43 protein-coding genes and 1 pseudogene are annotated in these 42605 nt (G+C 70.1%); 25 read left to right on the forward strand and 19 right to left on the reverse strand.

All coding sequences use genetic code 11. The features are described 5' to 3' along the window. Positions 1 to 64: 64 nt before the first annotated feature. Entirely contained in the window at positions 65 to 760 is a 696-nt protein-coding gene (locus tag EOINJALH_RS30685; protein ID WP_144290233.1) for an SMI1/KNR4 family protein, read from the reverse strand. Between the two features lie 249 nt (positions 761 to 1009). On the opposite strand from EOINJALH_RS30685, the pseudogene EOINJALH_RS30690 reads away from it, so the two are divergent. Further along, positions 1010 to 1384: pseudogene (locus EOINJALH_RS30690) on the forward strand (phage integrase N-terminal SAM-like domain-containing protein); the annotation flags it as partial. Between the two features lie 17 nt (positions 1385 to 1401). Here EOINJALH_RS30690 and EOINJALH_RS30695 read toward each other — a convergent pair. The 7 genes from EOINJALH_RS30695 to EOINJALH_RS30725 all read right to left on the reverse strand — a co-directional run bounded on the left by EOINJALH_RS30695 (position 1402) and on the right by EOINJALH_RS30725 (position 7979). Further along, positions 1402 to 2199: a GDSL-type esterase/lipase family protein gene (locus tag EOINJALH_RS30695; protein ID WP_158219960.1), complete on the reverse strand. Its 798-nt coding sequence runs from the start codon at positions 2197 to 2199 to the stop codon at positions 1402 to 1404. A 259-nt stretch (positions 2200 to 2458) separates the two neighbouring features. Then, a complete protein-coding gene (locus EOINJALH_RS30700; protein WP_144290234.1) occupies positions 2459 to 3565 on the reverse strand; it encodes an alpha/beta hydrolase in 1107 nt (368 codons plus the stop codon). Continuing rightward, a complete protein-coding gene (locus tag EOINJALH_RS30705; RefSeq protein WP_088287480.1) occupies positions 3562 to 4413 on the reverse strand; it encodes a type II CAAX endopeptidase family protein in 852 nt (283 codons plus the stop codon). Before EOINJALH_RS30705 ends, EOINJALH_RS30700 begins: the two co-directional genes overlap by 4 nt. After that, the gene (locus tag EOINJALH_RS30710) at positions 4410 to 5306 is read right to left on the reverse strand and encodes a DUF6920 family protein (RefSeq protein ID WP_088287482.1); all 897 of its coding nucleotides are present in this window, start codon (positions 5304 to 5306) and stop codon (positions 4410 to 4412) included. Before EOINJALH_RS30710 ends, EOINJALH_RS30705 begins: the two co-directional genes overlap by 4 nt. A gap of 29 nt (positions 5307 to 5335) precedes the next feature. Next, on the reverse strand, positions 5336 to 6445 hold the full coding sequence (locus EOINJALH_RS30715; RefSeq protein ID WP_088287483.1) for an Acg family FMN-binding oxidoreductase: 1110 nt from the start codon (positions 6443 to 6445) through the stop codon (positions 5336 to 5338). After that, complete coding sequence (locus EOINJALH_RS30720) at positions 6442 to 7095, reverse strand: DUF6064 family protein (protein ID WP_088287485.1); 654 nt, start codon at positions 7093 to 7095, stop codon at positions 6442 to 6444. Before EOINJALH_RS30720 ends, EOINJALH_RS30715 begins: the two co-directional genes overlap by 4 nt. Before the next feature lie 527 nt (positions 7096 to 7622). Continuing rightward, on the reverse strand, positions 7623 to 7979 hold the full coding sequence (locus EOINJALH_RS30725) for a PspC domain-containing protein (protein ID WP_088287487.1): 357 nt from the start codon (positions 7977 to 7979) through the stop codon (positions 7623 to 7625). Between the two features lie 211 nt (positions 7980 to 8190). On the opposite strand from EOINJALH_RS30725, the gene EOINJALH_RS30730 reads away from it, so the two are divergent. After that, positions 8191 to 8691 (forward strand): CoA-binding protein, encoded by a 501-nt coding sequence (locus EOINJALH_RS30730; protein WP_158219961.1) that lies wholly within the window; start codon positions 8191 to 8193, stop codon positions 8689 to 8691. Positions 8692 to 8944: 253 nt separating this feature from the next. Here the strand turns inward: EOINJALH_RS30730 and EOINJALH_RS30735 are convergent, their stop codons facing one another. From EOINJALH_RS30735 to EOINJALH_RS30745, 3 genes are read right to left on the reverse strand one after another with little or no spacing between them, the layout of a single operon-like run. Then, complete coding sequence (locus EOINJALH_RS30735; protein WP_088287491.1) at positions 8945 to 9700, reverse strand: ZIP family metal transporter; 756 nt, start codon at positions 9698 to 9700, stop codon at positions 8945 to 8947. After that, positions 9697 to 10569: a cyclopropane-fatty-acyl-phospholipid synthase family protein gene (locus tag EOINJALH_RS30740; protein ID WP_088287493.1), complete on the reverse strand. Its 873-nt coding sequence runs from the start codon at positions 10567 to 10569 to the stop codon at positions 9697 to 9699. The genes EOINJALH_RS30735 and EOINJALH_RS30740 overlap by 4 nt, the downstream gene beginning before the upstream one ends. A 31-nt stretch (positions 10570 to 10600) precedes the next feature. Further along, on the reverse strand, positions 10601 to 11614 hold the full coding sequence (locus EOINJALH_RS30745; protein ID WP_088287495.1) for an MBL fold metallo-hydrolase: 1014 nt from the start codon (positions 11612 to 11614) through the stop codon (positions 10601 to 10603). Positions 11615 to 11864: 250 nt separating this feature from the next. Here EOINJALH_RS30745 and EOINJALH_RS30750 point away from each other — a divergent pair, with 250 nt between their 5' ends. The 4 genes from EOINJALH_RS30750 to EOINJALH_RS30765 all read left to right on the forward strand — a co-directional run bounded on the left by EOINJALH_RS30750 (position 11865) and on the right by EOINJALH_RS30765 (position 16331). Further along, the gene (locus tag EOINJALH_RS30750; protein WP_088287498.1) at positions 11865 to 12767 is read left to right on the forward strand and encodes a LysR family transcriptional regulator; all 903 of its coding nucleotides are present in this window, start codon (positions 11865 to 11867) and stop codon (positions 12765 to 12767) included. A 156-nt stretch (positions 12768 to 12923) separates the two neighbouring features. Then, on the forward strand, positions 12924 to 13550 hold the full coding sequence (locus EOINJALH_RS30755; protein WP_088287499.1) for a pyridoxamine 5'-phosphate oxidase family protein: 627 nt from the start codon (positions 12924 to 12926) through the stop codon (positions 13548 to 13550). A gap of 65 nt (positions 13551 to 13615) precedes the next feature. Then, positions 13616 to 14248: a glutathione S-transferase family protein gene (locus tag EOINJALH_RS30760; protein ID WP_088287551.1), complete on the forward strand. Its 633-nt coding sequence runs from the start codon at positions 13616 to 13618 to the stop codon at positions 14246 to 14248. Positions 14249 to 14285: 37 nt separating this feature from the next. Next, entirely contained in the window at positions 14286 to 16331 is a 2046-nt protein-coding gene (locus EOINJALH_RS30765) for a pyridoxamine 5'-phosphate oxidase family protein (RefSeq protein WP_088287501.1), read from the forward strand. 48 nt (positions 16332 to 16379) lie between these two features. On the opposite strand, the gene EOINJALH_RS30770 is transcribed toward EOINJALH_RS30765, so the two are convergent. After that, positions 16380 to 17279 carry a LysR family transcriptional regulator gene (locus EOINJALH_RS30770; RefSeq protein ID WP_088287503.1) on the reverse strand — a complete coding sequence of 300 codons (900 nt, stop codon included), beginning with the start codon at positions 17277 to 17279 and terminating at the stop codon, positions 16380 to 16382. A 197-nt stretch (positions 17280 to 17476) separates the two neighbouring features. On the opposite strand from EOINJALH_RS30770, the gene EOINJALH_RS30775 reads away from it, so the two are divergent. The 3 genes from EOINJALH_RS30775 to EOINJALH_RS30785 are packed head-to-tail and all read left to right on the forward strand — an operon-like array spanning position 17477 to position 20048. Beyond that, positions 17477 to 17956 carry a nuclear transport factor 2 family protein gene (locus EOINJALH_RS30775; RefSeq protein WP_088287505.1) on the forward strand — a complete coding sequence of 160 codons (480 nt, stop codon included), beginning with the start codon at positions 17477 to 17479 and terminating at the stop codon, positions 17954 to 17956. Between the two features lie 8 nt (positions 17957 to 17964). Next, the gene (locus EOINJALH_RS30780) at positions 17965 to 19431 is read left to right on the forward strand and encodes a dihydrolipoyl dehydrogenase (RefSeq protein WP_088287507.1); all 1467 of its coding nucleotides are present in this window, start codon (positions 17965 to 17967) and stop codon (positions 19429 to 19431) included. Continuing rightward, positions 19428 to 20048 (forward strand): glutathione S-transferase family protein, encoded by a 621-nt coding sequence (locus EOINJALH_RS30785; protein WP_088287509.1) that lies wholly within the window; start codon positions 19428 to 19430, stop codon positions 20046 to 20048. Before EOINJALH_RS30780 ends, EOINJALH_RS30785 begins: the two co-directional genes overlap by 4 nt. Positions 20049 to 20226: 178 nt before the next feature. Here EOINJALH_RS30785 and EOINJALH_RS30790 read toward each other — a convergent pair whose 3' ends face one another. Next, positions 20227 to 20775, reverse strand: coding sequence for a carboxymuconolactone decarboxylase family protein (locus EOINJALH_RS30790; RefSeq protein WP_088287511.1), 549 nt, complete (start codon positions 20773 to 20775; stop codon positions 20227 to 20229). 470 nt (positions 20776 to 21245) lie between these two features. Between EOINJALH_RS30790 and EOINJALH_RS31520 the strand changes: the two genes are divergently transcribed. The 8 genes from EOINJALH_RS31520 to EOINJALH_RS30825 all read left to right on the forward strand — a co-directional run bounded on the left by EOINJALH_RS31520 (position 21246) and on the right by EOINJALH_RS30825 (position 27640). Further along, complete coding sequence (locus tag EOINJALH_RS31520) at positions 21246 to 21671, forward strand: hypothetical protein (protein WP_144290235.1); 426 nt, start codon at positions 21246 to 21248, stop codon at positions 21669 to 21671. A 311-nt stretch (positions 21672 to 21982) separates the two neighbouring features. After that, positions 21983 to 23017 (forward strand): cytochrome-c peroxidase, encoded by a 1035-nt coding sequence (locus EOINJALH_RS30795; protein ID WP_088287513.1) that lies wholly within the window; start codon positions 21983 to 21985, stop codon positions 23015 to 23017. A gap of 174 nt (positions 23018 to 23191) precedes the next feature. Further along, entirely contained in the window at positions 23192 to 23890 is a 699-nt protein-coding gene (locus EOINJALH_RS30800) for a Crp/Fnr family transcriptional regulator (RefSeq protein WP_234414123.1), read from the forward strand. A 96-nt stretch (positions 23891 to 23986) separates the two neighbouring features. Continuing rightward, entirely contained in the window at positions 23987 to 25138 is a 1152-nt protein-coding gene (locus EOINJALH_RS30805; protein WP_088287515.1) for a hypothetical protein, read from the forward strand. Positions 25139 to 25302: 164 nt separating this feature from the next. Continuing rightward, entirely contained in the window at positions 25303 to 25614 is a 312-nt protein-coding gene (locus EOINJALH_RS30810; RefSeq protein ID WP_088287517.1) for a YqjD family protein, read from the forward strand. Between the two features lie 25 nt (positions 25615 to 25639). After that, positions 25640 to 26092, forward strand: a complete 453-nt coding sequence (locus EOINJALH_RS30815; RefSeq protein ID WP_088287519.1) for a phage holin family protein — start codon at positions 25640 to 25642, stop codon at positions 26090 to 26092. Further along, positions 26089 to 26388, forward strand: coding sequence for a YqjK family protein (locus EOINJALH_RS32095; protein ID WP_158219962.1), 300 nt, complete (start codon positions 26089 to 26091; stop codon positions 26386 to 26388). The genes EOINJALH_RS30815 and EOINJALH_RS32095 overlap by 4 nt, the downstream gene beginning before the upstream one ends. Positions 26389 to 26470: 82 nt before the next feature. Continuing rightward, entirely contained in the window at positions 26471 to 27640 is a 1170-nt protein-coding gene (locus EOINJALH_RS30825) for a cytochrome P450 (RefSeq protein ID WP_088287523.1), read from the forward strand. Between the two features lie 16 nt (positions 27641 to 27656). On the opposite strand, the gene EOINJALH_RS30830 is transcribed toward EOINJALH_RS30825, so the two are convergent. The 6 genes from EOINJALH_RS30830 to nhaR all read right to left on the reverse strand — a co-directional run bounded on the left by EOINJALH_RS30830 (position 27657) and on the right by nhaR (position 35757). Further along, positions 27657 to 28730 (reverse strand): NAD(P)-dependent alcohol dehydrogenase, encoded by a 1074-nt coding sequence (locus tag EOINJALH_RS30830; protein WP_088287525.1) that lies wholly within the window; start codon positions 28728 to 28730, stop codon positions 27657 to 27659. Between the two features lie 232 nt (positions 28731 to 28962). Then, on the reverse strand, positions 28963 to 29610 hold the full coding sequence (locus tag EOINJALH_RS30835; protein WP_088287527.1) for an HPP family protein: 648 nt from the start codon (positions 29608 to 29610) through the stop codon (positions 28963 to 28965). A gap of 30 nt (positions 29611 to 29640) precedes the next feature. Then, positions 29641 to 30645, reverse strand: coding sequence for a sodium:calcium antiporter (locus EOINJALH_RS30840; RefSeq protein WP_088287529.1), 1005 nt, complete (start codon positions 30643 to 30645; stop codon positions 29641 to 29643). After that, entirely contained in the window at positions 30642 to 33479 is a 2838-nt protein-coding gene (locus EOINJALH_RS30845) for an HAD-IC family P-type ATPase (protein WP_088287531.1), read from the reverse strand. Before EOINJALH_RS30845 ends, EOINJALH_RS30840 begins: the two co-directional genes overlap by 4 nt. 59 nt (positions 33480 to 33538) lie before the next feature. Continuing rightward, complete coding sequence (locus tag EOINJALH_RS30850; protein ID WP_088287533.1) at positions 33539 to 34414, reverse strand: universal stress protein; 876 nt, start codon at positions 34412 to 34414, stop codon at positions 33539 to 33541. Between the two features lie 407 nt (positions 34415 to 34821). After that, complete coding sequence (nhaR, locus tag EOINJALH_RS30855) at positions 34822 to 35757, reverse strand: transcriptional activator NhaR (protein ID WP_088287535.1); 936 nt, start codon at positions 35755 to 35757, stop codon at positions 34822 to 34824. A 196-nt stretch (positions 35758 to 35953) separates the two neighbouring features. On the opposite strand from nhaR, the gene EOINJALH_RS30860 reads away from it, so the two are divergent. The 8 genes from EOINJALH_RS30860 (at position 35954) to EOINJALH_RS30895 (ending at position 42593) form a co-directional block, all read left to right on the forward strand. Then, positions 35954 to 36220 carry a hypothetical protein gene (locus tag EOINJALH_RS30860; RefSeq protein ID WP_088287537.1) on the forward strand — a complete coding sequence of 89 codons (267 nt, stop codon included), beginning with the start codon at positions 35954 to 35956 and terminating at the stop codon, positions 36218 to 36220. A gap of 165 nt (positions 36221 to 36385) precedes the next feature. Beyond that, complete coding sequence (locus tag EOINJALH_RS30865) at positions 36386 to 36811, forward strand: hypothetical protein (RefSeq protein WP_234414124.1); 426 nt, start codon at positions 36386 to 36388, stop codon at positions 36809 to 36811. Positions 36812 to 36936: 125 nt separating this feature from the next. Beyond that, positions 36937 to 37362, forward strand: coding sequence for an Lrp/AsnC family transcriptional regulator (locus EOINJALH_RS30870; RefSeq protein ID WP_088287539.1), 426 nt, complete (start codon positions 36937 to 36939; stop codon positions 37360 to 37362). Positions 37363 to 37506: 144 nt separating this feature from the next. Then, positions 37507 to 38697, forward strand: a complete 1191-nt coding sequence (locus tag EOINJALH_RS30875) for a PAS domain-containing sensor histidine kinase (protein ID WP_234414125.1) — start codon at positions 37507 to 37509, stop codon at positions 38695 to 38697. Beyond that, positions 38694 to 39347, forward strand: a complete 654-nt coding sequence (locus EOINJALH_RS30880) for a response regulator transcription factor (protein ID WP_088287541.1) — start codon at positions 38694 to 38696, stop codon at positions 39345 to 39347. Before EOINJALH_RS30875 ends, EOINJALH_RS30880 begins: the two co-directional genes overlap by 4 nt. 87 nt (positions 39348 to 39434) lie before the next feature. Beyond that, positions 39435 to 40802, forward strand: a complete 1368-nt coding sequence (locus tag EOINJALH_RS30885; RefSeq protein ID WP_088287543.1) for a CmpA/NrtA family ABC transporter substrate-binding protein — start codon at positions 39435 to 39437, stop codon at positions 40800 to 40802. An 11-nt stretch (positions 40803 to 40813) separates the two neighbouring features. Beyond that, positions 40814 to 41689, forward strand: coding sequence for a nitrate ABC transporter permease (gene ntrB / locus EOINJALH_RS30890; protein WP_088287545.1), 876 nt, complete (start codon positions 40814 to 40816; stop codon positions 41687 to 41689). After that, positions 41679 to 42593: an ABC transporter ATP-binding protein gene (locus EOINJALH_RS30895; protein WP_088287547.1), complete on the forward strand. Its 915-nt coding sequence runs from the start codon at positions 41679 to 41681 to the stop codon at positions 42591 to 42593. Before ntrB ends, EOINJALH_RS30895 begins: the two co-directional genes overlap by 11 nt. Positions 42594 to 42605 lie beyond the last annotated feature (12 nt).

Below are 42605 nucleotides of genomic sequence, written 5' to 3' on the forward strand. Positions count from 1 at the left end.
TCAAGAAGACCTCCAAATCAAACTCAACTGCCTTCTTTTGGAAGATACAAGATACAAGGCCTCACTACGGAAAGATGCCCGGATTGACCTTGTTCCAGACCTCCAACTCATGCTTGGGCGGAATGCTGAACCCGTCATGCTTGGGGTGTGAGAGCCATGCTGTGCAAGTCTCAGCCATCTTCTCGACGGAGTAGAAGAAGACCGACACACCTTGAAAGACAGAGATCACCGGACGTTCAAGACTCGGGGCTAAGCCTTGTTTGACTGCCGCTACAACGAGCCACCCTCCACCCAGCGCAGCGAACGGGAACGAACTGGCGAGCAACTCAGTATCGTTCGGATTCTTACCGTACGTGTCGTTCATACTCCGGTACTCCCTCTCGACATCCTTCAGAGGCAGGAAGGTGTAGTCGCGGAACATGAAAGGCAATACGTCGGTGCCCTTCGGGGCCGAGAACCCGTTCTTCCACTCGTACAGCGTCGCGACTTCCTTGGGAAGGGGCTTCGGAAACCAAGCCGTCTGCTCCAGGATCTGCGTTTGCGTAAGCCCAGGCAGCAAGTAATGCGGCGTCTTCGGGGACTTCGCGGCGTATGCGGACAGAAGTCGGTCGAGCTGTGCGTGCAGAGAGGCGGGCGAGAATGGTGGGAGCGTGGGCGGTTCGACCTTCGGGCTCGGCTTCCGATCGCCACAGGCCGGGAGTGCGATGGTTGCGGCGGTCAGTGGAATGAGGGTCGCGCTGATGGCGCTGCGTCTTCTCATTTGAGGCCTAACGTTGATATAGGGCGACAATTCTGCGCCCTAACTCCGGACGCTGTCGCCGTAACTCGGCACAAGCTGACGGCCGCAAGTCCGCGTGGATGCTCGATGTTCAAGTTGTCGACTGTATATGCATACAGCACTATCATTTCGGCAAAAGCAGCAACGGCCGTGCGCTGACTTTGCCGGATGTGCTTGCCATCGACAAGGCCCGTGCTCTCCGCGGCCGCTGCGGGAGTCGTGATGAATCACATGTCGGATGTGGTGTCCCGTCGCCGCGCTGCGCCTCAGCCACCGCTCCCTGCGCCGCAGGGGCCGCCGCTGCGTTCAACCAAGATACTGGATCAGCTGCGTGAACGCATCCGGCTGCTGCACTACATCCGGCGCACCGAAGAGGCCTGCGTGCACTGGTGCCGCGCCTTCATCCGCTTTCGTGGCATCCGCCATCCACTGGAAATGGGCGGCCCCGAGGTCGAGGCATTCCTGAACGGGCTCGCCAATGACCGTCGGGTGGCGGCGTCCACCCACAAGCAGGCGCTGATCTGCCTCTACAGCCGGGTGGTCGAGCTGCAGCTTCCGTGGATGACGGAGGTGAGGCGGCCGCGGGTGCAGCGTCGGCTGCCGCTGGGCCGGACGATGCAGGATCAGCGCGCCAAGGCGCGTGCTGTCGCCAGGGCCGGCACCAGCCGATCGCGCCAGACGCGGTAGCCCGCCTCGCTCGGGTGCAGGCCGTCGACGAACAGCCGTGCATCCTGGCGGCCCTGTGCATCGACGAATGACGGATACAAATCGAGCCAAAGGGTGAAGCCTGCGAACTCGGGGCTCTTCGCCAGCGCGGCCAGCCGCGCGTTGACGGGCTTCACGACCGCATCGTCCCGGGTGGTCTCCGACGTGGGCAGCATCGATTGCAGCAGCAGCCGCGTGCCCGGCTTGCGCGCGTGCAGCGAGCGCATCACGGCCAGCACGCCCTCGAACACGCTGTCGGCCACCGGCATCTCGGCGGCATAGGAGTTGTTGATGCCGACCATCAGCACGAAGAACTCGGGCGCCAGCGCGTCGGCATCCAACTGGCCCAGGCCGCCCTGAGCCTTCGGCAGAAGGCGGAAGAGCAGGTGCTCGGTGCGGTCGCCCGAGATGCCGATGTTCAGCGCAAGGTTCTGCGGCACCGCGCCGCCGAACGACTCATCCCAGACGCGGCGGCCGTGCAGGCGGCCCGGAATCCACGGGTCGTCGCCGAGCAGCCAGAAGTCGGTGATCGAGTCGCCGACGAACACCAGCTTCACGGCGCGCAGGCTCGTCGCGTCTGCCACTTGCGCCTGGATCGCGGCCTGGCGCTGCTGCCAGTATTCAACGCGGGCTGCGGGCCGCGTCGAGGCGAAGTCAGCTGCCCTGGCAATGGGTGCAAAGAGGCTCGCGGCGGCGACGAGCAGGGCGGCCAGCAACCGGGCGATCGGGGTGGGGCTCGAGGTCATGGGCCGAGAGTCTCCCTCAAACCTGTGGGAGCGTGCGCATGGTGACCTGCGCGGCATCGGCGACCGCGCCATCGACACCCAGGTGAAGAACCCGCGCCGCACGATGCACGCGGTTCAGTGGGGTGTCGGCTGCATCGCCTCGGTCTGCAGCGTGGGCTGCCGCGTCGCCATGGGCATCGCGCGCTGGCTGACGCCATGGAGGCCGCGCCGAGTGCGGGCCCCTTCCGGGCTAGGGCCTCAACAGGAAGGTCAAGGGGATCGCCAGCCGCTCGCGCCAGGCGCTTTCATCATGCGGCGCTCCGGCAAACACCCGGCTCGTCCAGTCGATGTCGGGCCGGTAGCCCTTGGCCGCCAGCAGAGCGTCCACCTTCTGCTGGTGCGGGCCATACAGGCCGTCCAGGCCCTGGGTGCCGTGATCGAAGTACAGGCGATGCCGGCCCGCGGCGGGCAGGTGCTCACGCAGCCAGTCGCGGTAGGCCGCGGCCATCTGTTCGATGCGCGGATCGCCGTTGGCGCCGGGCGCGAACTGGGCCGGGAACGCCGCGTAGTTGTTGGTGATCACCCAGTGCGTGGAGACGCATCCGGCCCCGCCGAACACCTCGGGGAACGAGCACAACGCATAGAGAGAGATCAGCCCGCCCATGCTCGAGCCCATGACGAAGGTGTCGGCCCTGCCCGCGCGGGTGCGGTAGTGGGCATCGATGTAGGGCTTGAGCTCGGTGGCCAGGAAGCGGACGTAGGCGTCGCCCAGCGACGCCGCATCGGCCGCGCCCGGGTTGGGTCGTACGAGTGGGCGCAACTCGGCGGGCAGACTGTCAACCGGGGCCTGGGGCCCGTATTCCCGCGCCCGATGGCCCTCGGTGTTCCACACCGCCACGACGATGGTGGGCCGGATCGCGTTGGCTGCCCGCAGCGCCAGCAGATGCCGGTCGACCTCCCACGCACCCCGTGCCATCGGGCTGGGTGGATCGAAGAGGTTCTGGCCGTCCTGCATGTACAGCACGGCGAAGGGCTCGCGGGAGGCGTCGTATTCGGACGGAAGCCAGGCACGCACCTGGCGTGCCGCCACGAGTTGCGATGGGAACTTGTCGTGGTCCACGAAGCGGCCACCGGCGCTCGGCGTCTGCGACGGCCTCGCGGCGCAGGCCGCAACGCCGCCGGCCAGCGCCAGCAGCAGCGTTCTTCGGGCCGGTTCGGGCCTGGATGCGTTTGTACCCATCACAGTGCGCAGTATCGTCACCTTTGGGCCTCTGACCAGCACGACGAACGGCCATGTCGACCTGTCTCCGAGAGCGGCCCCATGGAAGGACGGCGCGACGCGGGTGAGACGGCTCAAGGCTGCGCCCGCGACACGGCCAAGCCGCCCTGCGGCGTGGGGCCTCCGCCGAACAGCAGCAGCATGGCTGCGCAGACCAGCGTGCCCACCACCCACTGAAACGGCCGCAGGTTGCTGCCGTCGGGCAGCACCATCACCGGGATCACCGACGACCACGCGTTCACGGCGGTGTGCAGCACCAGCACCGGCAGCACGCTGCCCGCGGTGCGGTTGAAGAGCCAGGCAAACAGGACCGACGAGGCGATGGCGCTCAGCGCATACAGCCCCATCGGCAGGTGGCTCTGCACGGTGCCCGCGCTGTAGAAGAGCGGCACATGCCAGAGCGCCCACGCACCCCCCAGCACCAGACTGGCGCTGCGCCAGCCCCATCGGCGCTGCAGGGCGGGCAAGGCGTAGCCGCGCCAGCCAAACTCTTCGCCCAGCGGGCCGCCCACCAGGAACACCAGCACGAAGTTCACCGCCGCCAGCAAGACGTGCCCGGCCGCGGGCGACGGCGGCAGCGTGCCACCCAGCGCCACATGGGCGGCCGCGGCCAGGCCCATGAAGGCGACCGGAAAGAAGAAGGCCCCGACCATCCAGCGCCAGCCCACCCGCCACTGCAGGCAGCGGCCCAACCAGCGACGCAGGCCGCCGCGGCCGCTTTGGTGCGCCACCACGGCCACGGCCGCCAGGCTGGGCCCGAAGCCGCCGACCATGGCCAGGGCGGTCGCCGCCACCGGCGCATCGTCCTTCCACAGCGGTGCCAGCCACCAGAAGGCCCACGACCACGCAAACGCCAGCACGAAGAACGTCAGCACCGCCGCCGGTGCCGCCACCGCTTCAGGGGCCGCGGCCGGCTTGGCCGTCACGCCGCGAACTCGTAGTGCACCTGCGTGACGGTACCCTTGAAGTAGACCTTGCGCCCTTCCGGCCGCATCCAGGCCACCTCGCCGGCCAGGGGCACCGACATGCCGTCGCGCGCCTGGTAGTTCGAGAAGCGCCCCTCCCACGGCGCCTGCACCATGATCTTGCCCACCATGCCGCCCCGTGCCTCGGCCCGGAACGACTCGATCAGGCCGGCGTCGTCGAAGCGGAACAGCAAGCTCAGCGTGAGGGGGCCGTCTGCCAGGGTGGCGTTCGCCGACCGGTCATCGACAGCCTCCCAGCGCACGCCCTGGCTGGGCAGCAGCGCCGTGGGGTACCAGGCCGCCTCGGCGAAGTAGCGCATGAACTCGCCGCGCGCGATGTCGCCGCCGCCCTGCATGTCGGCCATGGTCAGCCAGCCCTGGAGGCTGGCCTTCAGCAGGCCGTTGCCCGCGATGTAGCTGTCGACCACGCGCACCACCACGCCCGGCATCATCATGATCCGCGCATCCCACAGGAAGCCCGCACGCCGGGTGGTGACGCGCTGCCGCGACGTGAACGGTTTCCACTGTTCGCCGGTGGGGGACATGTTGAAGGTGCCGCTCATCTGGATCGTGGCGGCGCTGACGATGGCCTGGCCGGGCGTGAGCGCAGCGCGGAAGTAGCGCTGCACGGGCGCGGGCAGGCCCGCGAGCTCGCTGGGGTCGTAGCGCGCGGGGGTCGCGGCGGAGGTGGCAGAAGCAGCGAGAGCGACCGACGGCGCCACGCGCCCCGCCTCCAGCTTGGCCGTCAACCGCTGCATCGCCGCAGCCCATCGCCTCGATCCGAAGGCCGTAAGTCCTGCGGCGGCCATCGCCAGCGCAACGGCAATGAGCACAAGCCAGGTGAACCAGGTCATGGTGAGGGCGCCTTCTGTGTCCAGGGTGGTCAGACGAGCACGGCCTCGACGGGCCGGCGCAGCGAGCGCGGCAGCGTCGGGCCGCGACCGAATCGCACCACCAGGTCCGGCCGCTGGCCCGCCAGGCCCAGGGCGGCAGCGAAGGGCGGGCGCAGCGCCGCCACTTCGACGGGCTGGTTCAAGAAGGCGTTGCGGATGCCCAGTGCGGTGGCCTGCAGTGCGAAGCGCTCGTAGCAACGCCCCACCTCCACCCAGTGCGCCTTGTCGGTGGCCAGGCCCACGAACACCGCGATGCCGGCGGAACTGCGCACCTGCCGCGCGTATTTCTCGTTTTCGCCCTTCGGGGTGAAGACCCAACGAAACGCCAGGTCGCCGACCCAGGACGGGATGTTCGGGTTGCCCGAGGACGCGCTGTACAGCCCGTCGCGCGTGCGCGCCGCATCGGCGCCGTTGAAGCGGATCCAGGCCTTCAGCTCCTGGACGAAGGCGGCGTCGGCCATCTGCGCGGTGTTGCCTTGAACCACGTAGTCCAGCGTCTGCTCCATGGCCCGGCGCTCTGTCAGCAGCAGCAGGCGGACCTTGTCCGAGCTGCCCGCGCGCTGCAGCAGCCCCAGCTCGTCGCTGGACAAGGGCTTGCCGTCGTAGTCACCGCGCGTGCATTGGCGGGTGGGGATGGCGTTGAACAGGGGCGTGGCCTGGGCCTGCGTGGGCTCGAGCGTCACGCGCACGGCATCGCCAGCCGCGTCGAACTGCGCCTGGCCCTTCAGGCCGTGGGCGAGCGCGGCCTGGACCAGGTTCTCGGTGGCGCAGCCCAGCGAGACAAAGACGTGGTGGTCGTCCGGGTCCACCGCAGGGCAGCGGCGCGACAGATCGGGCAGGATGGCGATCGACCGGCCATTGGCGTCGAGCGCAAACTTCCAGCACTGCGTGTTGTGGCTGGACGGGGCCAGCGTGGCGCAGCGGACAAGCTCTCGACCGAGCTCGGCGCCGCCGAGACCCGTCAGGGCACCCAACTGCCAGGTGCGCTCGGCCAGCGCTTCGTAGCTGTCCGCACCAGGCGCAGGGGAGCAGCCTGACAGCGCCAGCGGGCTGGCCGCCAGCCAAGGGGTCGAAGCGGCGAACTGTCTGCGTGTGATCATGACTTCAATGTCCGATGTGGTTGGCCGGCAGTCGCCAGCAGACCCAGGCCCACCAAGCCCGCGGCAATGAGGCCGAGGTCAGGCTGGACGCCGAGAAGAAACGCAGCCTGGGCACCGACAAGGCACCACAGCACGGGAGCGATCACCACGCTGCGCGGCATGGGTGGCGCTGCGAAGCACAGCAGGCCGATGGTGAAGATCGTCGTCGGGCAAGGCAGGCCGAAGGTCGGCGTCGCCGGATACGGATGGCCGGCGCAGGCCGACCAGACCGGGTACACCACCAGAGCGAAGGCGATGAGCACGACACCCGCCGTTGCCTTCAGGCCTGGCACCCACCGGAAGGTGAGCCTGCGCCGAACCACACCCTGCCAGATGAACGTGACCGCGCCCGCGGCCGAGAGCGCCGCGAAGCCATAGGCCGCTGGACTGATGCGCGCGAAGAAGGCCAGGTGATAGGCGAAGGTGATCCAGGCCCAAAGAAGCCCGAGGATGGCGGACGCGGCGACGCTGAGCCCGCGCCCGGACCTGGGCACCGCCGCTGCCAAGGCCGCCAAGGCCAGTGCGACGAGCAGCCACTGCGCCGGCCATACCGCCGTGTTGTAGTCACGGAAGACCCCGTAGAACTGTTCGACCGTGAAGGGAAGTGTCATGGCCCTTCAGCCGAGGCGAAGAGGGTGGCAGCGGTCGGTTCGTTGGCAGCTGGGGCTGAACACGACGGATTCGATCTCGCGGCCCAAGCCTTCGCCGAGGGCCATGAGGAAACGCTCTGCGCTGACCCTGGAATCGAGCTCGCCGCACTTTCGCTTGCCATGGACCGCGTCATTCGCCCGCTATCAGGCCGCAGTGGGGATCCGGCCAGGAATTGAGGAGGTGGTGCCCCCGCAGATCGAGGCCGCGCACTCGGGGCCTTTGCGCGCATTGGGCGGAATGTCCGAATGATCCGCACCGGGTTTCGAATCGTCCGTGCGTTGCCGAACAGAACATCGGCAGCTGCCGGTGGCCTGCGGGCGAGATGCCCGGAAGCCGCCTGTCGCCGCCCGCAGCTTTTGGCCGCTATGCAGGTCTTGCCATGACGGCCAGACCCGGCCGTCCGCAACGCGCGGCCAGCCCGTTGTTCGACGTGCGGCTCACGGCGGGCCCAGAGGCCCACCACGGACGCCGACGCCGATGCGGCGGCTCACCCGGCCTGCGGATGGCCCGGTGCGTGCCCGGGCATCGGCGGGTCTGCCGGAATCAGGATCCACATCAGCAGGTAGACCAGCACACCCGTTCCGGCGCACAGCGCCAGCAACGCGAACAACAGGCGCCAGATCCAACCCTCGACACCGGTGACGCGTGCGATGCCGCCGCACACGCCACCCAGCCAGCGGTCGTCGCGGCTGCGGCGCAGCGCATTGATCGCCAGCAGGGCTGGCGCGTTGACCTCGGGCGCACCGCCGAGCACGCGCGCCTTGGCGCGCGCGAACTCCTCATCCGAGAGCACGCCGCGCTCATGCAGGCCGCCCAGGCGCCCCAACTCTTCGCTCAGACTCATGATGCTTCTCCGTACAGACTGACCATCCAGAAGCTCAGATTAGCGCGGCGCCCACGCAGTTCAAGAGGTTTCCGACGAAATGCCGCGGCGCGCGACAGAGCGACATGTCGAAGCGCAAAGTCGGCAGGACCGACGCCGGGCCCCGCGTGCCGAAGTTGACTGGGCTCAATCCGGCCATGGCAGCCGGTGGCAGCCTCGAAACGTCGCGCTGTTGGGCCGTCGCCTGCCCGCGGCCAAGATCGCCATGGTGCATACGCCTCCCGTCGTCGCCGACTTCCTGTCTGCAAGACGGGTGGCCGTTGCGGGCGTGTCTCGCTCCGGCAATCAACCCGCCAATGCCATCCTTCGCCGGCTGCGCGATGGCGGCCACGACGTGGTGGCCATCAACCCACACGCCGAGCAGATCGATGGCACGACGTGCTACCCCGATCTGGCCGCGGTTCCGGGCATCGTCGACGCGTTGATGGTGGTCGTGCCGCCTGCGGCGGCCGAGCGCCTGGTGCGCCAGGCCGCGGCGCGCGGCATCGCCCGCATCTGGTTTCATCGATCGTTTGGCGACGGCAGCGTATCGGAAGCGGCGTTGAAGGCCTGTGCCGAGCTCGGCATGCGCCCCATCGTCGGCGGCTGCCCGCTCATGTACTGCGCGCCTGTGGACGTGGCGCACCGCTGCATGCGGTGGCTGCTGACGCGCCGAGGGCGCGTTCCTGCCTAGCCTCCTGCTGGCGGCAGCTTCCTGCTTGACCCGGTGGGGCTGCGTCTCCTTGCGCAATGGCCGATCACGTTTGGGGGGAGCGAGTCGCGCCGCCAGCGGTCTTGGGCAGTGCTCGTTCGATGCGGCCCCACCATGAATGACCGCTTCCTGGAATTGTTGCGAACGGGTCGTCCCGCCAGACGCGGCCGTCGCTGACAGTCATGTTGCAAGCGCGTCAGTGAGGCACGTCGGCACTTCAGGTTCGGGATAGGAGTCAAGTGCCTGCGTGCGCGAAGCTGCGAGCCATGAGGACCACGGCCGGGCCGCTGGCCAACCAACCGAGTTGCATGGCCGTCTGTCGCCAAGGCAAGCGGCGCTGCAGGCTTGGCAGGAGGTCGGCCACCGCCACGTACAGGAAGCTGCTCGATGCCACGACGAGCAGGTAGGGAAACACGGCCTGCCAAGGCGCCACGATGAGGTAGCCGAGGATTCCTCCCACGACCGATGCCAGGCCGGAGATCAAGTTGTAGAACAGGGCGCGGCGCCTGGACAGCCCGAGGCTGAGCAGCACGACGTAGTCGCCCACCTCCTGCGGTATCTCGTGGACGATGATCGCGATGGAGGTGGTGATCCCGAGTCGAAAGTCCGTCAGGAACGCCGCCGCAATGATGATGCCGTCGCACAGGTTGTGGATGCTGTCACCGAGCAGCACGCTCCAGGTGCCGCGGCTGGCGATCGCCGCCGTCGGCGGGTCGTGCTCGTGGCTGTGCCGGTACAGCTCGGCCTTCTCCAGGAGAAAGAAGAACAGCAGCCCGCCCAGCAGCGCCAGAAACAGCGAATGAGGGTCCGCCGCGCTCTCGAAGGCCTCCGGCAGCAGGTGCAGCAGGGCCGTGCCCATCAGCAGACCCGCCGACACGCTGACCAGGCCATGGCACAGCACCTTCATCGTCGCGACCGTCAACGAAGCGGCGATGAGCACCGACAACATCCCGCCGGCCAGCGTGGCCATGATGATGTACGACAGGGTCATGATGGATCTCCACACTTGGCCCAGCCCGACCCGTCGGCGCGCAGGCCCGTCGGCTTTTCGCCCATGACGAGGCAATGCGTCAGGGAGGGTTCCGCCGTGCGCCCGTGAACGATCTGCCGGATGAGCCAGCCGGAGCGCTCGAGAAACTGCGGGCTCCAGCCGGCGCGGTCGCCGCGATACAACACGTCGTCCTCCCAAAGGACGTCACCGTCGGGGATCTCCATCGCCACGCGCACCGTCAGCGCTCCGTTCGCCTCGAAGTGACGCTGCCACCAACCGGCGCTGTGGTACTTGGCGTACTCGGCGTTCCAGCCATCGGTGGCACGGAAGAGCGGGGGAAGGTCCTCGATCTCTTGCCTGAAGCAGCCTTGGGCGATGGCCAGGCGACCCCCCGGCTTGAGCAGCGATGTGAGGTAGCGCAGCAACCACCGGGCCGTCCCGAAGCAATGGAAGGCCTGGAGGCACACGATCGCGTCGAGGCTTCCCGCTTCGACGGGGACGCCGCGCGCAATGTCGCCTTGCAGCGCGGTGACGCGATCGGCAACGCCGGCCATGGCGGCGGCCGCCAGCCGCTCGGACGCCGGGATCCACAGATCCAGCGAGATGACATCGACGCCGCAACGCGTGGCGAAGAAGACCGTGGACTGCCCACGCCCGCACCCGAGATCGAGCACCCGATCGCCAGGCTGCAGTTGCAGCGCATCGGCGAGCCGTTCGGCGAGCAGCAGACCCCCCGGTGCCATCCAGCGTCCGTCGTCGTAGATCTCGCGGCGCGTGCGCTGTGCAAGGATCGGGTGGCGCGCTGCCTCGAGGGGCCGGCAAGCGGTGCGCACCCACGCCTCGGTCAAGGGGGCCGTTGCGAGTTCCATCTTCAGGGCTCCGCTGGGTGCCGGCCTGGGACTACAGGGTCACGTTGGTGGCCTCGCCGGGCCGCAGCATGTGCAGGGCGTCGGCCAGGCCCGCACTCTTGAACTCGCGCTCGATGAACCAGGCGCCTTCCCTGAAGTGCCGCCAGCCTTCGAAGTGCGCCGGATAGACGTTCTTGAGCCCCAGCACCTTGGTGGCGCGCACGCCGTCGACGGCGTTCATGGTCAGGAAGTTGTCACCGACGGCGGGCACGTTGGCCGCGCCGAGATGCAGGATGCCCGCATTGACCTTGTAGCGCCGGGCGATCTCGTTGATCTCGTCGATCCACACCGTGTCGCCGGAGATGTAGAAGGCGCCGGTCGTCTGGCCCGCCCACTCGAGCATGAAGCCGGTCACCTCGCCGACGATCTCGCGCAGGGCCGGGTTGCTGGTGTGCACCGCCGGCATGGCCGTGATCTTCAGCTGCTCGCCATGGGCGTTGCTGACCACCGTGGTCTCCCACGGCGCCAGGCCCTTGACGTTCTTGCCGGGCAGGTTCATGGCCGCGCTGGCGGGCGTGGTCAGCGTCACGCCTACCTTGCGAAGCAGGCGTCGGCCTTCGTTGTCCAGGTTGTCCAGATGCTGGGCGTGGCTGACCAGCGCGATGTCGATGCGACCGATGGCATCGGCCGGGATGGGCGGCGCCATGACCTTGGTCAGCAGGTGGCCCGGCCCCTCGTTGCGTTCCGTGCCCTGGGGGTCGAACCCGGGGTCGCTGATGATCCGGAAGCGGCCGATCTCGAGAAGGTAGGTGGGCCCGCCCAGGTAGGTGACGCGCACGGGTGATGCCAGGCTCGTGGGCTTGGCGGCCTGCTTGTCGAGCGCCGCGAGCGCGTCACCCTGGCCCGAGCCCGAGCCCGAGCCCGAGTGGGCCTGGGCCGACGTGTGCGCCAGGGCCGCCGCACCGGCCGCTGCACCGACGACGGCCGTGACGAAGCCGCGGCGGTCGGATGGGTCGGAGCCGGCTTGCTCCGTGGTTGAACCGTCAGGAGCAGGGGGGTGGGTCATGGGTCTCTCCGAGCAAGGGGTTGGAAGTCGATGGCCGCAACACGGTGCGGTGCGGCAGTCTGTTCGCAGGCCCCGGCGCGGGGAATCGACTCCGGGCGCAATTGACTGTTCCGCATGCAGGAGCAATCAGGCCCCAAGGTGAGGCCCGTTCGACCCGGACAGCAGGAACACGGGGGCCCGACCGCGACCCGGCCGAGACGGACCCGCCGTTGATGCACACTCCGCCGACCTCACCGGCAAAGAGAGTGGCATGGACAAGCATCACCTGATCAGCGTTTTCGTCGCAGTGGTCGATGCCAACGGGTTCGCCGGTGCCGCACGCAAGCTGAAGGTGTCACCGCCCGTGGTGACCCGCGCGATCAACGAGCTGGAAGAGACGCTGGGTGTGCGGCTGCTCATGCGCACCACGCGCGTGGTGCGCGTCACCGAGGCCGGCGCGCGTTATGCCGATGACTGCCGCCGAATCCTGGCGGAGCTGGCCGAGGCCGACGAGTCCGCCAGCGGACAGCACGGCGTACCGCAAGGCCGGATCGCCATCACGGCGCCTGGCTGGTTCGGGGCCAAGTTCATCACGCCGATCGTCACCGAGTACCTGGACCAGCACCCGAAGGTGAGCGCCACCTGCTGGTTCCTGGACCGCTTGGTCAACATGGTCGAAGAGGGCGTGGACGTGGCCGTGCGCATCGCGGATCTGCCCGATTCGTCCTTGCAGGCCATCTCGGTCGGCCGCATGCGGGTGGTGACCTGCGCGTCCCCGGGCTACCTGGCGCGACACGGCACGCCGCGCACGCTGGCCGACCTGGCGTCGCACAACATCGTGTCCGCGGGTGCCGTGGCGCCGGGACACGAATTGCGCTTCAGCCACGAAGGCCGGTCGCGTGTCCTCAAGATGCACCCCCGGCTGGCGACGACCACCAACGAGTCGGCCGTGGCCGCGGCGGTCACGGGCTTCGGGCTCACGCAGCAGATGCTCTACAAGGTGGCCGAACCGCTGGCCCGCGGTGAACTGCAGGAGGTGCTGAGCGACTTCGAGCCGCCTGCCTTGCCGGTGCATGTGCTGCACCGCGAGGGGCGCTACGCCTCGAGGCGCGTGCGCGCCTTTCTCGACCTGGCCATCGAACGGTTGCGCGCCTTGCCCGAGTTGCAGGCGTAGCGCCGCGCGGCAGGCGCCCGTGCGCACCGGCGGCGCACGGACCCTCGGTGCTCGAGGCGATCGTTCCGGGATCGGCAACAGTCCCTTAGCGACGGCGCGGCTTCTCGCGAGCAGGCCACGGCGCGACAGTTCGGCACCCCACGCCGAGATGACGCCATGCCCCACGCCTTCGCCAAGATCGCCTTCACGCCGCAGGTGAAGGCCGAGCAGCAGCGCGACGGCAGCCGTGCCGGCTACGCGCGCAGCTTCGAGGCCGATGCCCGGACCTTCAACGACCGGCTCGGTCAGGCCGAAGCGGACTTCCTCGCCCAGCTTCGCAGCTTCTACATGGCCACGGTGTCCGAGACCGGTTGGCCCTATGTCCAGCACCGCGGCGGTCCGGCCGGGTTCGTCCAGGTCCTGGACGACCGGCACATCGCCTTTGCCGACTACGCCGGCAACCGGCAGCTGATCAGCGTCGGCAACCTGGCGGGCAACGATCGCGTGGCGCTGATCGCGGTGGACTACGTGCACCGCGTGCGCTTGAAGCTGCTGGGCACGATGGCCGTGCGGCCGCTGGCCGACGACGCGGCGCTGGCCGCCCGCCTGGCAACGCCTGGCACCCGCGCCAGGCCGCAGCGCGCGATGGTGATCACGGTCGAAGGCTTCGACTGGAACTGCCCGCAGCACATCCCCTTGCGGCTGGACGCCGAAGACGTGCAGCGCGCGCTGGACGAGCGCGACGCCCGCATCGCCGACCTCGAATCACGTCTGAAGTCCCTGCAACGGCAGGCCCAGGACTGACGCTCGCGGCCCCTCTGGCCGCACCCTTTCCAAGCTACTCCCAACCGATCATGAAGGACCTTGCCATGAAGCCGAACCACACCCTCAAGCTCTACCAGCACCCCCTGTCGGGCCACTCGCACCGCGTGCACCTGGCGCTGTCGCTGCTGGGCCTGCCCTACGAGCTGATCGAGGTCGACCTGATGAAGGCAGCACACAAGCGGCCCGAGTTCCTGGCCATGAACCCGTTCGGCCAGGTGCCGGTGCTGGACGACGGCGGCACGATCCTGTTCGACTCGAACGCCATCCTCGTCTACCTGGCCAGCACCTACGACGCCGACCGCCGCTGGCTGCCGCGCGACGCCAAGCAGCAGGCCGCCGTGCAGGCGTGGCTGTCGGTGGCGGCCGGTCTGGTCGCCTTCGGCCCCGCTGCGGCGCGCCTGATCACGGTGTTCGGCGCCAAGTACAACGCCGACGACGTGATCGGCCGCGCGCACCAGCTGCTGAAGGTGATGGATGGGCAGCTGGCCACGCGCGCCTTCCTGGCCGGCCCGGACGCCACCATTGCCGACATCGCCGTCTACAGCTACGTCTCGGCGGCGCCCGAAGGCAACGTCGACCTGGCGGCGTATCCGCAGGTGCGCGCCTGGCTGGCCCGCGTGGAAGCCTTGCCCGGGTTCGTGCCGTTCAAGCGCACGGCCGTCGGCCTCGCGGCCTGAGCCGGCGAGCCCCGGTCACCCCCTTCGAGCAGCGCCCATGAACCGTTCAGACCCCAGCCCCGACCCGTTCCATTCGGGCGAAAAGGCCATGCAAGCCCGCCTGGGCGTTGAGGAGCGCATGCTCGATGTGGGGCGGCGCGTGATCCGCCCCTACCTGCCCGAGCAGCACCGCGAGTTCTACGCCCAGCTGCCCTTCGTGCTGGTGGGCTCGGTCGACGCGCTCGGCCGGCCGTGGGCGTCGGTGCTGGTGGGCGAGCCCGGCTTCATGCGCTCGCCCGACCCCACGCACCTGCACATCCAGGCGCGGCCGGTGCCCGGTGATCCGCTGGCGCAGGGCCTGGTGCCGGGCGCGCCGCTGGGCTTCCTGGGCATCGAGTTGCACACGCGGCGGCGCAACCGCATGAACGGGCGTGTCGAAGCCGTGGCCGACGGGCGCTTGACCGTGGCGGTCGAGCAGACGGTCGGCAACTGCCCGCAGTACATCCAGGGCCGCGAGACCGAGTGGGCGCGCGATGCGGGCGACAACACGCCGCGCGACACGGTCGCGCTGGACCACCTGGACGACGCGGCCTTGGCGCTGGTGCGCACGGCTGACACCCTGTTCGTCGCCACGCGCGCACCGGCCGAAGGCGAGCACCCGGGCAGCGCCGACGTGTCGCACCGCGGTGGCCGCAGCGGCTTCGTGCGCGTGGAAGACGAGCGCACCCTGCTCGTGCCCGACTTCACCGGCAACTTCCTGTTCATGACGCTGGGCAACCTGCAGCTCGACCCGCGGGCCGGCGTGATCTTCATCGACTTCAGCACCGGCGACCTGCTCACGCTGACCGGCCGCGCCGAAGTGGTGTGGGACGGCCCGGAACTCGAGGCCTTCGAAGGTGCCGAGCGCGCCTGGCGCTTTCACATCGAAGCCGGCTGGCGCCTGAGCGCGGCACTGCCGCTGCGCTGGCGCTTTCGCGACTGGTCGCCCAACTCGCTGATCACCGGCAGCTGGGACGACGCAGCGAGGCGGCTCGAGGTGCAGCGCCTGGCGCAGACCTGGCGGCCCTACCGCGTGGCCCGCGTGGTCGACGAGAGCAGCGTCATCCGCTCCTTCCACCTCGAGCCGGCCGACGGCTTCGCGCAGCCCGCTTTCGAAGCGGGCCAGTACCTGCCGATCCGCCTGCACCCGGGCGGTGATGCCGCGCCGCTGCAGCGAACGTACACGCTGTCCAGTGCGCCGGGCGAGGCGGGCCTGCGCATCAGCGTCAAGCGCGAAGGCGCGGCGTCGACCTTCCTGCACGACCAGGTGAAGGTCGGCGACACGCTCGAGGCGCTCGGGCCGCGCGGCCACTTCACGCTCGACGCCACGCTGCGCCGCAGCGCGGCGCTGATCGGCGCCGGTGTCGGCATCACGCCGATGGTGTCGTTCGCGCGGCACCTGGTGGCCGAAGGCTTCCGCCTGCGGCGCACGCGTCCCACGCACCTGATCCAGGTAGCACGCGACGGCCAGGTGCGTGCCTTTGCATCCGAACTCGAGGCGCTGGCCGCCCGGGCCGGCGGCGCCTTGAAGCTGCACATCGTGCAGGACGACGGCGCACCGGGCACGAGGCCGGGCCCGCTCACCATCGACACGCTCAGGTCCATCCTTCCGTTCGACGACCACGAGTTCTTCCTCTGCGGCCCGCCCGGCTTCATGCAGGCCTTGTACGACGGCTTGCGCGAGCTCGGCGTGCGCGACCAGCGCATCCAGGCCGAAGCCTTCGGGCCGGCCTCGCTGAAGCGGCGCCCGGATGACGCCACCGCTGCGCCCGCCCCGCCGCCGCTGCCCCCGGCCACCGAAGCCACGGTGAGCTTCCTGCGCAGCGGCGACACAGCCGTCTGGACACCTGCGCATGGCAGCCTGCTCGAGTTCGCCGAAGGCAAGGGCCTTTCTCCGCCCTACGCCTGCCGCGCCGGGCATTGCGGTTCGTGCCTGACGCCGCTGCGCGCCGGCCGCGTGACCTATGCCGAGCCGACGGCCTGGACGCCCGGCGAAGGCGAGGTGCTGCTGTGCTGCGCGCGGCCGGCGGCCGGTGGCGACGAACGCATCGAACTGGAGCTCTAGCCCAACCCGATCGGAACGCTCAACGGCGCCGCCGGTGCCGGCGCGGGCTCAGTTCAGCGATGGATCGGCCCGCAGTCCTTCCACCACCAGGTCGATGAAGCCCCGCACCCGCTGCGTGGCCCGGCGCCCCCCGTGGTGCACCACATGGATCGGCAGGTCAGCGGTCTCATGGGCTTGCAGCACGGGCACCAGCGCGCCGGATTGCAGCTGCGCCGCGACCTGGTAGCTGAGCAGGCGCGCGATGCCCAGGCCTGCGATGGCGGCCGCGATGGCCGCCTCGTTGGAGGTGCTGCGCATGCGTGGCTGCACACGCTGCGAGAAGGCTTGCTCGCCGACCCCGAAGTGCCATTCCGGTTGAGCGGTCAGGCCAGCGGCCGAGATCAGGGCATGGTCGGTCAGCTCCCGCGGATGCGCCGGCAGGCCACGGGCCTTTGCGTATTCGGGCGACGCCACGAGCACACGGCGCACGCGGCCCACGCGCGCCGCATGCAGCGATGAATCGGGCAGTTCGCCGATGCGCACCGCCACGTCCACGCCTTCTTCCAGCAGGTTCACCACCCGGTCCAGGAACAGGCAGTTGGCGTCGAGCTGCGGCCATTGCAGCAGGTAGCGCGCCAGCAGCGGCGCCACGTACAGCTGGCCGAACATCACCGGCGCGGTGATCGTCAGCGTGCCCTTGGGTGCCTGGTGCTCGCCCATGGCGGCCTGCTCGGCGTCGTGGACCTCGGCCAGGATGCGCCGGCAGTCGTCGGCATAGCGCGCACCGGCCTCGGTCACGCGCACGATGCGGGTGGTTCGAGTCAGCAGCCGCAGGCCCAGGTGGCTTTCGAGCTCGGCCACGGCGCGCGTCACCACCGGCGGCGACAGGGCGAGCTTGCGCGCCGCGCTGGCAAAGCCGCCGGTCTCCACCACCGCCACGAAGGTCGTCATCGCCTGCAGCCTGTCCACTCGGCACCTCTGCGGTTTGCTGTCGAAGCCGCCATTCTGGTGCGGGGACTGTTGCGCGACCCACAACACTGTCTTTGCGGCCCCGGTGATTCACACCCGGCGGGTGCCGGGCCACAGTGGCTTCCTCACGCCGCCCACCGTTGTTGCGCCGATGCTGTTGTGGGCGCGAGTCACCGCATCCGACCTTCTGGAACCCGATGAACCACCCCCAAGAAACCCGCGCACCCCTGCCGCCCTTCACCCTCGAATCGGCGACGCTGAAAGTCCGCTTGGCCGAAGACGCCTGGAACACCCGCGACCCGCAACGTGTGGCACAGGCCTACACCCGCGACAGCGTCTGGCGCAACCGCGCTGAGTTCCCGGTGGGGCGCGAAGCGATCCAGGCCTTCCTGCAGCGCAAGTGGGCCCGCGAGATCGACTACCGCCTGATCAAGGAACTGTGGGCCCACGACGGCGCCCGCATCGCCGTGCGCTTTGCCTACGAGTGGCACGACGACGCCGGCCAATGGTTCCGCTCCTACGGCAACGAGAACTGGGCCTTCGACGACCACGGCCTGATGCAGCTGCGCTTTGCCAGCATCAACGACAAGCCCATTCCCGCGGCCGAGCGGCTGATGCACTGGCCGCTGGGCCGGCGCCCCGATGACCACCCGGGCCTGAGTGCCCTGGGGCTGTGAGGCGGCCGATGACGAACCCAGCTCACACCGCCACCACCGACGTCGCCATCATCGGCGCCGGCACCGCGGGCATGGCCGCGTACCGCGCTGCGCTGAGACACACCGATCGCGTGGTCCTCATCGAGAGCCAGGTCTACGGCACCACCTGTGCACGCGTGGGCTGCATGCCCAGCAAGCTGCTGATCGCGGCGGCAGAGGCGGCACACTCGGCGCGGCAGGCCCACCGGTTCGGCGTCAACGTGCCGCCCATCGACATCGATGGCCGCGCCGTGATGGCGCGCGTGCGCAGCGAGCGTGACCGCTTTGTCGGCTTCGTCGTCGACACCGTGGAGCAGTGGCCCGCCGCCCACCGGTGGCTCGGGCATGCCCGCTTCGCCGATGCGCACACACTCGTGGTCGAAGGCCCGGAAAGCCCCGCGGGCCCCCGGCGCCTGCAGGCGGGGCGCATCGTCATCGCCACCGGTTCGCGCCCCGCCGTGCCGCCGGCCTGGCGGGCGGCACTGGGAGACCGCCTGATCGTCAACGACGACGTCTTCAGCTGGACCGATCTCCCGGGCTCGGTGGCGGTGGTGGGCACCGGCGTGGTCGGGCTCGAACTGGCGCAGGCGCTGCACCGCCTGGGCGTGCGGGTGCGGCTCTTCGGCCGCGGCAGCCGCATCGGCCCGTTGACCCATCCGGCGCTGCAGGCGCTGGCCCGCGAGGTGTTTGCGGCCGAGTTGCCGGTGACGTTGGACGTGCAAGACCTGCAACCCCGTCGCGAGGGCGACGCGGTGGTGCTGCGCAGCGTGGCTGCCGATGGCACGGTGCAGGAGGAACGCTTCGAGTTCCTGCTGGCGGCCACCGGCCGCCGCCCCAACGTCGACCGCCTGGGCCTCGAACACACGGCGCTGCCGCTCGACCCGCAAGGCGTGCCGGTGTTCGACCGCCGCACCGGCCAGGTCGGCGACAGCGCCGTGTTCATGGCGGGCGATGCGGCAGACGACCGCGCGCTGTTGCACGAGGCCGCCGACGAAGGGCGCATCGCCGGCGACAACGCCGGCCGCTGGCCCGACCTGCGCCTGCGACCGCGCCGCGCGCCGCTGGCGGTGGTCTTCAGCGAACCGCAGATGGCGCTGGTGGGCGCCACGCATGCCGAACTGGTGGCCTCCGGCGCCGCCTTCGACATCGGCGAAGTGTCGTTCACCGACCAGGGCCGCAGCCGCGTCATGGCCCGCAACCACGGTGCGCTTCAGGTGTATGCGCAGCGGGGCAGCGGGCGGCTGCTGGGTGCCGAGATGCTGGGCCCGGCCGCCGAGCACCTGGGGCACCTGCTGGCGTGGTCGGTGCAGCGCGGCGACACGGTGCAGCAGATGCTCGACAGCCCGTTCTACCACCCGGTGGTGGAGGAGGGGCTGAGAACCGCGCTGCGCCAGGCGCAGCGCGCCTTGCAACTGCCCGCGCCCGCCCTTGAACACTGCCTGGAGTGCAACGCATGATCGACGTCTACACCGCCCACACGCCCAACGGCGTCAAGGTCCCCATCGCGCTCGAGGAGTTGGGCGTGCCCTACCGCGTCATCCGCGTGAACCTGGGCGCGCTGGAACAGAAGCAGCCCGACTTCCTGCGCATCAACCCCAACGGTCGCATCCCCGCCATCGTCGATGGCGATGGGCCGGGCGGCGTGCCGCTGTCGGTGTTCGAGTCCGGCGCCATCCTCTGGTACCTGGCCGAGAAGTTCGGCGGGCTCCTGCCGAAAGACCCGGTCGCACGCATACGCGCCCTCGAATACACCTGCTTCCAGATCGGCGGCATCGGCCCGATGTTCGGCCAGGCCGGCTGGTTCACGCGCTCGGCGCCAGAGCCCGTGGCCTTTGCGATCGAGCGCTACCGCAAGGAGTCGAACCGCCTCACCGCGGTGCTGGAGTCACGGCTGCAGCAGGTACCCTGGCTGGCCGGCAGCGAGTTCTCGGTGGCCGACATCATGAACTTCGGCTGGCTCGATGCGCCGGACTACGCGGGCGTGAGCCTGGCCGACTACCCCGCCGTCAGCGCCTGGCGCGAGCGGATGCACCGGCGCCCCGGTGTGCAGAAGGGGCTGGCCGCGCTGCGCTGAACCCGCCAGGTCGGTGAACCAGTCCGACGGGAAGACGAAGACCCCGATCACCAGCGTCACCGCCAGCAGGGCCGCCGCCGACCATCGCATTGCGAGCCCCCGCACCAGCAGCAGCAGCGGAAACACGTGCTCCGCATACGTGGCCCGACGCGCTGCCGCTTCGAGCGGCAGCCGCAGCTCACGCATGCAGATGGGTGCTGACGCGGGGGAAGTCGATATCGGTGTGGGCCACGTTGTTGACGTAGTTGGTCAGCACGTTGAGCGCCACGTTGAGCACGATCTCGATGGTTTCGGCGTCGTCGAAGCCGGCGCTGCGCAGGCTGCCGAGGTCGCCATCGGTCACGCGGCCGTGCTCGGCGGCCACGCGTCGCGCAAAGCGCAGCGCAGCGGCGTTGCGCGCGGTGCTCGCCTGGCCGTCTCGTGCGAGGCCGATCTCGTCGTCGCTGAGCTTGACCAGGTTCTTGCCGATGTAGCTGTGCGCGGCCAGGCAGTAGTCGCAGCCGTTGAACTCGGCCACCGCAAGCGCCAGCGACTCACGCAGCCTGGCGTCGAGCGTGCCCTTGGCCAGCGCGCCGCTCAGCGAGAGGTAGCCCTCCAGGGCGGCCGGAGAGCTGCCGAGCAGCTTCATCATGTTGGGCACGACGCCCAGTTGTTTTTGAACGGCGGCCAGCAGGGGTTTCGAAGCGGCGGGCACGTCGTCGACGGAAGGGATGGCAAGGCGGGACATCTGAAGGACCTTTCAGGTCGGTTGGTTGAAGAGGTTCTGCACAGCGCCCTGTGGGCTGCAGCGCATGCCGCTACTGTCGGCGGCGAACACCGAAAGGGGAATCGCCTCGGCCGCCAAGGGTGTGTTCCGCACCTGGAAACAATCCAGCCGCCCCGATGGCCTCGGGCGGATGTGGCGTGCGGCGATTCGACTTCAACGTGCTCGGCGGCAGCGGTGGCGACTTCGCCAACACGAACGTCAGATCGAAGGTCGATGGGTGGGCGCCCTGTCACGACACGGCGCGGCGCCGTGGACGATGCCAACGGACAAACGCAGCAGCAGCGCATCCGCGCGCTGCGCCGGCCCAAGCTGGCCATGCACTCCCCAAAGACACCGTGCTGGAGGTGGACAACGCGCGGCGCATGCACGATTCGCTGCCAGCATCCTCTCGAGCTGGGCGGCCAGGTACGTGCCGCGCGACTGAATGCCGGATGCGCCGCTGGCAGAAAATTCACAGCATCGAACACGTGGACAGCCGCGTTGCGCGAGGGTCTGGTGTGGGTCAGATCGCTCGCCAACGCATTCGAGGCGGTACCGCCGGCGGGATCATCGTCCTGAGGTGGACGCCTCGGTTGTCAGCGTACCAAGGTCCTTCGAACCCGGCTGACGAGCGCCAGCGCGCCTGCGGCGATCACGTCGTCGAAGATCGCACGCAGACTTCGGCTGGGTCGATGTGTGAGTTCGTCCCCGGCGCGACAACCGGCAGCTTCGTCGGCCCAAGTCTGGTCGTCAGCGAGATCGGCCGGCACTTCGGCATAGAAAGGAGCTGGGAGCATGGTCTTGCCTCGACGGTGTTCCAACACGGAACCAACTGGGGATTGATGACTCGCCGACCGAACTGCGTCATCGGCGATTGACGAGACTGTCCGCGACGCCGGGGCGCTCCGGAATGCTCGCGGCCCGGAAGACACTGTTTCGCCCAAGCGGAGCCGTGCCTCTGTCGCCCTCGCCGCGGGAGAGGAGAAGCGGCCCGTGGACCAGGCGTCGGCAGGCCCGCAGGTGGCGGCACCGGCGTCCGACGCTCGCCTGGGCCGTTAAGGATGGCTTAAGAACGTGGCCACAGCATGCGCTCACAGCGCGCCAGCAGAGCGGCTTGCGCGCCCGACAGACCCGTCTGCAGTGCGCCATTCGTGCTGCCAGCCGGCCACCGCCCCCTCCAGGAGTACCCATGACGCTGTTGACCATCCCGACATTGGCCGCCCTCACGCTGGCTGCGCTGAGCCTGCCCGGCCAGGCGGCTCCCTGGGAGGCCTTGCCCAGCAAGGCACCGGCGCCCGCGGACAACCCCACCACGCCGGCCAAGGTCGAGCTGGGCAAGATGCTGTTCTTCGACCCCCGCCTGTCGTCCACCGGCACGGTCTCGTGCTTCTCGTGCCACAACGTGATGGAGGGCGGTGACGACCACCGCTCCACATCGATCGGCGTGCACGGCCAGAAGGGTGGCCGCAACGCCCCGACGGTGTGGAACGCCGCGTTCCATTCGGTGCAGTTCTGGGACGGCCGCGCCACCACGCTGGAAGACCAGGCCAAGGGACCGGTGACCAACCCGATCGAGATGGGGATGTCCAGCCTGGACGGCGGCGTGCAGCGGCTCAAGGACATTCCCGGCTACCGCAAGCCGTTCGAGGCCGCCTTCGGTGCGGGCGAGTCGATCACCATCGACAACGTGGCCAAGGCCATCGCGGCCTACGAACGCACGCTGATCACGCCCGACAGCCCCTATGACCGCTACGTCAAGGGCGAGCACAAAGCCCTCACGGCGCAGCAAGTGCGCGGCATGGAGGCCTTCGGCCAGGTCGGCTGCGTGGCCTGCCATTCCGGCCCCGCCTTCAACGGCCCGGCGCAGCCGCTCGGGCAGGGCTTCTACATGAGGTTCCCCACCTTTGCCGCCAACGCCTACGTGGCCAAGTACAGGCTGATGGACGACGCGGGCCGACTGGCCAGCACCGGCAAGGAGGCGGACAAGAACCTGTGGCGCGTGCCGACGCTGCGCAACCTGGCCTACACCGCGCCGTACTTTCACAATGGCTCGGTCAAGACCCTCGATGAGGCGGTGCGCGTGATGGCCAAGACCCAGCTCGACAAGGACCTGGGCGAGGCGCAGGTCAAGGACATCACCGCCTTCCTGGAAGCGCTGATCGGTGCGTTCCCGGTGCAGACCATGCCGATGCTGCCGCCCACGCCGGGCACCTTGCTGGAGTAGCGCACACGATGGCCGCGTCGTGGACCACGGCCTGAAGCCCCTCGGCTGTGGCGAGCGCGGCAGGCAGGGTGGATGCGCGACACTGGGCCCATGGGACCTCACGCGCAACCGCCCCCCGAAGTACTGCCAGCCCTTGGTGCCGAGACGGCGTGCCGCGATTGTCGGCTGCGGTCCATGAAGCTGTTCCACGAACCCACCGGAGAAGAACTGGAACTGGTGCAGTCGCTCAAGCGCCGCGAGCGACGCCTCGGCGCCGGCGAGGCCTTGATTCACGAAGGGCAGACCGACGCACCGCTTTACACGCTGCTGCAGGGCTGGGCCTTCCGCTACAAGACGCTCAGCGACGGGCGCCGGCAGATCCTCAGCTTTCTGCTGGCCGGTGATTTCATCGGCGTTCAACAGAAGATGGGCGACGCCGCCGCGCATGGGGTCGAGACGCTCACCGAGGCGCTGTTCTGCGTGTTCCAGCGCGATGCGCTGTGGGAACTGCACCGGCGCAGCCCGATGATGGGCTTCAACGTCACCTGGCTCACCGCGCACGAGGAGTCGATGGTCGACGACACGCTGCTGTCCGTCGGCCGCCGCAGTGCCGAGGAACGCATCGCCTCGATGCTCATCCTGCTGTTCAAGCGCGCCGCAGCGTTGCAGGCCGACGCGGGGGCCGGTGGCGTCGACTTTCCGCTGACACAACAGCACATCGCCGACGGCCTGGGCCTGTCGCTGGTGCACACCAACAAGACGCTGCGCAAGCTCGAGCGACGCGGCCTGCACCGCATTGCCGACGGGCGGCTGCACCTGCGCGACGTGAAGGCGATGGCCCGGCTGGCCGACCTCTACGGTGACGGCCGCCCGCCGGCGCGCCCGCTGGTCTGATCGCCTCTGGCCTGGCGCGCCGACAATGCCTGCGTCGCGGCATCCCCCCGCCGTTGACCCCATCGAGAGTCCGCGTTGCACAGTCGGAGGCATCCCATGTGGAAAGTCGTCGTCACCGCGTTGATCGCATTGACCGGTCTGCCGGCCGTGGCTGCGGAGGTGGTCTACATCAAGCGGTCCGAGTTGTGGGCCCATGACTTCGGCCAGCAGTTGGGGCAGGGGGTCGGTCAGTACGCCGAATGGAATGGCCATGTGTCCAGACGCGATGCCGACCAGGTCAGACTCGGCGAGTTGAAGAAGGCGATCGCGGCCTGCAACAACCAGTGCGCAGATCGGCAGCGCCTCGTCACGGAGGCCGATGAACTCGACGCGCGGCTCAAGCAGTTCGACAACATGCTCTGCGGCACATTCCGCGCTCTGAAGCAACTCAGCACGCCGGCCAGAGATGCCGCCATCATGAAAGCCTTCCGGATCGGCCACATCTGCCCCGATCTTGCCGACAAGGACAACGCCACGCTCGACCGCGAGTTCTTCGAGAAACAACGGAAACGGATTGCGGCAGGCGACCTCAACGCCTATGCCGACATGGGCATGCGGCATCTCGATGACCGCGACAGGACCTGGCTGGAGCGCAGTCAGGCAGGCTGTGCCTTGCTGTACCGCGGCGCGGTGCTCGGCAACGCGCGGTCGACCAGGGCGCTGGCCTACTATTGCATGAATGCCGAAACCAGCACCGAGGACGAGCGCAAGGCCTTCGTCGCCCTGCTCAGGGCCTGCTCCGACCGGGGCGAAAACACCTGCACCGGGTACCTGGGGGCCCTGTACCACCCGGTGGAGAACCGGGCCAGGAACGCCCCCTTCCCCGTCGATGAAAAGGAGGCCCTTCGCCTGTGGGACCTGGCCGCGTCCAGGGGCGATGCCGGCAGTGAAACGAGTGCGCTTCAGCTGCGCCAGCGGATGAGATCGCAGGAATCCATGGCCACCCCGTCACCCTGGATCAAGGAGCCGATCGAACGCCCACCCCGCCCCCAGGCCGCGGTGGCCGAGCCTGCCGTCGAAGAGTCCCGGTCAGCGCCCGCAGCGCGCCGCCCGTCACGTGAGGCTGCAGCCCTTCGAGCCTCTGCGCAGTGCGAGAGGCTGGCCGAGATCGTGGAGCGCCACAGGCAGGCAGCGCAAGCCGACGCGTCCAGGCAGCGGCGGCTGGCAGCGTCGACGAAGGCCTACGCGCGAAGGTGTTCGGACCGCTAGCAGGCGTGGCTGATCCCGCCTGTGCGCGCGACGTCGCTGGCGTCGCCGCTGGCATCGCAATGGGTGCGGCGGCCCTGAACAACCCTGCTGCGCCTGGACTCAATACCCGACTGGCGACACAAGTGGTAGGGTGCTGGCAATCCCTTCATGCCAAGGAGCACCTGATGTCCGAACTCACCATCGCCCAAAGGGACAAGCTGATGGCCGACCTGCGCGTGGTCGTTGCCGACGCCGAAGAATTGCTGAAGCTCACCGCCGGAGAAATGAGCGAAAGCTCGGTCGGCCTGCGCGACCGGCTGCAGCAGCGGCTGACGGATGCCAAGCACAGCCTGCTGACGCTGCAGGCCTCGGCCACCGAGAAGGCGAAGGCCGCCGGCCACGCCGCCGACGACTACGTGCACGACCATCCGTGGCAGTCGGTGGCCATCGGTGCGGCCGTCGGTGTCGTCGTGGGCCTGCTCATCGGCCGGCGTTGAAGGCCGGGCCGGACACCTCCCGGCCATGACGCCCCCGGCCAGCCCCGCGGGCCTGTTCGCCTCGCTGCGCCGCCTGGCCGGCACGGCGCTGGAGATCGCCCGTGTGCGGCTGGAACTTCTGGCCAGCGAGTTGGAGCAGGAAAAGCTGCGCCTGTTCGATGCGCTGGTCATCGGCGCCATCGGCTTGGTCATGGTGGGCCTGTCGATGGTGCTCGTGGTGGGCTTCGTCGTGATGCTGTTCCAGGAAGGCTACCGGCTGCCGGCCGTGGGTGTCCTGGCGCTGGCCTTCGGCCTCGGCGGGGCCTGGGTGCTGCGGCGCGCCCGCGAGGCGCTGCGCGCCGGCGACGGCGGGCCCTTCGCGTTGACGCTGGGCGAACTGCGGCGCGACGAAGCCGGGCTCGGCGCCGCCGCCGCCACGCCGCCTGCGGCCCCGGCGGGCGACGTCGCGCCCGCGCGGCGCGGGGACGGCGCGGCGTGATCCACGGCACCCGCGCCAATGCACTGGCCGTGCGCCAGCGCGCGCTGTTGTTGCGCAGCGCGCAACTGCGCGCGCAGTTCGCGGCCGATGTGCAGTTGCTGGCGCCGCCGCTGCGACTGGTCGACCAGGTGCAGGCCGGCTGGCGCTGGCTGCGCGCCCACCCGGCCGTGCCGGTGGCACTGCTGGTGTCGCTGGCGGTGCTGCGGCCACGCCGCGCGCTGCGCTGGGGGCTGCGGCTGTGGTGGGGCTGGCAGACGGTCCAGCGGTTCCAGCGGCGGCTTCAGGCCTTGCGCTGACCGAACGGGTGCCGGCGGCGCGCAAGCGCCCGGCGCTGCGCCGTATGCTCGCGCGGTTCGTGTCCACGACCGGTACCGCACCATGAGCAATGCGCCCCTCGTCGAGATCGACCTCGCCGCCTTCTGGCGCGACCCCTACCCCGCGCTGGCGGCCATGCGGCGCGACCACCCGATCGCCCACGTGCCGCAGCTCGGCGCCACGCTGTTCACCCGGCGCGCCCACATCGTCGAGCTGGAGAAGCTGACCGAGGTGTTCAGCTCGCACCAGCCGCAGGGCCTGATGAACCGGCTGATGGGCCTCAACATGATGCGCAAGGACGGCGCGGCGCACATCGCCGAGCGCAAGCCGATGCTCGCCGCGCTGGGCCCGCAGGCGGTCCGCACGCACTGGGAGCCGATCTTCCGCGCCGACACGCAGCGCGTGCTCGACGCGCTGGCGCCGCTGGGGCGGGCCGAGCTGGTGGCCGACTGTGCGATGCCGGTGTCGGCCCACGCCCTGCGCGCGCTCACCGGCCTGGTCAACATGCGCTGGCAGGACATGGACGCCTGGTCGCAGGCGATGATCGACGGCATCGCCAACTATGCGGGTGATCCGGCGATCGAGGCGCGCTGCCATGCGGCCACCGCCGGCATCGATGCCTGCATCACCGAGGCCATGCCGCGGCTGCTGCGCGCACCCGACCCGAGCCTGCTGTCGGTGATGTTGCGCGCCGGGCTGCCCGAGGACAGCGTGCGGGCCAACATCAAGCTCAGCATCAGCGGCGGGCAGAACGAGCCGCGCGATGCCATCGCCGGCGCGGTGTGGGCCCTGCTCGCCCATCCCGCGCAGTTGGCCAGCGTGCGGCGCGGCGACGTCACGTGGCGACGGGTGTTCGACGAGTACGTGCGCTGGATCTCGCCGATCGCGATGAGCCCGCGCCGCGTCGCGCAGCGCCACACCGTCGACGGCGTGACGCTGGAGCCCGAGGACCGGGTGTTCTTCATGTTCGGCTCGGCCAACCGCGACGAGGCCTTCTTCGACGACCCCGACCGCTTCGACCTGGGACGCAACGACAGCGGCGCGCACATCGCCTTCGGTGCCGGCCCGCACTACTGCGCCGGGGCGGCGGCGTCGAAGTCGCTGATCGCCGAGGTGGCGTTGCCGGCGATCTTCGAACGCCTTCCCGGCCTGCGGCTGGCCCCTGGCGCCGACGTGCGCTTCGGCGGCTGGGCCTTCCGCGGGCCGCTGTCCTTGCCCGTGTGCTGGGGTTGACGCCGCACCGCACGCCTCAAGGCGTGATGGCGACCTTCAGCACGCCGTCGCGCTGATGCCCGAACAGGTCGTAGGCCTTCTCGATGTCGTCGAGCTTGAAGCGGTGGGTGACCATCGGGCCGAGATCGACGCGCCCCGACTGGATCACCGACATCAGTCGGCGCATGCGTTCCTTGCCCCCGGGGCACAGGCTCGTGACGATCTGGTGGTCGCCGAGTCCGGCGGCGAACGCGCCCAGCGGGATCACGAGGTCGGTCGAATAGACGCCCAGGCTCGACAGGGTGCCGCCCGGCCGCAGCACGCGCAGGCAGGCTTCGAAGGTGGCCTGCGTGCCCAGCGCCTCGATGGCGACGTCCACGCCGCGCCCGTCGGTCAGGCGCATGATCTCCTCGACCGGGTCGGTGCGGCTGCTGTCGACGACGTGGTCGGCCCCCATGCGGCGCGAGATCTCGAGCCGGTTGGCCAGCCGGTCCACGCCGATCACCAGCGTCGCGCCGCTCAGCTTGGCGCCGGCCGTGGCGCACAGGCCGATCGGCCCTTGCGCGAACACGGCCACCGTGTCGCCGATGCGGATGTTGGCCCGCTCGGCACCGCTCAGCCCGGTGGACATGATGTCCGGGCACATCAGCACCTGTTCGTCGCTGAGTTCGTCGGGCACCGCGGCGAGGTTGGTCATGGCGTCGGGAACCAGCACGTACTCGGCCTGGCAGCCGTCGATGGTGTTGCCGAACCGCCAGCCCCCGAGGGGCTTCCACCCGTGGACGGTGCCTGCTCCGTCCTGCGAGCCGCAGCCGCACTGGCAGGCATTGCTCCAGCCACTGGGTGTGATGGCGCCGGCGATCACCCGCTGCCCTTCGCGGTAGCCCTGCACTGCCGAGCCGAGCTTGTGGATGACACCCACCGGCTCATGGCCGACCGTCAGCCCGCGGGCGACCGGGTACTCGCCCTTGAGGATGTGCACGTCGGTGCCGCAGATGGTGGTGGTGGTGACCTTGATCAGCGCGTCGAGCGGGCCGACATCCGGGATCCGCTTGTCCTCGAGCACGATGCGTCCGGGTTCGACGAACACCGCTGCCTTCATCATTGCCATGGAGTCGCTCCTGTGGGTTGCCGGGCCCGGTTCGATTCCTCGGCGGCCGAGCCTGTTCCCCCGTGCGCGTGCGCGAACTTTGTGCGGCGTCAATGAGGGGCTCGACCCTGCGCGGCGCAGGCTGCCCTTCAACGATGAAGAAGTCCGGCTCGGGCAGTTCACGAGCGGCACCGGCTGGGCGCGGAATGCGGCCGCTGCGCCCGTGGCGCCAGGCCCGGGCCGGATGGGCTCATCAGCCCCACACGTCCAGCGGCGGATCGGCGGCCAGCGCGCGCAGCAGGTCGGTGCGCGAGACGAAGCCGAGCACCTCGCCGCCGTCGCCGGACACCGGCACGCCGGGCAAGCCGGTGTGCAGCAGCAGCGCGGCGACTCGGCGCAGGTCGGTGTCGGGGGCGGTGCTGGGCACGGGCGACCACATCACGGCCGTCACCGGCTGCGACAGGCGGGCCGACTCCGACGCCGCGCCGGGCGGCTCCAGCGAAGCGGCCGGCATCAGTTCCGCCCGGCCGACCATGCCGACCAGGCGGCCCTCGGCGTCCACCACCGGTGCCTGGGAGATGCCCTGGCGGGCCAGCATCTGCCAGGCCGCCCGCAGGCTGGCCTCGGCCGGCACCGTGAACGCCGGGCTGCTCATCACATCGGCCGCGCAGGTCAGCGGCCGGCGCACGTGCGTGGCCGCCGCCTGGCCGTAGGCCTGCACCGCCTCCACGCCCAGGGCGTGGCCGCTGCCGCCCGAGGGCAGGGCCGTCGACGGGCTCGCGTCTGCGCCCATGGGGGCGGTGCGCCGCACCCGTGCGGGGCCGGTCACCAGCTGCTGCTGTCGCAACTGCTCCAAGGTGCCCGAGAACACCCAGCCCTGGATCCCATGAACATGGAACATCGCTGCTTCTCCCGCGGCCCGCGCGACCGCTCACACCCCACCCAGGTACACCCGTGCCGCGTTCAAGGCGTAGGTCGCGGCGAGGCCGACACTGACCCAGCTGACCACGCGAAGGGTGCGCCCCTGCGGCCGCATCACCAGGCCGATGATCACCAGACCCGTCATCACCAACGCCGTGGCCGCGGTGCCCGCGTGCACCGGTGCGGCGTCGGCGAGCAGGGGGCCGCGCACGTAGAACGCATCGTCCACCGCCAGGATCATGACGTTGAACAGGTTGCTGCCCAGCAGGTTGCCGATGGCCATGTCCAGCGCCCCGAGCCGCAACGCGCCGAGGGTGACGGCCATCTCGGGCAGGGTGGTCACGATGGCCATCAGCACGGTGCCGACGAAGCTTCGCGACAGCCCCGCTTCGCTTGCCAGGCCGTCGGCCACCTGGGGCAGCCAGCTGCCCGCCGCCAGCACCACTAGCGCGGCCAGGCCGAACCGGCGCCACTCGTCCCGCGTCTGACCGGCGGGTGCCGGCGTGCGTGTGGCCGTGCCGGCGGCCATGGCCTGTCGCTCGTGCGCGTGCACCCCTTTCAGCGCCAGCAGGTACAGCGCCAGCAGCATGGGGCTGTAGACGCCGACGTGCAGCACCGCCGGTGCCCGCGTGCCGGTGACCAGGCTCAGCGCGACGAAGCCCAGCATCACCACGCCGAAGCCGGCCGACAACAGGTGCGTGGCGCTGGCCTCGCGGTACATCGGCTGGTGGCGCTGCAAGGCATCGACGACGACGAGGAACAGCAGGTTGACGACACAGGCGCCGAGGGCGTTGCCCACGGCCAGGTTGGGCGCGTCGACCATGGCCACCGCACTGATGCCCGAGGCCAGCTCGGGCAGCGAGGTCACCGTGGCCAGCAGCGCCAGGCCGACCCAGCCGCGTCCCCAGCCGTTGGCCTCGGCCAGCGCATCGGCGCTGCGGCTGAGCACGTAGCCGGCCCGTGCGATCAGCACGGCGCAGAGGGCGAACTGGACGAGCAGCCAGCCGAGCGTCATGGCCGCGGTCGGTGCATCGTGCGCACCCAGAGCTTGCGGACCTCTTCCACCCACAGCACCAGGCTGGCCAGGCCCAGCAGCGGCAGCAGCGAGGCCAGCGGCAGCGGCACGGTGTGGAACAGCGTGTTCAGGGCGGGCACGTAAAGCACGGCCGCCTGCAGCGCGATGCTCAGCGACAGCCCGAGCGCCAGCCAGCGGTTTCGCAGCAGTCGCGGGCCCAGCGCCGAGGCGACAGCCGACTGGCAGTTCAGCACGTTGAACCAGCAGCACATCGCCAGCACGGTGAAGGTCTCGGTGCGCACCAGTTCTTCAGGCACGCCCAGCGACAGCCTCCAGGCGAACCAGCCGAAGCTCACCGCGGCGATCGTCGGTGTCATCAGCGCCACGCGCCCCAGCAACTCGCGGCCGAGCAGCGGGTCGTCGCGCGGCACCGGCTGGCGGCGCATCTCGTCGCCGTCGGGCGGCTCCATCACCAGGTTCACCGTCACCGTGCCTTCGGTGACGATGTTGATCCACAGGATCTGCACCGCGGCCAGCGGCAGCGGATAACCGGCCAGCAGCGCGGCCAGCAGGATCAGCAACGCGGCCATCGAGGTGGCGAACAGGTACAGGATGACCTTCTTCAGGTTGCCATAGACGATCCGACCTTCCTCCACGGCGCCGACGATGGTGGAGAAGTTGTCGTCGGTGATGACGATCTTGGCCGCGCTCTTGGCCACCTCGGTGCCGGTGATGCCCATGGCCACGCCCACGTCGGCGCGCGCCAGCGCGGGGGCGTCGTTGACGCCATCGCCGGTCATCGCGACCACCTCGCCGCAAGCCTGCAGTGCCTCGACGATGCGCAGCTTCTGCGCCGGCTGCACGCGGGCGAACACCGCGATGCCGGGCAGCGCGGCACGCAGGTCGGCCTCGCCCATGCGTTCGAGTTCGGGGCCGTCCACGGCGCGGTAGGCGCCGCCGGGTGAGCCCTCGCGGTAGGCGCCGCCGGGTGAGCCCTCGCGGTAGGCGCCGCCTGGTGAGCCCTCGCGGTAGGCGCCGCCCGGTGAGCCCTCGCGGTAGGTGCCGCCCGGTGAGCCCTCGCGCTCGCCGTCGCCCGCGATGCCGAGTTCACGGGCGATGGCCAGGCCGGTGAGCTTGTGGTCGCCCGTCACCATGATCGGCCGAATGCCGGCGGCCCGGCACTCGGCGACCGAGACCTTGACCTCTTCGCGCGGTGGATCGATCTGGCCAACCAGGCCGAGCAGGCGCGCGCGGCCGGCCAGCGCGTCGAAGCCGGCCGCCGCGTCGAGGCCGTCGTCGTCCACGGCGGCAAAGGCCAGCACGCGCAGCGCCTGCGTGGCCATGGCCTCCGCGGCATCGCGCGCCGCCTGCAGTGTCGTGCCGCCGTCGGCCCTGCACAGCCGCAGCACGGCCTCGGGCGCGCCCTTGATCCACACGCGGCGGGGCGCGTCGGCCATGCGGTGGCGCGTGGCCATCAGCTTGGTGTCGGAGTCGAAGGGCAGTTCGGCCTCGCGCGGCGCGGCGTGGCGCAGGGCCTCGATCGCGAGGCCGGCCTTGCGCGCCAGCACCAGCAGGGCGCCTTCGGTCGGGTCGCCAAGCACCGTCCAGCCGGCGCGGTCTTCCTCGGGCGGCAGCAACTGCGCGTCGTTGCAGAGTGCGGCGGCCATGCACAGGTCGCGCAGCGTCGGATCGGCAACGTCGGCGGCGGCCCCGCCCTCGTCGAGCGCGCCTTCGGGCACGTAGCCGATGCCGCCGACGGCGATCACGCGGCCGCCGGGCAGCCACAGCGCCACGGCCGTCATCTCGTTGCGGGTAAGCGTGCCGGTCTTGTCGCTGCAGATGATGGTGGTCGAGCCCAGCGTCTCCACCGCCGACAGCCGCCGGATGATCGCGCCGCGCTCGGCCATGCGCTGCATGCCCACGGCCAGCGCGATCGTCATCGCCACCGGCAGGCCCTCGGGCACCATCGAGACCATCTGGCTGATGGCCACCATCAACACCTCGGCCAGCGGCAGCTCGCGCCACAGGCCCAGCAGCACCACCAGCACGAACAGCCCCAGCGCCGCCCCCACCAGCGCGCGGCCGAACTGTTCGAGCCGCATCTCCAGCGGGGTCTTCGGCTCCTCGGCGTGTTCGGTGAGGCCGGCGATGCGGCCGACCTCGGTGTCGACACCGGTGGCGACGACGACGGCGCGCGCCCGCCCGGCGGTGACATGGGTGCCGGAATACACCATGCAGTGGCGGTCGGCCAGCCCGGTGGCCTCGGACACCGGGGCCACCGACTTCGACACCGGCACCGACTCGCCGGTGAGCGCGGCCTCGGCCACCTGCAGCTGGGCGTCTTCGACCAGCCGCGCGTCGGCGGCCACCGCATCGCCCGCGGCCAGCAGCACGGTGTCGCCCGGCACCAGATCGCGCGCCTCGACAACCAGTTCGCCACCGTCGCGCAGCACCCTCACGCGCAGCGCGGACAGCCGCCGCAGCGCCGCCATCGACCGCTCGGCGCGGCCTTCCTGGACGCTGCCGATCAGCGCGTTGACCAGCACCACGGCCAGGATGACCATCGCATCGCCGCGATGGCCCAGTGCCACGGCCAGCACCGCGGCCACGAACAGGATGTAGATCAGCGGGCTCTTGAACTGGCGCGCAAAGGTGCGCCACAGGGGCTTGGGCGGCGGCTCGGGCAGCGCATTCGGGCCATGTCGCGCCCGGGCCTGCTGCACGGCATTCGAGTCGAGGCCCTGCCGTGGGTCGAGCTCGAAGTGGCGCAGCAACTGGTCTACCGGCAGCGCATGCCAGAGGGGGGCGATGTCATCGGTCGTCCGGCCTGCCATGGCGCTGCGCTGCGGTGGTGAGCGAGACCGATCGTCGTGTGCCTGCGAGGCGCGGGTGCTCACGGCCCGCGCACGACCAGCGTGTCGCAGTCGAGTGCGTGCAGCAGGCTCTCTGCCGTGCTGCCGAGCAGCGCCCTCGCCACCCCGCTGCGACCCTGCGATCCCAGGACCACCAGATCGACATCGGCACTGGCCACGTAATCGGACAGCAGGGCCTCCGGACTGCCGCTCTCCAGCATCTGATGCACTGCCGCTGCGACGGCTGCGGGCAGGGCCGCCGCGGCCAGGTGCGAGGCGCAATGCTCCCTCATCGCGGTCTGCCAGGAGGCGATGGCGACCGGCCCGCTGCTCGTCGCCGAGCCGGGTGGGGTGCAGGCGTGGAAGAGCGTCAGCCGGGCGTCCGCGAACCAGTGCGCGGCCAGTCGCAGGGCGTGCATCGCCGGGTCGGAGAAGTCGGTGGCCACCACGACATGCTGGTAGGCGCCTCGGGCGCGGCGCCGGACGTTCAGCACAGGCACGCGCGAGTGCCGCACCAACGCATCCGCCGTGCTGCCCAGCTGGAGGCGATCCCTGCGCGCGTCCTTGGAGATGCCCAGCACGACGAGCCCCGTGCCGCCGTCGCTCGCGTCCAGCAGCACCGCGTCGGCCGTCGTGCCGATCACGACCTTGGACGTCGCCTCGACCCCTTCCGCGGCCAGGTCGGCGCGCAGTGCCCGCTCGAGCGTTTGTGCCCAGGATTCAGGGCGGTGCCACGAGGGCACGCCGCTCGCGAGCTGGTCGTGCCGGGCGACTTCGACGGCGTGCACGACATGGGCGACGGTCAGCTCGCAGTGCCACGACCGCGCCAGCAGCGCCGCGCGGGCCAGTGCGCGGTCGCACCGTGCGCTCAGGTCGGTGGCCAGGAAGATGCGGGTGGGCAGCGGGGTGTCGGTCATCTTGGTCTCCTGGTCAGGGAAGTCGTGTGGGTGGCTGTCTGGCGGTGGAGCAAGCCCAAAGGGCCGTCGGTGGACAGCGCCCGCGGCACTCGGACGGCGCCGCACGGAACCGCTCACCCATCCACTGGAAGACTGCCCAGCGTCGTGCCGGGTTCCGGCCGCGCCATTGAGTTGAATCAACGTCGGCGGCGGGCCGGTTCGGGCGGTGCGGCGCACGCTGGGCGCTGTCCTCTGGCGCAGGCACGATCCGCAGATTTATCCGATGCGTTGGCATCGAATATTCGATCGATCGATTCACGAAGCGAGGCCTCGGCGGGATGCCCTCCAGGCGTGGTCCACGGCCGCCTGTCGGGATCGGCCGGTGCCTGTCGACGGCGGGTGGTGCCGTCGCGGCACCCTCGGGCAGCCTACTGGCGCTGGCCGGCGCGGGACGGCTTGGTGCGCACCGCCGGCTGGAACAGCTCGCCTCGGGCCGCCCGGGTGATGGCCAGCACGCAAGGGTGGGTGATGCGCCGCTCGACGGAGATGGCGTAGAAGTGCTCTTCCACCGCGTCGATCGTGCCCACGTGCTGCACCTGGTGCCGCGACTCGATCTCGTCGACCAGCACCTCCGGCCCCAGCAGGTAGCCCACGCCCCGGCGGCCGAACTCCTGCGCCAGCGCGCTGTCGTCGAACTCGGCGACGATGCGCGGATGCAGTCCCTGCGACTTGAACCAGGTGCGCAGGCGCTGCCCGACGGCGGAATCCTCGCCGGGCATCAGCAGCGGCGCGCCGTTCAGGCAATCGGGGAAGGGCTTGCGAGAGCGCGCCTTCAAGGCACGGGCCGCGAAGACGCCGATGCGCGATCCCCCGAGGCGATGGCTGAAGGCCTTGACGCTGACCGCGGGCGGCAAGGGGGCATCGGCGATCACCAGGTCGAGCGTGTGCACCGCCAGTTCGGACAGCAGGCGATCGAGCCGCCACTCGCGGCAGACGATGCGCACCGGCTGCTCGACCGCCAGTGCGGGTTCCACGAGGCGGTAGGCGATGGACTTGGGCACCGCGTCCGCCACACCGATGCGGAAGTCCAGGGTCCGTCCGGCCTGCGCCTTCTCGCGCACCGCCGCCTCCAGCTCGGAGCCGAGCGAGAAGATCTCCTGTGCGTAGGTCAGGGCCAGCCGGCCGGTCTCGGTCAACTCGAGGCGACGGCCGACCTTCTCGAACAGCGCGCCGCCGAGCCGGTCGGCCAGCAACTGGATCTGCCCGCTGATGGTCTGCGGCGTCAGGTGCAACTGTCGGCTGGCCGCGGCCACGCTGCCGGTCTCTGCCACCTGAAGGAAGTAGTGAAGGTGCTTGTAGTTCATGACAGGCCTCAGATTTATCCGATGGAACAGAATCGATTAATCGAGTTTACGGGCCATTGTTCGGGCCCTACATTGCGTCCGAGCGATCGAGGTGGGGGGCAGAAAAGGACGCAAGATGGACATCCGGTTCCAGGCTTCGACGACCCGCACGGGTGTCGATCTCGCAGCGCATGCGCGCAGGTGTCTCCAGGTCGGCATGCAGCATCGCAGCGACCGGGTGGAGCACATCGAGGTCAGGTTCGGCGACGCGCGAGAACGCCGCCCCCACCAGGACAGCTACTGCATCGTGCGCCTGAAGCTCCACGGGGCGTCGGCGGCCACCGTGGTGCAGGTGGGCGCGGATGCCTACAGCGCGATCGATCGCGCGGCCGATCGCGCCTGCCGCCTGGCCGAGGAGCAACTGCGCCTGGCCGGCCTCCCGAAGGCCTGGCCGGCCGCGCCGGCCATCGCGTTCGTGGCATGACGTTTCCGCCCCTGGTTTCGATGGACCGATGCCGATGGGCGGTCGCGGCCTGCGCTGTCCGACGGAACTCGGGCCTTCGCCACGGCTCTCAGGGGGATCACCCCGAGGCGCTCGCGGCGGCATGGCCGGCGCGCCTCAGACCGATTGTCATGACGAAGGGAAACAATGAAGCATCCTGTGCCGGCATCCGACGAAGCCTTGGCCCACGCGCTGGCGATGATGGTGGCGGCCAACGGCCGAATCGACGAGCAAGAACTGAGCACGCTCGCCCAACTCGATGCATTCCGGCGGGTCGGGGTGAGTCGTGAGCGCTTCGTCGACATCGCCCACGCCTGCGTGGCAGACGTTGGCGCTCACCTGTGCGATCGCTCCTGGCTCGGCGCCGATCACAAGGCCTACATCGACGCACTGCTCGATGCCGTTCCAAGCGACGAGGGCCGCCTCCTCGTGTGTCGCCTCGCCGCGGCGGTCATCACGGCGGATGGGCGGGTGACGCATGACGAGCGCCTGGTCTACGACCACGCCCTGACGCGCTGGCGCATCACCCAATCCGACGTGACGCAGGCCATCCTCCACGACCCGGTTCGGTGAGCCGCGCGCGGCCGGCGGTGCGCCGCCGCCGGCGGCCGCACGGGCGCGGGCCCCGCAGCACCCCTGCCGGCCCGGGCCCGGCTGTCGCATGATGTCGGCCTGACGGCCCACCGCGCACCCCAGCCATGACCCTCGACGAGACCGACCGCCGCCTGATCGCCTTGCTGCGGCAGGACGCGCGCCTGCCGCTGGCCACGCTGGCCACCAAGCTCGAGGTGTCGCGCGGCACGGTCAGCAACCGGCTGCGCCGGCTCGAGGACGCCGGCCTGATCATCGGCTACACGGTGCAGCTGCGGCCCGAGGCGCGGCCCGACGAGATCCGCGCCTGGATGGGCATCCTGGTCGAGGGCAACCAGACGCGGCTGGTCATCGCCAGCCTGCTGGGCGAACCCGGCGTGGCGGCGCTGCACGACACCAACGGCCGCTGGGACCTGCTGGCCGAGCTGCGCACCGGCTCGATGGCCGAGCTGTCGCAGGTGCTCGAACGCATCCGCCTGCTCAAGGGCATCCGCAGCACCGAGACGAGCATCCACCTGGCCACCTACCGCTGACTTGCGGGGGCCGCGCACCGCAGGCACTGGCATGGTGCTTGCGACGACCGCGGGGTGACCTCCGAGCCCCCGACGCGCACGCCCGATCCGCTGGAAACACCGGCCGAGCGTCCGCTCGTACCCGCGGCCGGCCCCGCACCCGCCGTGCCCACCCGCGACGCCGCGAGCCTGGCGCTGCTGCTCGAATCCACCGGCGAGGGCATCTACGGCATCGACCGCGACGGGCGCTGCACCTTCATCAACCGCGCGGCGGCGCAGATGCTGGGCTACCGCACCGAACAGGTGCTCGGGCAGAACATGCACCGCCTCGTGCACCACACCCATGCGGACGGCCGCGACTACCCCGAGCATGACTGCCCCATCCTGAACGCCTACCGGCAGGGCCTGCCCTGCCGCATCGACCACGAGGTGTTCTGGCGCGCCGATGGCCGCCCCTTCGACGCCGAATACTCCAGCTACCCGGTGATCGAGGCCGGTGAGGTGGGCGGCGCGGTGATCACCTTCGTCGACATCACCGAGCGCAAGCGCGCCGAGCGCGCGCTGCAGCAGGCCAAGCAGGCGCTGGAGCGCACCAACGACGAACTCGAGCACCGCGTCGCCGAGCGCACCCACGCGCTGAGCGACGCGTTGACGCGGCTGCGCGAGCTGTCGGCCTGGCTCGAGACGGTGCGCGAATCCGAGCGCACGCGCATCGCGCGCGAGATCCACGACGAACTGGGCTCGCTGCTGGTGGCGCTGAAGATGGACGTGAACTGGATCGGCCGCCGCGTCGACGACCGCCCGCCGCTGGCCGCCAAGTGCGCCGGCATGGGCCGGCTGATCGACACCGCGGTGGACAAGGTCGGCCGCATCATCACCGACCTGCGGCCCAGCATCCTCGACCACCAGGGCCTGTGGGCGGCGCTCGAATGGCAGGCGCAGGAGTTCATCGACCGCTTCGAGTGGCAGGCCGATCTGCGCGTGGTGGTGGCCGCCGGCGTGCTGCCGCCGCAGGGCGGGCAGGCGATCGCGGTGTTCCGCATCTTCCAGGAGATGCTGTCCAACGTGGCCCGGCATGCGCAGGCCACGCGGGTGGCCATCCGCATCACGGTGGACAGCCCGCCCGACCCGGTGCTGTGGGTCGAGGTGCAGGACGACGGCGTCGGCGCCACCGTCGCGGCGCTGGAGGCCCCGCGCAGTTACGGCGTGATGGGCATGCGCGAGCGCGCGGGCCACCACGGCGGGGTGCTGACGTTCCGCAGCGCGCCCGGCGCCGGCACCTGCGTGCGGCTGGTGATGCCGCTGCACGACGAGGCGCCGCACGACGCGGCCGTCCCCGAGGCCCCGCCGCCATGACCGTGCGCGTGCTGATCTGCGACGACCACGCCATCGTGCGTCAGGGCATTCAGCAGATGCTGGCCGATGCGGCCGACATCGCGCTGGCCGGCGAGGCCGCCGACGGCGCCGAGGGCGTGGCCGCGGTGCGCCGCGCCGCGGCCGGCGGTGCGCCGATCGACGTGGTGCTGCTCGACATCGCGATGCCGCGGCGCGACGGGCTGGACGTGCTGCGCCAGCTGAAGGACGAGTTCCCGCGGCTGCCGGTGCTGATCCTGTCGACCTACCCCGACCGGCAGTACGCGGTGCGCAGCCTCAAGCTCGGCGCCGCGGGCTACCTCAACAAGAGCGCGGACTCCGAGCAGATCATTGCCGCCATCCGCAAGGTGGCCGGCGGGGGCCTGTTCATCACGCCGACCATCGCCGAGCTGCTGGCCGCGTCGGTGGGCAACGCCGGCGTGCAGCCGCCGCACGAGACGCTGTCGCACCGCGAGCACCAGGTCTTCGGCCTGCTGGCCAGCGGGCGCAGCGTGGGCGAGATCGCCGGGCAGCTGTCGCTGTCGTCGAACACCGTCAGCACCTACCGCGCCCGCATCCTCGAGAAGACCGGCGTGCGCAACGACGTCGAGCTGGCCCTGTATGCCGTGCGCCACCAGCTGCACGGCGTGTAGGGCTGGCACTACACGCGATCGGTGCGCCCGTCGATGGCGCGCGGTCCTCGTCCCGCCTACCGTTCAACCCAGCACCGGAGAGCCCGCATGACCCCAACCCACGACCCCTACGACGCCGACCGCCCCCTGATGCTGCGCTGCGCCTGCGGGCAGGACCATGCCCCGCGCGACCACGCCACCGACGCCGTCGACCCCGACGAGATGGGCCGCAACTTCATCGAGGCCAGCCTGGTGAAGGCGCTGTTCCCGCAGGAGCCGGTGCGCCGCGCCTTCCTGAAGGCGGTGGGCCGGCGCGGCGCCATGGCGGCCATCGCCAGCGTGCTGCCGATCGCGTCGCTGCAGGCCATGGCGCAGGACAGGAAGGCGCCCGAGAAGAAGGACCTGAAGATCGGCTTCATCGCCATCACCTGCGCCACGCCGCTGATCATGGCCGACCCGCTGGGCTTCTACCGCCAGCAGGGCCTGAACGTGCAGCTCAACAAGACGGCGGGCTGGGCGCTGATCCGCGACAAGATGCTCAACAAGGAGCACGACGCCAGCCACTTCCTGAGCCCGATGCCGCTGGCCATCAGCATGGGCCTGGGCAGCACGCAGGTGCCGATGAACGTGGCCACCATCCAGAACACCAACGGCCAGGCCATCACGCTGCACGTCAAGCACAAGGACAAGCGCGACCCGAAGAGCTGGAAGGGCTTCAAGTTCGCCGTGCCCTTCGAGTACAGCATGCACAACTTCCTGCTGCGCTACTACGTGGCCGAGGCGGGGCTGAACCCCGACACCGACATCCAGATCCGCGTGACGCCGCCGCCCGAGATGGTGGCCAACCTGCGCGCCGGCAACATCGACGGCTTCCTCGGGCCCGACCCCTTCAACCAGCGCGCGGTGTACGACGAGGTGGGGTTCATCCACATCCTGAGCAAGGAGATCTGGGACGGCCACCCCTGCTGCGCCTTCGGCGTCAGCGAGGCCTTCATCGCGCAGAACCCGGCCACCTTCGCGGCGCTGTACCGCGCCGTGCTCACCGCCGCGGCCATGGCCCGCGAGGCCAAGAACCGCGAGCTGATCGCCAAGGTCATCAGCCCCACGGCCTACCTCAACCAGCCCGAGACGGTGATCGCGCAGGTGCTCACCGGCAAGTTCGCCGACGGCCTGGGCGGCGTGAAGACCGTGCCCGACCGCGCCGACTTCGACCCCGTGCCCTGGCAGAGCATGGCCGTGTGGATGCTCACGCAGATGAAGCGCTGGGGCTACCTCAAGGGCGACGTCAACTACAAGCAGATCGCCGAGAAGGTGTTCCTGATGACCGACGCGCGCAAGCACATGGCCGAGCTGGGCCAGAAGGCGCCGGCGGCCTCGGCCGCGTACCCCAAGTTCAAGATCATGGGCCGCGAGTTCGACCCGGCCAAGGCCGACGAGTACGCGAAGAGCTTCGCCATCTCGAAGCTGTCGGCCTGAGCAGGCACGCCATGACCGAACGCTGGAAGGCGGCACTGCTGTCGCTGCTGCTGCTGGCGCTGCTGCTGGGCGCCTGGCAGCTGGCCACGCAGGCCAAGGGCGGTGGCACACCGGCGCCCGCGGCGGCGTCGATGACGCCCGAGCAGATCGAGTACGCCAAGCTGATGGGCAAGGACCCCACTGCCGGCGCGGCGGTCAAGAAAAGCGACGGCTTCCCCACGCCGGCGCAGCTGGGCGAGGCCGTGGTGCGCAACCTGGCCAGCCCCTTCTACGACAACGGCCCCAACGACAAGGGCATCGGCATCCAGCTGGGGCATTCGCTGCTGCGCGTGGCCCTGGGCTTCGGCATCGCGGCGCTGGTGGCCGTGCCGCTGGGCTTCGTCATCGGCATGAGCCCGCTGCTGTACCGCGCGCTCGACCCCTTCATCCAGGTGCTCAAGCCGATCTCGCCGCTGGCCTGGATGCCGATCGCGCTGTACACGATCAAGGACTCGTCGATCTCGGGCGTCTTCGTGATCTTCATCTGCTCGATCTGGCCGATGCTGATCAACACCGCCTTCGGCGTGGCCGGCGTGCGGCGCGAATGGCTCAACGTGGCCAAGACGCTGGAGGTGAAGCCGCTGCGCAAGGCCTTCGAGGTCATCCTGCCGGCCGCCGCGCCCACCATCCTGACGGGCATGCGCATCAGCATGGGCATCGCCTGGCTGGTGATCGTGGCCGCCGAGATGCTGGTCGGCGGCACCGGCATCGGCTACTTCGTCTGGAACGAGTGGAACAACCTGTCGCTGACCAACGTGATCTTTGCGATCCTGGTCATCGGCGTGGTCGGCATGTTGCTCGACCTGATGTTCGCGCGGCTGCAGCGGGCGGTGACCTATGTCGACTGACACCAGCCGCCCCTTCCTCGAGGTCGCCGGGCTGGCCAAGCGCTTTCCCGGCGCCACCGAGCCGGTGTTCGACGGCGTCAACTTCAGCATCGGCCGTGGCGAGTTCGTCTGCATCATCGGCCACTCGGGCTGCGGCAAGACCACCATCCTGAACGTGCTGGCCGGGCTGGACCGCGCCAGCGACGGCACGGTGATCATGGACAACCGCGAGGTCGTCGGCCCCAGCCTCGAGCGTGGCGTCGTCTTCCAGGGCCATGCGCTGATGCCCTGGCTCAGCGTGCGCGCCAACATCGCCTTCGCGGTGCGCAGCAAGTGGCCCGACTGGAACCGCGCGCAGGTCGACGCGCAGGTGCAGAAGTTCGTCGCGATGGTGGGGCTGTCGCCGGCCATCGACAAGAAGCCCAGCCAGCTGTCGGGCGGCATGAAGCAGCGCGTGGGCATCGCGCGGGCCTTCGCCATCCAGCCCAAGATGCTGCTGCTCGACGAGCCCTTCGGCGCGCTCGACGCGCTGACGCGCGGCACGATCCAGGACGAGCTGCTGCGCATCTGCGCCGAGACCCACCAGACGGTGTTCATGATCACGCACGACGTGGACGAGGCCATCCTGCTGGCCGACACCATCCTGCTGATGAGCAACGGCCCGCAGGCGCGCATCGCCGAGGTGGTGCGCAACCCGCTGCCGCGCTCGCGCGAGCGCGCCACGCTGCACCACGAGCCGCTGTTCTACGCCGTGCGCAACCACCTGGTCGACTTCCTCGTCACCCGCTCGAAGACCCTGTCGCACGGCAAGGCACCCGAGCACCCGCCCGAGGTGCGGCCCGGCGTCGAGGCCGGGCCCGCGCCGGCTTTCGACCCCGCCCACCCGCCGGCCACGCCGCGCGTGGCGCTGCAGCGCGTGGTCTGACCCACCCCCGAA

It is taken from the genome of Ideonella sp. A 288 (genome assembly GCF_002198735.1).
Lineage (GTDB): Bacteria > Pseudomonadota > Gammaproteobacteria > Burkholderiales > Burkholderiaceae_C > Pseudaquabacterium.

Bases quoted from the DNA above. Each gene is read 5' to 3' on its own strand.
- EOINJALH_RS30805 (WP_088287515.1), top strand. From the start codon at position 23,987: ATGTGGAAAGTCGTCGTCACCGCGTTGATCGCATTGACCGGTCTGCCG.
- EOINJALH_RS30865 (WP_234414124.1), top strand. From the start codon at position 36,386: ATGAAGCATCCTGTGCCGGCATCCGACGAAGCCTTGGCCCACGCGCTG.
- EOINJALH_RS30800 (WP_234414123.1), top strand. From the start codon at position 23,192: ATGAAGCTGTTCCACGAACCCACCGGAGAAGAACTGGAACTGGTGCAG.
- EOINJALH_RS30765 (WP_088287501.1), top strand. From the start codon at position 14,286: ATGAACCGTTCAGACCCCAGCCCCGACCCGTTCCATTCGGGCGAAAAG.
- EOINJALH_RS30850 (WP_088287533.1), bottom strand. From the start codon at position 34,414: ATGACCGACACCCCGCTGCCCACCCGCATCTTCCTGGCCACCGACCTG.
- EOINJALH_RS31520 (WP_144290235.1), top strand. From the start codon at position 21,246: ATGCGCCGCTGGCAGAAAATTCACAGCATCGAACACGTGGACAGCCGC.
- EOINJALH_RS30775 (WP_088287505.1), top strand. From the start codon at position 17,477: ATGAACCACCCCCAAGAAACCCGCGCACCCCTGCCGCCCTTCACCCTC.
- EOINJALH_RS30755 (WP_088287499.1), top strand. From the start codon at position 12,924: ATGCCCCACGCCTTCGCCAAGATCGCCTTCACGCCGCAGGTGAAGGCC.
- EOINJALH_RS30740 (WP_088287493.1), bottom strand. From the start codon at position 10,569: ATGGAACTCGCAACGGCCCCCTTGACCGAGGCGTGGGTGCGCACCGCT.
- EOINJALH_RS30715 (WP_088287483.1), bottom strand. From the start codon at position 6,445: ATGATCACACGCAGACAGTTCGCCGCTTCGACCCCTTGGCTGGCGGCC.
- EOINJALH_RS30885 (WP_088287543.1), top strand. From the start codon at position 39,435: ATGACCCCAACCCACGACCCCTACGACGCCGACCGCCCCCTGATGCTG.
- EOINJALH_RS30840 (WP_088287529.1), bottom strand. From the start codon at position 30,645: ATGACGCTCGGCTGGCTGCTCGTCCAGTTCGCCCTCTGCGCCGTGCTG.
- EOINJALH_RS30895 (WP_088287547.1), top strand. From the start codon at position 41,679: ATGTCGACTGACACCAGCCGCCCCTTCCTCGAGGTCGCCGGGCTGGCC.
- EOINJALH_RS30790 (WP_088287511.1), bottom strand. From the start codon at position 20,775: ATGTCCCGCCTTGCCATCCCTTCCGTCGACGACGTGCCCGCCGCTTCG.
- EOINJALH_RS30810 (WP_088287517.1), top strand. From the start codon at position 25,303: ATGTCCGAACTCACCATCGCCCAAAGGGACAAGCTGATGGCCGACCTG.
- EOINJALH_RS30845 (WP_088287531.1), bottom strand. From the start codon at position 33,479: ATGGCAGGCCGGACGACCGATGACATCGCCCCCCTCTGGCATGCGCTG.
- EOINJALH_RS30785 (WP_088287509.1), top strand. From the start codon at position 19,428: ATGATCGACGTCTACACCGCCCACACGCCCAACGGCGTCAAGGTCCCC.
- nhaR (WP_088287535.1), bottom strand. From the start codon at position 35,757: ATGAACTACAAGCACCTTCACTACTTCCTTCAGGTGGCAGAGACCGGC.
- EOINJALH_RS30880 (WP_088287541.1), top strand. From the start codon at position 38,694: ATGACCGTGCGCGTGCTGATCTGCGACGACCACGCCATCGTGCGTCAG.
- EOINJALH_RS30815 (WP_088287519.1), top strand. From the start codon at position 25,640: ATGACGCCCCCGGCCAGCCCCGCGGGCCTGTTCGCCTCGCTGCGCCGC.
- EOINJALH_RS30795 (WP_088287513.1), top strand. From the start codon at position 21,983: ATGACGCTGTTGACCATCCCGACATTGGCCGCCCTCACGCTGGCTGCG.
- EOINJALH_RS30720 (WP_088287485.1), bottom strand. From the start codon at position 7,095: ATGACACTTCCCTTCACGGTCGAACAGTTCTACGGGGTCTTCCGTGAC.
- EOINJALH_RS30745 (WP_088287495.1), bottom strand. From the start codon at position 11,614: ATGACCCACCCCCCTGCTCCTGACGGTTCAACCACGGAGCAAGCCGGC.
- EOINJALH_RS30780 (WP_088287507.1), top strand. From the start codon at position 17,965: ATGACGAACCCAGCTCACACCGCCACCACCGACGTCGCCATCATCGGC.
- EOINJALH_RS30835 (WP_088287527.1), bottom strand. From the start codon at position 29,610: ATGTTCCATGTTCATGGGATCCAGGGCTGGGTGTTCTCGGGCACCTTG.
- EOINJALH_RS30870 (WP_088287539.1), top strand. From the start codon at position 36,937: ATGACCCTCGACGAGACCGACCGCCGCCTGATCGCCTTGCTGCGGCAG.
- ntrB (WP_088287545.1), top strand. From the start codon at position 40,814: ATGACCGAACGCTGGAAGGCGGCACTGCTGTCGCTGCTGCTGCTGGCG.
- EOINJALH_RS30710 (WP_088287482.1), bottom strand. From the start codon at position 5,306: ATGACCTGGTTCACCTGGCTTGTGCTCATTGCCGTTGCGCTGGCGATG.
- EOINJALH_RS30735 (WP_088287491.1), bottom strand. From the start codon at position 9,700: ATGACCCTGTCGTACATCATCATGGCCACGCTGGCCGGCGGGATGTTG.
- EOINJALH_RS30830 (WP_088287525.1), bottom strand. From the start codon at position 28,730: ATGGCAATGATGAAGGCAGCGGTGTTCGTCGAACCCGGACGCATCGTG.
- EOINJALH_RS30760 (WP_088287551.1), top strand. From the start codon at position 13,616: ATGAAGCCGAACCACACCCTCAAGCTCTACCAGCACCCCCTGTCGGGC.
- EOINJALH_RS30825 (WP_088287523.1), top strand. From the start codon at position 26,471: ATGAGCAATGCGCCCCTCGTCGAGATCGACCTCGCCGCCTTCTGGCGC.
- EOINJALH_RS30860 (WP_088287537.1), top strand. From the start codon at position 35,954: ATGCAGCATCGCAGCGACCGGGTGGAGCACATCGAGGTCAGGTTCGGC.
- EOINJALH_RS30725 (WP_088287487.1), bottom strand. From the start codon at position 7,979: ATGAGTCTGAGCGAAGAGTTGGGGCGCCTGGGCGGCCTGCATGAGCGC.
- EOINJALH_RS30750 (WP_088287498.1), top strand. From the start codon at position 11,865: ATGGACAAGCATCACCTGATCAGCGTTTTCGTCGCAGTGGTCGATGCC.
- EOINJALH_RS30685 (WP_144290233.1), bottom strand. From the start codon at position 760: ATGAGAAGACGCAGCGCCATCAGCGCGACCCTCATTCCACTGACCGCC.